The sequence below is a fragment of the Huintestinicola sp. genome (genome assembly GCF_051882455.1).
Classification (GTDB): domain Bacteria; phylum Bacillota; class Clostridia; order Oscillospirales; family Ruminococcaceae; genus Huintestinicola.
On record NZ_JBJERV010000041.1, the window covers coordinates 1 to 42090 of the forward strand.

Genomic DNA, 42090 nt, shown 5'->3' on the forward strand with positions numbered 1-42090 from the left:
ACTTTTACTATGACCTTATTTGTGCAAATTTTTTCATCTAAACACTTTATCGACAGACTGTGCGGCAGTCCCCGAAACTCGGAGACTGCCGCTTAGTATAGTCATACAGACCGATCAGAAATTAAATTTGCTTACAAGCTCCTTGAGAGTGCCTGCCTGTGCCGAAAGCTGTTCGGATACTGCGGCGCTCTCTTCCGCGGTAGCGGAATTTGACTGAACAGCGCCTGTTATCTGAGAAATATCATCATCTATCTTGCTGACCATCTGGGTCTGCTTGTTGCTGGAATCGGATATGGTCTCAACAATGCCCTTGACCTTGATGATGCAGTCATTGAGCCGGGACATTGCCTCAGCTGTCTTATTCACGACTGCCGTACCCTCATTCACCGCTTCGGAGGACTGTTCGATAAGCTTGGTCGTATCGCTTACTGCGTCAGCGGATTTTGCTGCCAGATTTCTGACTTCATCTGCGACCACCGCAAAGCCCTTTCCCACTTCTCCCGCTCTTGCTGCCTCAACAGCGGCGTTCAAGGCAAGGATATTTGTCTGGAATGCGATATCCTCAATGGTCTTGATGATATTGCTTATCTTTGCGGAGGAATTGCCGATATTGTTCATCGCTTCGGTGAGCATGGACATTCTTTCGTTGGCGTCACGGACGTGATCGTAGGTCTGGGATATCAGCTCCTGAGCGTCACGGCAGCTTGCGGAGTTGGAGGCAGCCTGTCCTTCGATCTGATGGATACTGCCTGCGAGAGCTTCAATGGACGCAGTCTGCTCGATGGAGGCTGTGGAAAGATAGTTGGAGCCTGTTGCCACCTGTCCCGAGCCCGAATGGACCTGCTCGGCGGCTATGGAGATATTCCGCATAAGGCTCACAAGTCCCGAATTAAGGACATTCAGCTTTTCAAGACTTTCCGCAAGGGCTTTCAGATCGCCGATATAGTATTCCTTATTTTTGGAGACATCTACCGTAAGATTTCCTTCGGACATCTCTCCGAGAATGCGTCCGATATCATTTACGGCATTTCTGATAGTGCCGCTGAGGGTGCTCACCGCACTTGATATCGTACCTATCTCGTCCTTGCGGTCTGAGTATTTTTCGGTCAATTCCGCGGCATCAAGCTCAAGCCGTCCGATACCCTCCAGTGACTTTTTCACCTGGGTAAGCTCATGACCTACGTTCCTCATCAGAAGCAGTGTAACTGAAACAAGCACTATCGTGAACAGCGCACACATCACCGTTACGATGAGCTTGACCGAATTTACGCTGCTGTACACCTCGGAATATTTATCCTTTACAATGAATATCCAGCCCCTGTCCGCCATATAGTTATACGCCGCAAGATAGGAGGTGCCGTCATCGTCGGTATAGGAATATGAACCTGTGGTATCGGTCTTTCCGCCGTTTATCAGGTCGATTATGCCCAGACAGCCCTTATCCTCGGAAACTTCGTTTATGAGCGAGCTGTCGGAATTGTAGATATAGCGTGCATCGGCAGCATTCAGGAATATGTATTCCTTATTGGGCAGACCGTTTATCTCAAGCCCGGTGATGGACTCCATAAGTCTGTCGGCATATACGGCAGAGCCTACAAAGCCTATACATTCGTTATTGTCAAAAATGGGGTAGTACAGAGACATGACCATTGCATCGGAACCGCCCTTTGACTTCATGATACCGCCATTTGCGACCTGTTCCTTGGATAAGATGTCCCTTTTAAGGGCATCAAGAGCTTCACCTGTACGTGTGGTGATGCCGACTACGTTTTTATTGGAATGTGTGAGGACCAGCGTCTCGGGCGTTGCGATGTAAAGTCCCTCAAATATTCCCCGGACAGACGCATATTTTTCGGTATAGCTCTGCGCCAATGCTGTTTCTGCGGTATTGCCGGGGTCTTTCAGAAGGTTTCTGACCTCGGAGCTAAGCGAAAATTCTACCATCGTCCGCTCGGCTCCCGATACATAATCCTCAATTATCGCCGCTCTTGAATTGACCGCGTCATACATCTGGTTGGAGATATTTTCCTCAACGATAGAGGAAACATTCCTGGCAATAAGCGACCATAGAATGAGCATTCCGACCACCGTAACTATCAATATGCAGAGGCTTATACGGGAAGCAAGTCTCATATTCTTTAGAAATTTCATACTGCTATCACACCTTTTGCCTGTTTTAGTTGATATAGGTTCATTTATTTGTACATATTGCACCTATATCAACACATTTCTCAAGTTCATTTTAGCACCATATGTAACATATTTCAAGCTAATTTTTGTTATTTTTATTTTTTAATCAAAGATTTACACTTTAGCAACATATCGCTGCTAAATAAAAGCACTCAGGCGATATGCAGATTTTTTTCATTGTAATTTGTATAAAAAAGGTATTGACATTTGCGGAGATTTGTGGTACATTTATCTTAAATACAAATACATAGGTTGTATTTAATGAAAACGATTTAATTTTTAAAGGAGAAAAGAATTATGAAAAAGTTCAGAACTCTCAGTGCAATCGCAGCTGCAGCTTTAGCTGTAAGCATGATCCCCGTTTCCGCTTCCGCAGAAGAGACCTACCACGCTTATATCGGCGTTCAGTCCGCAAGCTTCTCTTTCAGAAACGCTTGGTATGAACCCTCCTACGGCAAGGGCGTTGTAGGCGATGACGGTATGGTTTACTTTGATCAGATCACAGGCTGGGACGGTCCTACAGCTGTTAACAAGGGCGGCGTATTCACCGACGCTGAGATCACAGGCGACGGCACATACACTGTTTCCGTAACTGATTTTGACTTTGGTTCCGATGAGTCTCTCAACCTCCTCTTCGTTTCCACCGATATCCCTCTTGACAGCGGCGTTACCATCAGCGATGTTAAGGTAGTTCTCGATGGCAACACCAAGTACACCTTCGACGAGGCATATCTCAGCCCCGACGCTAAGGAATACCTCGAGCCTATGTGCATCAACATCTGGAACGACGACCTCGGCAAGGAGGAAGGTCTTTTCGGTTATGTTATGCCTGAGAACTCCATCGAGCTCACATTCACAGTAAGCGGTCTCGGCGCTGCTTCCGCTGAGGAAGAGGCTCCCGCTGAGGAGGCTGCTCCCGCTGAAGAGGCTCCCGCTGAGGAAGCTCCCGCAGCAGCTGAGGAGACCACTGCTCCCAAGACAGGCAACACAGCAGCAGGCGCACTTCTCGCAGTTATGGGCGTTGCAGCAGCTGCAGCAGTTGTTTCCAAGAGAAAGTAAGTTTTAAGATTTCCGTTTTGGAAAAGTAAATTCAGGCGCAGCCGGGCAGATTTAGAGAATTAAATATGTCCGGCTACGTTTTTAAATGAAAGGCGGAGAAAGAGGAATGAAATTAAAAAAGATACTTTCAGCAGTTCTTGCGGTTTCAATGATGGCAGCTGTAACAACAGGCTGCGGCGGAAGCTCCGAGGGCAGCAAGACCACCGAGGCTGCAGGTGAAACTCAGGCTGCTGCCGACAGCGCAGATGATGCTGACGATGAAGCTGACACTACTGCGGCTGAAAACGATTCCGATGCTGCGGGAAGCAGCAATGGCGATGTAAGAGAGGCTGACGAGGATTTCAGCGAGCTTTACGGCAAGGATACTATCAACATCACCATCTACAGCCAGCTGGCAAACTACTCAGGCGAGCTTACAGGCTGGTTTGCTGAACTTATGAAGCAGAAGTACAACTGCGTTATGACCATTATCCCCGATTCCGACGGTACCTTCGATACCCGTATGGAGTCAGGAAATCTGGGTGATATCGTTGTTTTCGGCTCCACAGGAAACGATTATCAGAGAGCTGCAACTTCGGGTATGCTCTTTGACTGGAACGAGGACGATATCCTTTCGGATTACGGTCCCTACGTTAAGGCAAATATGCCCTACGCTCTCGAGAACAATGCAAATCTGAATGATTCCATCGGCGCAGGAAACGTTGTTTACGGCTTCGGTCACAACGTTGCAACATCTCCCGAGGACCACGAGGCATTCTTCTATACTATGGACCTTCGCTGGGATCTCTACAAGGAGCTCGGCTATCCCGAGGTAAACACCCTTGACGATCTCTATGATCTCTTCGTTTCAATGAAGGAGATCTGCCCCACCGATGAAGCAGGCAACGAGACATATGCAATATCCATGTGGCCCGACTGGGACGGCAATATGGTTATGTACATCAAGGCATTTGCTACCTGCTACTGGGGCTATGATGAAATGGGCTTCGGTCTTTACGACGTTGAAACAGGCAAGTACCACGACGCTCTCGAGCCCGACGGTCCTTACCTCAAGAGCCTCAAGTTCTTCAACAGACTTTATCAGGCAGGTCTTATCGACCCCAACTCCATCACTCAGACCTATGACAAGATGAGTGAGAAGGCTCAGAACGGCGGTATCTTCTTCTCCATCTTCGATTATGCAGGCTCCGCTCTCTATAACTCCGAAAACCACCTCAACGAGGGCAAGGGAATGTATCCTATGGTTCCCAAGGACGCTTCTCCTCTCTGCTACGGTATGAACGTTATGGGCGGCAACAGAGTCTGGACTATCGGCGCTAACACCGAATATCCCGAGCTCTGCATGGCTATCATCAACTATCTCACAACTCCCGAGGGATATATGACCTACTGGTACGGTCCCAAGGACGTTTGCTGGTACTATGACGAAGAAGGTCACAGCTGCCTCACCGAGCTTGGCGAGCAGGCTTACAAGGACAGAAAGGGTACTATCATGCCCGCAGAATGGGGCGGTATCTCCTTTAACGAGGGTACCTTCCAGGCTAACAACACCACCTGGTCAAGAGACGCTTCCAACCCCGATTCCAACGGCGAAACATATAACTGCGACAACTGGGTAAGCCGCCGCGCAGATACAGACTTTGAGATCCAGAATGACTGGAGAGAATACACAGGCTGCTACAACTCCCAGGAGTATATGAACACCACCAACTACAAGGTATCTCTCGCTACCTCCTACTCCGAGTCCGGCAAGTCCGATGAGCTTGAGATCGTTTGGGAGCAGGTAAAGAACACCATCGTAACCTCTTCCTGGAACGCTGTTTATGCAGAGTCCGATGAAGAGTTCGATAAGATCGTGGCTGATATGACCGCTAAGTGCAAGGAGTATGACCCCGAAGGCGTATGCCTCGCTTGGTGCGAAAATGAAGCCGCTATCAGATGCGGACTTGAGGATCAGGTTAGATAAACTATTCTCCTCATATATTTATTTCCTGTCGGCGGGCGCTATGGCGTTCGCCGAATTTTTTATCCGAGTTAATACTATCTGTATATTCCTTTTTCAACCGTTTTCGACAGGATAATTCATATTTTTCAGGGGAGTTTTCAACTCTTTCAACAGAGTTTTCAACACTTTTTTGAATGTATCGGATTACATACGCTCTGTAAATATTACCATATGTATATTTTTGGGTCAGCTTGGATATAATATCCCCAAAAGAAAAACAGAAAGGACACTGAAAAAATGATAAAGGGCGTTAACAAAAGAATAGTAGAGGTAAGCTTCCCCGAAAGCGTTTATTTTGAAAAGGCAGTCCTGTTTCTCCGCTCGGAAGGTATCCCAAAAGGCGATGCAGCTCTCGAGGAGGAGGCACGCTCCCAGATCATCAGGCTTGAAAACGGCATTTCTCAAGCCCCCCTTTCCCCATCAAAAATAAAAGCCCGCATTGCTGCGGGCAGGATATTAAGCGGGCTTTTCCGTCTCTCGGTAATAATATGCGCGGCGGCGGCGCTTATTCTGCTGCTTGAAAGCTTATACTAATTCTCAATCAACCTATAGACAAATCCTCGGCTAGAATAAGCCCATTCGTCGTCAAGCTCCCTTGCCGGGCGGCAAGCCCGCCTGCGGTCGCTTTCCTAGACTGGACTTATTCTATCTGTCGGCTTTGTCTATAGAACGATTTAGAATTAGTATGAGAAAAAGGTTACAATGTGGATACAATTTCAGACGGCACTTGAAAAAATCTCCCGTTTGGTTTATAATAGAGTAAGCTGGTCTGTATCGGGAAAAAGCTCGCTAAGGTCTATGCGGCGTATGTCAAGCCCGCAGCTTTCGGCATAGCGGACTGTCTGTCCCGTTCCGCTCCTGTCATTTCCGATAACGGCGATAATTCGGGCGGAATTATCCACCATATAGCGGTTTCGCAGGTTCATACAGGCAGGTGTGTAGCTCTCGGACATTATGACCACCCTTTCGGCACTGTCCATGATACGTCCGAAATTCCACTTATCCGCCCCCTTGAAGCCCTTTCCGAAATCACGATAGGGCAGGGCTGCGATCAGTCTCAGGCGGCGCGCGGCGGCAAGCTCTAATACTATCTCCCCCGCCCACAGGTCAACGCCCCGCTGCACCCCCGTAATGAACGTGTCAAAGCCTTCGTCGGCGGCAGCGGATATCTCGTTATAGAGCATACTTTTTATGACCTTAACTTCCACGGAACCGTCAGCTCCGCCCGACGGCAGCTTCTCGGGGCGATGTCCCGTAAAGCAGACAGTCTTTTCCCTGATAATGTCCATATTACCAACCTCAAATTCAATATTTACGATTATTATAGCACATATTTTTCAAATAATCAAGCATAATTTTTCGGGAACTTCCCCGTCCGGAAAGGATAGATATACATATGAAGAAATTTCTCAGGCGTGCCTGGGCTGAGGTGCACCTTGACAGACTGAAAGGCAATCTTACTGCACTCAGAAGCCTTATTGACGAAAATACCACTCAGATAGCCTGCGTTGTGAAGGCAAACGCTTACGGTCACGATGACGGAAACATCGCTCCCTATCTTGAGTCCCTGGGAGTGAGCTTTTTCGCCGTTTCCAATATCAAGGAAGCGGAAAATCTCCGCAAGAACGGCGTAAAGGGCGAGATACTCATTCTGGGTCACACCCCTGCGGAATATGCCCGGGAGCTGGCGGGATTTGACATAATCCAGGCGGCTGTTTCCCTTGATTATGCAAGGGAGCTTTCGGAATGTGCTTTGCAGGCGAATGTTAAGGTAAAGATACATATGGCGGTTGATACGGGTATGGGACGAATAGGCGTATGCGCTTCGGACGATAATTCCCTTGCCGCAGCAGCCGCAGACATCTGCTCTGCCGAAAAGCTGGGGGGAATTATCCTTGACGGCGCATTCTCCCATTATGCCGCTGCCGACAGCCTTGATGAGGACGACATCGCCTACACCGCCGCTCAGACGGAGAGATTTTTCGATGTATGCGGCAGGGTGAGGGCACAGGGTATCGCTCTCAGGCACACCCACTGCCTTAACAGCGCAGGAGGTGCGTTCAGATTTGACAGCCGCAGCACTCTTGTCCGCTTCGGAATCATGCTCTACGGCTTAAAGCCCGACAGAAGCCTTGTTCTGCCCGTGAAGCTCACTCCCGTAATGGACCTGAAGGCTGCTGTTTCCTATGTGAAGCCCGTTAAGGCAGGCAGCTTTGTAAGCTACGGCAGGACGTATCGTGCCCACAAGGACATTATCGCCGCAACCATTCCCATCGGCTATGCAGACGGCTATTCGAGAAGCCTTTCGGGAAAGGGATATGTGCTGATAAACGGCAGTAAGGCTCCCATTATCGGCAGGATATGTATGGACCAGCTTATGGCTGATGTTACGGATATACCCGGTGTACGTGAGGGCACTGTGGTCACACTTATGGGCACGGAGGGCAGCGAGACTATCACCGCCGATGACCTTGCAGGACTTTGCGGCACTATCGGTTATGAGATAATCTGCGGAATTTCCAAGCGTATACCGAGAGTTATTTACAGAGACGGGGAAATTGCAGATGTGGTGGAGTATTACTGATGATGAGATCTTCGGATAGGCTTGAAAAACAGGTCCTCGGAGAGATAGACCGCAGATCATCCCCTGCAGGGCTGTCACGCAGTGAGCTTTTCGGAAACAGCCTTATGTTCGGGAAAAAATTTTCACAAATAGGTACATATGTATATTCAGATATGAAGGGCTATCACATCGTGTACGTAAATATACACGGAGTCGAAGGCAAAGAGGATATCAAAGAATTTGAGGAGCTTATCCTGCGGCTTATCTGGGACGGGCTGATAGATATGTCATATAGAAAGAGCGGCTATAAGGCAGGCTCGGAGGAAATGGCTCTCGGATATATGAAGCTTATTGACGAGGAGTATTACAACAGAAAAAAAGGTAACAAATTATAATTTTGAGGCAGCTTATTTGTATCGTCCCCGAGCCGTGTGCCTGCCGTGCGAAAAAATTACAGAACGTCTCGCCGCGGGGCGTCACCCGCTTCCGATTTGTCGTGCTGTTGCCATACCTATCGGCGCGGAGTCAAAGCTGACGTCTCTCACAAACCAACAGCGCGACCTCGCCGCGGGGCGACCCCCGCCCTCGCCGCGGAGCGACCCCCGCCGCCGCGGATCGTCACCCGACAGGCTCAGCCTGCTAAAAAAGGGGCTTTAGCAGCCCCCTTTTTTGTCAGACAACAGTCACCTTTTTCTCCTGCGGCTATCCTCGTCCGCACTTCTGCGCCACTGTGCCGACTCGCACAGCTTCGCGCCCCTTCTAACACCGCTCACAGCGGCGCTCATTGCCTCATACTGCACAGCGCAACCTATGCTGTCCGCACAGCAGTCCACAGCGTTTTCCCGCCTTATGCCTATGCTTTCGGCAGTTTCCGCCGCGTCAATGTTCGCTCCCAGGAAAACAAATTCCCAGCCGTATTTTTCCTGCTGTCTGCTTATCATCTGCTTTACCTTTGAAACGGTGTATTTCCTGCTGGCGTTTTCCATTCCGTCGGTGTTGATGATGAATACGGTACGCTCGGGTACGTCCTCGGGACGGGCATATTTATGCACATTCCCGATGTGATGAACAGCCTCTCCCACGGCGTCAAGGAGGGCGGTACAGCCCCCGGGAAGATAATCCTCGTCTGTCATTTTCCCAATGCGTTCAAGGGGCACTCTGTCGTGAAGCACCCTGCTTTCGGTATTAAAAAGCACGGTGGATACAACTGCCTCCCCCTTTTCGCTTTTCTGCTTTTCGATAAGGCTGTTAAATCCCCCCAAAGTATCGCTTTTCAGCCCGAACATTGAACCGCTTTCGTCAAGGATAAAAACTATTTCCGTTAAATTTTTTCTCATAATTGCGACCATTCCTTTCTTGAGAGTTTTGTTTCTTTGTCGGCAGACAAAGGAACAAAACCCTGTATGATTTATTTTGTATCTTAATGATACATCATACGGAGGGGAAAATGGTCGCATTTCAAGCGACATTTATCCGCCTATCAGGCTCTGGTCAAAAGCAAACAAAGTCTCGTTTATTTCAAAAATATCATACATCTTATTTTCAATAAAGAACTTGATTATCACGTCAAATTTAATGCTGTTTGAAAGGGTGTAGCCTGCCTTTTCAAGCAGCCTTTCCGTTTCCTCAAGGTCAAGCTCAAGGGCTATGGCAAAGGAAATGGCGGTCTGCTTTTTCGGGCGGTAATCCGTATCGCTCCGTATCTTTGAAAAGAGCCTGCGGTCGATGTTTGCCTTTTTGTAGACCTGCACGTCCGTAAGTCCTCTTTCGTCTATCATTCTGAGCAGCGCATGGGAAAATGTCTCGTCCATATTCTCAAAGGATATGGGTGCGGCGCAGATATCCTCCGAAAGCTGCACAGCCTTTGGAGCCGCTTTTCTGAACATCTGCCCGCCGAAAACATTTCTGCTTCGGTATGGGCTGTCACAATGCTCCTCCGCATAGTTATCGTCAATGTATCTGCGGATATCACTCATCAGCTTTTCGCTGACCGAAACTGCATTTTTATCAAACACCACCAGGGTGATATCCATCTCGTTTTCGGACAAAAAATCGCTTATTGCCGACACGGCGACCTGCAGAGCCTTGTCCTTGGGATAGCCGTATACCCCGGAGGATATGAGGGGAAATGCCACAGATGCACAGCCCTTCTCCTTTGCAAGGATAAGGGAGTTTTTATAGCAGGAGTAAAGAAGCTCCTTTTCGCCGTGAGCGCCGCCCTGCCATACGGGTCCTACGGTGTGGATTATGTATTTGCAGGGCATATCATAGCCCTTTGTTACCTTCGCCTGTCCCGTTTCGCAGCCTCCCAGAGTGCGGCACTCCCTGAGCAGCCCCGCCCCTGCCGCACGATGTATCGCTCCGTCAACTCCTCCGCCTCCCAGCAGAGAATTGTTCGCCGCATTTACAACGGCATCCGCTGTGACTTTGGTTATATCGTTTCTGATTATGGTAAAAGGCATAATAGTGCTCCTTTCCTTTTGAACTGACTGAATATGCTGCCAATGTATAATAATTATACCAAACTATCTGCAACAAAATCGTAACAGCAAAAAATCTGCCCGTCCTGAACCAAAACCGCAGAACGGGCAGAATTTATTTTATGCGCCTTGCTTCAACATAATATCTCTTGTCCTCGGCGTGACCCATAGAAAAGGTTTTTCTCGGGAGAGCGCCGTCCTTTATTACCGTGGGGAAAAGCTCCTCCTTGCCCATATCGGGAAGCAGTATGCCTGCACGACCGGGAGCCTTTGCAAGGCGCTTTACCACATCTGCTCCGTGAATGTAGTCTATCTTTCCGCTCTTATCCTTTAAATATCCGTCAAGGAAGCTCTGAACGCTGCCTACGGTGAGATTTGAGGAGGGTTTTTCTATTCCGAAACGCTTTGCCTCGCCGCCGCATATCCATTCAAAGGACTGCATATTTTCAGAAATATTTTCGGTAAGTCCCAGCGCCGCGGTCATTTTTTCAAGAAGGTCGGCGGTATCTATGTCGGTGATTATCCTGTGGATAGCCTCAAACTCAAGCGCGTCGCTGTGGAGATTTACTATCTCCGCAAGGGCATAGCGCGCAGGGTGGTCGGACATATCCTTACCCGGGTTTTCACGCTTTAATTCCTCGTAATACTCCTTTGCGGTGGCAAGGGAATGGTTTCCGTCGCCCATTGCATACAGCAGCACGGGAACATCCTTTATGCCATAGCGCTTTTCAAAGCCTTCCCTGCTGCCAAGCTCCGCAAGCGCCTTGTCGCAGTGGTCAATATCCTCGCCCTGAACAAGATATCCCTTGATACTGCCGCCGTTTTTCATCAAAGTAAAATCGTATACCTTTTCAAGAGAGCTTTTCTTCTCACCAATTTTCTCGATAACGGTCTTTTCGGGGTCGTCTATGAGTATCATTATGTGTGGCAGCTCCAAGGGCGCTCCGCGGCGGACTTTAAGTCTCGGAGGTATGCGCTCGGCAACGGTGGCTTCGGTGGCTCTTACGGGAGATGTGCTGCCCTTGCGGAAATCATACTGCTCTAAGTCTATCATTCCCACAAGTCCCTGACGGAGCTTGCCTGTGCTGTCGGTGCGCTCCACGTATATGAAGGAGTCTTTGTATTCCCTGAAAATGCCCTTTTCAAGATAATCGTTCATTGTGCGGCGGATATCCTCTATCCGCTTTTCCGAGTCGGGGCTTTCAAGATATGCTTCGGGGAGGATAAGCTTTAATGCGGAACAGCCGTCTCCTGCAATTTTCGCAGCGTCCTCCCAGTATTCGGGCTGAGACGTGAACTGGTCGCAGGCAACAACTGCCCATCTGCTCATATCCTGTGCGGCAGGGAGAAGTATATCTGCGGCACAAAACGCTGTAGATGATCTTTTCACTTTTTTCATTCCTTTCATTCTTCGGTGAAGCTGAGCTTCATTGACATATAAATGGACTTGTCCTCGATAAATTTAAGCTTTTTGTACAGGGGATATCCGCACTTTGTGGCACGCAGCTCTATGTATGACAGGTCCCATGCCTTGCCGTCCTCGATCGCCATATTCACGAGAGTTTCGCCCACTCCTCTCCTGCGGAACTCGGGAAGGGTGTAGACGTTCATCAGCGTTCCCGTTTTTCCCGTAATGAAAAGGGGACTGGCAGGCTTATTTATGAGCAGGAAGAAAACGCAGCCTGCCGCTCTGCCGTCCTCCTCCGCAAGATATACAACGCAGTCTCTGTTCAGGTGCTCCTGAAAATAGCCCTTTGATTTGTCGGCTATCTCGTCAAACACCGACTGCTCAAGGTCCTCATGAGTCTCGTGCATATACCCGAGGCGCAGCTCTATAAGCGTGGGGATATCCGCAGGCTTTGCTTTTCTGTAGGTTATCATTTTTGCAAGTCCTTTCACTTTTCTTTCATTTCAGATTATAGCACATTATGGGGTGTATGTCAACCGAAGAAAGAATTAAAAAAAGACCGTCAGGCGAAAAATAAACCGCTTGACAAATCTTGTGGGAAAATGTATAATTAAATCGGTACATAGTACCGAAGCAGCCAATAGAGAGCAAAAGCTCTGACGGCAGGCGGCGTGTCTCCTCTTTCCCCTGCATAATCTCCTTGGGAAGGAGGTGCAGATCGTATGACGATTCTTGAAGTATGTGCGTTGTCAGCTCTCGCAGTTGATGTAATTCGCCTTATCATAGAAATTCTGAAGTACAGAAGCGACAAAAAAGACTGACCGCCCAAGTTGCACCTTGAGCGGTCAGTTGTCTAACATCAAGTTAGCGACATAAACCAATCTTGGAGGCAAGCCGTCTGCACGGCTGCTTCTTTATTTTTAGTATAGCATATTTTAATATGATTGTCAAGAAGAAATTTTATCTCCTTAGCTTCCCCTGCTTCTCCGCATATTCTCTCAGCCTGCCGTTTGCTGCGTTCGCACGACCGAAGCTGTCAAGGCAGCAGATGACCTGCCCGCAGCTGTCAATAAGCTCTCTTGCCGCCTGCTCGTTTTCGGTCGATATGGGCTCGAAGGGCTTTTCGGAGATCACCCTTGCCGCAAGTGCCCTTGCCGCAGGAAAATCAATATCGTTTTCGTGGACAACTCCCGCCGCAAAGGGGATATCGAGCCTCTGGAGCCTGCGAAACACCCCTGTTCCCCTGCCGTTACCCCCGATGACGAACACTCTCGGCTCACCCTCGGGGGCAGCAAGCTCCGCCGTGCAGAAGCGTTCCTCGAAGCTGCCCTTTTCAATGCCGTACAGGGCAGTTATCCGCTCGTTTGTGAAGATCTCCTCGGGTGTGCCCTGTCCCTCTATGCCATTGCCGCCAACGCATATAACGTGGTCGGATATCCGCTCAGCCATATCCAGCTCGTGCATCGACATTATCACCGCAAGCCCCTTTTCCCGTACAAGGCGGCGGAGAATGTCAAGGAGCTTCAGCTTATGACGGATATCAAGAAATGAGGTCGGCTCGTCAAGGACAAGTATCCGGGGCTCCTGACATATGGCTCTTGCAAGCATCACCCTCTGCCGCTGTCCGTCGCTTATCCGTGAAATATCCCTGTCCGCAAGATCTGTAACGTCCGTAAGCTCCATTGCCTCCGCCACCGCCCGCTTATCCTCGGGGGAAAGTATGCCAAGCCTGCCCGTATAAGGGTATCTGCCCGCACCCACCGCCTGACGGCAGGTCATAAGCTCGGGGTCTGTCCGCACTGTCATAAGCAGGGACATTTTCTTCGCAAGCTCCTCGCCCTTGAAGGAGGCAAGCTCCTCCCTGCCTACAAAAACTGCTCCGCCAAGGGGTTTTATCTGTCGGGAAATGGTTTTAAGCATTGTGGATTTTCCTGCGCCGTTGGGTCCTATGAGGGTGACTATCTTCCCCGGGTGGAGAGATATGCGGATATTGTCAATGAGTATTTCCGAGCCGTAGCCCACCGCAAGGTCATGGGCGGTTAGGACTGTGTCCTGCATTTTCTCTCCTCCTTTCTGATAAACGGGTCCTATATTATTAAAATTAACGCTGATTTATGTATCTTAAATAAAAATTTCCGAATTAAAATATTGTTCCTGAAATTTGATTTTTTCCATTATTTCTTCCTTGCTGAAAGAGAGCCCTTCGGGGCAGACCACCCATTTTTCTTCTACATCATCATATCTGTGAACTATCGCGATGATCTTGCCCGTAAAGCTTTCAACAGCTTTATTTACGCCTAATATATATGCGTCCTGCTCTTCTCCGTCCGGTGCAATTATCCCTTCTATATAGCCATAGTTGATAGGATAAACCATATCCTTGTGCTTCGGGTGAATGCTCCCCAGAGGTCTGTCAACAGTGACCGTTACAATATCGCCCAGCATATTTATGCCTCCTCATATCCTAACTAAGCTTTTTATATCATATCATATTTATAGCTGCCGCTCGTGACACAGCCCAAACTTTAAAGAATAAATCATAATTTTTCATTCATTTTCCGCCCAGCCATGATAGCAATGACCACAGGCGCGCCCACAATAGCCGTTACCGAGCTTATGCTAAGCTCCGAGGGGGCGAAAAGTATCCTTGCAGGCAGGTCGCACATAAGGCAGAACACCCCTCCCCCCAGAAATGCGGCAGGGATAATTAGCTTCGGGTCGGCAGTCCCGAAAAGCTTTTTGATAAGATGAGGAACGGCTATCCCCACAAAGGAAACAGGTCCCGCAAATGCCGTTACGGCGGCGGAAAGCAGGCTTGAGACAAGTATCAGCCCCACTCGGAATGCCTTGATATTCACTCCCGAGCTTTGTGCATATACCTCTCCCAGACGGTATGCGTTTATCTGCTTCGACATCAGAAACGCCGCCCCAAGGCAGATAAATATTACGGGGGAAAAGGCTTTCACATCTTCCGGATCAATTCCCGAAAAGCTGCCCATTGACCAGCTGTGGAGATTAACGATATTTGAGTCGTCCGCAAATGTGACCGCAAGATCCGTTATTCCCGAGCAGATGTAGCCTATCATAACGCCGCACACCACAAGCATGGAGCTTCGCTTTATCTTAGGCGACACCGCCAGAATAAAGCCCATTGTCAGCATTGAGCCTGCAAAGGAGGATATGATAAGCGCACCCGATGTAAGGGGGATCCCCCTTTGCAGAAAAAATATCATCGCCATTGCCACCGTAAGCTTTGCCCCCGAGGATATCCCCAGGACAAAGGGTCCTGCAATGGGATTTGCAAAGTAGGTCTGCAAGAGATATCCCGAAACCGCAAGCCCTCCCCCCAGCACCGTTGCCGCAAGCATTCTCGGCAGACGTATGGAGAGTATGATATTTGCGGCTGTTGTCCCCCTTTCCGCTCCCGTAAGGACGTTTATGACCTCTTCGGGTGAAAAGCTGACGCTGCCCGAAAAAAGGCTTGCCGCCGACAGGAAAAGCAGGAGCAGCACAAGGATAATGTAGCCGAGGATATACCGCTTTGTTTCCTTTTTCATTTCACACTCTCCCTTCCTGCCTGTTATTTCAGTCTGTAAAAATACTCCATTTCGTCCTCTGCTTCACCCGTAAAAATAAGGTTCAGCTCACGAATGACCTCTGCCGCTCCCGTTGTCTGCTGAAACATATTTTTATCCGTACACCACACGTCTCCCGTTTTCACCGCCTTGAAGCTGCCGAGGAGAGTGTTTTTATCCATAAGCTGTGCAAGAGTTTCCATTCCCCCGTCAATGGTGCTGTTGTAGATAAGCACATCTGCCTCCGCCGCTCCCGAATAAAAGGATTCAAACTGCATATTCATGGTGGACTGAGCATTTTCCTCAACATTTAAGTCCTCGGGCGTGAAGATATATTCTCCGCCCCCCAGCTCTATCATTCGGGAAACATAATCTCCCGGCTTTCTGACAACCGCATAGCCGTTTGAGGAAATGTAGAAAAATGCGGCGGTCTTTCCCGTGCTGCCGCTTCGGGTAATGCTGTTAAGCAGCTCGGACTGCTCCGAAAAAAGCTGTTCCGACTCTTCCTCCCTGCCCGTAAGCAGACCGTACAGCTTTACCCATTCAAGCCGCCCCAAGGGGTGAGTCTCATAGCTTGAGCGCTCGATAAGCACGGGTATTCCCAGCCGCTCAAGCTGCTCCTTTACCTCGGGCTTGTGGTATATCATGGTGGACTCTATTGCAACGCTGCACCCCTCGGACAGGATAAGCTCATAGTCGGGAGCAGAGTATTTTCCTGCATAGAGGATATCCTCATTCGCCATTGCTTCTTTTACTTTTGGCAGCGCCCAGTCTCTTTCAAGGGTGGCTGTGGCACGGATATTGCCCTCCGCCCCTATGCCGAAAAGCATATCCATCGCGGAAGATGCGGCAAGGTAGATATTGTCCGCAGGGGTGCGGATAAGGGTGATATTATCGGGTATCTCCCCCACCGCTTCATTTTCGGGCACAAGCAGATATTTTTCCCCGTCCGAAACGGTCACAAGGGAAATGCCATTTTCGTAATGATCGACAGAAAACTGAGTGGCATACTCAAGCTCCATCTGTCCCGCAGGCTCTGAATTTTCAAGGGAAAATCCGTCTGTATCGGCTTTTCCCGAGCAGGCACACAGCAGTATGGCGCAGAGCAGTATTCCCCCGAGCTTTTTTATGCTTCTCATTGCGCTGTAAGGCTAAGCGAGTCAAAATACAAGGTGTATTCTATCTCGTGGGGAGTGCTCATTGCGGTGGTGTTTGCGGAAACGGGCATTTTGTAGTCAAAGCCCGTTACGGGAATGACAAATTCCGAATTGCCCTCGGTGTTCTGAGGATAATATTTCTCGCCGCCAACTGTCATACAGTCGTAATTTGAGCTGCCCCAGACAATTTCGGCAAAGACTTCTCCGTCTGAAACGGTGAGCCTTGCGGGAGAATTTATTTTCGCCCTGCCCGAGCCGCCCTCAAGGGAGACATCCACAGTATATTCCCCGTCCGCAAGTCCCAGACTTCCGGCAGTTTTGATAACGCCCTCGGCAAAGCTTTCCGCAGGGAGAGAGTCTGCGCGGAAAAGGAGAGTGCGGTCATACCACATTTCCTTCTTTTTGCTGAATGCGGCGCAGTCAGTGCCCATATCAAGCCCCTCCACGGGAACGGTAAAGGAATGGGTGCCGTCGGGGTTTTCCTCAAAGGGGATATACCCCTCCTCCGAGGCGTTTTCGCCCTTGCCCATAAATACGTACAGATAGCCCGTGCCGCCCATTGTCATTCTTGCGGTCATTTTCCCCTCGGAGACTGTAAGAACACAGTCGGTGACGGTGAACATTGATGAGCTTGAGTCCACCTTTATGTTATATTCCCCGTCCTTTAAGCTGTCGGCATAAACGGGAGTCATATCCTCGGGGATAACAAGCCCGTCGGGAACGGTCTGTGCACCCTCGGCAACGGCATTTGTGCTTTCTGCGCTTGTCTCTGAAACGGCTTCGGATACAGTGGTCTCGGCTAAGCTGTCACCGTTCTGATTTGAACAGGCAGAAATGATAAATATTGACATTACAAGCAGCAATGACAGATATGCTTTTTTATTCATTTTGATTTTCATTCCTTTAAAAGCAGTCTCTCCCCGAATAAACGGAGAGAGGTCTGCTGTGTATAATATGGTTATTAGTATTATCAGTTCAGAGAGTCAATTGCTGCCTGAGCGTGGTCGGCGTAAATTTTTCTTATCTCCTCGTTCTCGCCCAGACCTTTAAGAACGCATATAACTTCATATCCCTCGTCCTCAAATGTCCTTTTCCATGAGCCGTCCTCGTCGCCTGCCATATCGTTGTTGGCATGGTCGCCCGCAACAACCATAAGGGGCTGTAAAACAACTCTCTTGTAATTTCCCGCCTTGACCGAAGCCATTACATCATCAAGGGTGGGAGCAGCTTCAACTGTGCCGATAAAATAGTTATCATATCCGCCTGCGGCAAAAAGCTCCTGCATTTTCGAGTAAACGCCGTTTGCGGAATGCTCCGTTCCGTGACCCATAAAGCAGATGGCAGTCTCCCCGTCGTCATACTCCTTGGTATCATCGGTAATGGCTTTTATCACGCGGTCGAAATCCTCGTCGCTTGTAAGAAGAGGCTCGCCGAATACCACCTTTTCAAAGGCATCGGAATAATTTGCAGCCTTTTCCACTATCTCGTCATACTCAATGCCGTTCATAAGATGGGTGGGCTGGATAACAAGGTTTTTGACCCCATTGTCCGCCGCACGGGTAAGGGCTGCGTCGATATCGTCGATAAGAATGCCGTCACGTCTCTGAACGTGGTCGATGATGATATTTGAGGTAAATCCGCGTCTTACGGAATAATCGGGAAACGCCGCTTCAAGGTCGTTTTCTATGGCTCCCACCGTAATGCGGCGGCTGTCGTTATAGCTTGTGCCGAAGCTTACCACTAAAAGCTCGTTTTCTCCGATATCGTCCTGATTTCTTACATTATCCAACGAAGCGTCTCCTGTGTCATAGTTTTCCTCATCTTCTTCTGTGGCTTCTTCCTGTTCGGAAGTCTCCCGGGACTGAGCGGGTTCCTCAGTCTCTTCGGCAGGCTGCCCGGTTTCCTCGGACTGCACAGTTTCGGAAACAGTCTCGGAAACAGTTTCCGAAGGGATTTCGCCGCCGTTCGTTCCTCCGCAGGCTGTTATTGACGCCAGAACTAAAAGCGCAGTAACAGCCGCAATAATTGCTTTTGACCTTTTCATAATAATTCTCCTCCGTTTTTTCGGAGGCATTGACAAAAAATGCCCTCTTACGAAACGTAAAGAGGGTACAGCAAACAAGACCCCGCCTTAAAATTTTTTTAGGCGGCGCCCGGAATGTACGATCAATACCTCGTGATCTTGGGATCTTATCCCTGTACAAGCAAGCGGCAGGTTTCCTGGCTTAAAGATCATCACTCACGGGACGTCTTCCCGACCGAAATGGTCAGTGACTGCCTTTTTCAAGGCTTTGCCCGTTCGCTCCCTTATCACAGTGACGAGATCGTGCAGGATTTGCACCTGCTTCCCTTTTACCCCCGGACCGGACAGATCAGCCCGCCGGGGCACCGTTTGCCTTTATTAAATTTTCGACTTGTATGCATACATTGTCATACTAATTATACCACATGGGAAACAGTTTTCAAGCCCGAACATTTAAAATCATAGCCTTGCACTAATTCCGAATGTCAGGTCGGATTTTTTTGGAGATATCCAACAAAAATAAAATGCCTTTCCCGTTGGCATTGACAATTTTTTTGAGATATATTATACTATAGTTATAATATCAAAGAAAAGGAGAGCGTATATGTTATGAAAGCAAAAGGCTTTATAGGCGATTTTAAGGCACTTAATTTCCTTATGCTCCTTGCGGCAGGCATTATCAATGCCATAGGAGTAAACCTGTTTTTAGCCCCTGTTCACCTCTACGACAGCGGCATTTCGGGAACCTCAATGCTCCTTTGCAGGCTGCTTCCCGCAGTTCCTATGTCGGTGTTCCTCATTATTCTGAACGTTCCCCTGTTTATTTACGGCACGAAAATGCAGGGTATGCATTTTACAGTCTACTCTATCTTTGCGGTCTTTGTATATTCGGCTGCTTCCTACATAATCACGTATCTGTGCGGCTTTGACCTGAGCGCAGGCTCTCCCATCGCAGGCAGCGACCTTCTTCTATGTGCCATTTTCGGCGGACTTATCTCGGGTGTGGGCAGCGGTCTCACTATCCGCTTCGGCGGCGCCATTGACGGAATTGAGGTCATGGCGGTGATATTTGCAAAGCGGCTGGGACTTACGGTGGGCAACTTTGTTATGATATACAACGCTGTCCTTTACATTGCGGCAGGCGCTATACTAAAGGATTTTATCCTTCCCCTTTACTCCATCATCACCTACTGCGCCGCCATCAAAACGGTGGATTTCATTGTGGAGGGCTTCGACAAGGCAAAATCCGCTATGATAATCACAAGCAAAAAGGACGAGATAAGCGAGGACCTTTCGGAGACCTTCGGTCACGGCATCACTCACATTCAGTCTCACGGCTATTACAAGGGCAAGGAGCAGACCATAATATACTTCGTTGTGAACCGCTTCCAGATAGCAAAGCTCAAGGCTATCGTTGCAAAGCACGATGAAAAAGCCTTTGTGACTATCACGGACGTTTCGGACATTATGGGCAGCAGCCTTAAATCGGATAAATAAATCTCTCCCCGTCATACCGTTCTTTGGTATGACGGGGAGATGTTTTTTATAGCTCCAAAATATCCTTTATTGCATCCTCCGAAAAGCCTGATGCATAGTTAACTTTGAAATAATCTTAACTTATATGCCAAAAATTCCCTTAATATCATCGTCTGAATAACCTATTGCCTTCATTCGGGCAATGATCTCATCGTCCCTTTCGGCTTTTCCTTCGGCTCTGCCTTTGGCTATACCTTCGACTATTCCCTCGGCTCTGCCTTCTGCTCTGCCTTTGGCTATTCCCTTGTCCATTGCCTCTTTCAGATAAGTAGCCTCATCATGAAGAGCCTTCTCGCGCATACGAGCAATTTCACGGACACGCGTATCCTCGCTCATATCGTAAATCACTCTTACCGCTTTCTGCATAATAGGCACATTGGTATTTTCAAGCATAGTCAGCTCCTCCTCCTTATCCGCGTTGATATACTGCAGCCACAGTTCCTTCCTGTTCTTGGGATCAGGCTTGCGGCTAATCTTTTTAAGCTCAAAGAAATGAATGGAAAATTTATCCGAAAATATCTCCCCCGTGTCCTTGATCGCCGTCACCACCTCGGTGTGGTAATTATCCCCCTTGAACATATTGAAATTGATGATGTTAATTGCAATAGTCTGCTTGAGGTCGCCGTAATCCTCGCCGCTTTTAAGCTCAGAGGTATACAGCTTCGCCCAGTAAAACAGCGTCCTGTCCCGATAATCGGCGTGCTCCTTCACCTGTATCTCCACATTCACAAGCTTGTCATCAACCTTTAAGCTAAGGTCAAGCCTGCTGAATTTTCCCAAAGCACTCTCGGGCGGAAGCTCGGGATTGGTTATTGTTATCTCGGTTATCTTCTCGCTGGGGATATCAAGCATTGCCGAGATAAAATCGTGAAGCATATCCTTGTTTTCGGTGAAAATTTTCTTGAAAATAACATCAAGCTTTGCCGAAACCACGTCACGTCCCATAGCTATCGCCTCCCTTTTCTTTAGTATAACACATAACACATAAAAATTCAAGCAAAAAAATCGGGGAACGATCACGTCCCCCGAAAAATTTTATATATCACATCAAAGCGACTTGAGCTTCTTTTCAAGCTCTTCCTTGACAACCTTGGGAGTAGCCGCACCTCTCAGCTCCTTGTTGCACTGTCCCATAAGGAAGCCGAATACCTTGACATCGCCGCCCTTGTACTGATTAACAGCCTTTTCGTTTGCGGCAAGCACCTTTTCAATGACCTCGAGCACCTTGCCTGTGTCGCTGACAATGAGCATACCCTCGCGCTTTGCGATAGCCTCGGGGTCGCCGCCCTTTTCAGCCATCTCACGGAAAATTTCCTTGGCGTCGTTCTTTGTTACCTTGTCGGTATCGGACATCTCCACAAGCTTTGCAATATCTGCGGCGGTGAACATAGGCTTGTCAATGTCTATCTCGCCTAAGTTCATACGTCTCATTATCTCGCCGTTGATGAAGTTAACGAGAGACTTGGGATTGTTGTAGCACTTGAGCGCTTCCTCAAAGAGGTCGGATATCTTCTTGGTGTTGACGATGACCTTTGCCTCTTTCTCGGGAATGCCGAAGCCGATGTATTTTGCAAGTCTGTCCTTGGGCATTTCGGGGAGAGAGTTCTTTATCCTCTCAAGGTCCTCGTCATAGAAGTTCACCTGTAAAATATCGGGGTCGGGGAAATATTTGTAGTCGTGAGCGTCCTCCTTGGTTCTCATGGACTTGGTCTCGCCGCGGTTTGCGTCAAAACGTCTTGTCTCCTGAACTACCTTGCCGCCGCGGTCAAGTATCTGCGCCTGGCGCTTTATCTCAAACTCGATTGTGCGGTAAATGGACTTGAGGGAGTTTACGTTCTTTATCTCGGCTCTTGTGCCGTACTCGGTGTCGCCCTTTTTCATCAGGGAGATGTTTACGTCCGCACGGATAGAGCCCTGCTCCATCTTACAGTCGGAAACTCCCGAATACTGGAGCAGCAGAGCGATCGTCTCAACGAGAGTCCTTGCCTCCTCGGGAGAGGACATATCGGGCTCGGTAACTATCTCGATAAGAGGTATTCCGCAGCGGTTGTAGTCACAGAGAGACACACCGTTCAAGTCGTCGTGGATAAGCTTTCCTGCGTCCTCCTCAAGGTGGATACGATTGATGCGGATAGATTTCTGCTTCTTTTCGCCGTTCTCCTCGTACTCGATGGGCACAGAGCCGTTGATGCACAGAGGCAGGGGCATCTGGGATATCTGATAAGCCTTGGGCAGGTCGGGATAGAAGTAGTTCTTTCTGTCGAAAACGGAGAATTTGTTGATATCGCAGTTTAAAGCATAGCCTGCTCTTACCGCATATTCAACCGCAGTCTGGTTGATAACGGGGAGAGTTCCGGGCATACCCGAGCAGACGGGGCAGCAGCGTGTGTTTCTGTCGCCGCCGAATTCAGCGGAGCAGGTGCAGAATACCTTTGAATTGGTAAGCAGCTCCGAGTGTATTTCAAGACCGATAACGGGAATGTAATCTGATACTGACATAGCTTCATTCACCCTTTCTGATCATATTTTTGCCGCAATGCGGCTGAAGTTCTTTTCAAAAGCGTCTGCGGCGCCGATAATGGAAGCCTCGTCCCACATTCTGCCGATAAGGGACATACCGATGGGCATACCCTTTTCGTCATAGCCGCAGGTGGTGGAAATAGCAGGGAGAGAAGCGATGTTAACTGTAACTGTGCAGATATCTGCCTGATACATCTTCTTGGGGTCGTCGATATTCTCGTTCACGCCGTATGCAACGGTAGGAGCGGTGGGAGTGAGTATCATATCGCACTTTTCGAATATCTCGCCGTATTCCTCTCTTATCTTCTGCTTGAGAGCCATAGCCTTGCCGTAGTATGCGTCATAGTAGCCCGAGCAGAGAGCATAGTTTCCGAGGAGTATGCGTCTCTTTACCTCGTCGCCGAAGCCCTCGCTTCTTGAAGCGGTCACAAGCTCGTTGTAATTGCCTGCAATGTCGCTTCTGTGACCGTACTTTATGCCGTCGTAACGGGAAAGGTTTGAGGAAGCCTCTGCGGAGGAAATGAGGTAATATGCGGCAACGGCATATTTAAGGGAGGGCATTGAGCATTCAACAAGCTCTGCGCCCATTTCCTTGTACTTGTCAGCCGCAGCAAGAACGGTCTTTCTTACAACATCGTCTATGCCCTCGGCATAGAACTCGGAAGGAATGGCGATCTTAACGCCCTTCATATCCATACCGATCTTAGATGTATAATCATCAACGGGATTTTTGGAAACTGTACCGTCATGAGGGTCGTAGCCTGCAATGGTGTTAAGGATAATTCCGCAGTCCTCAGCGCTTCTTGCAACGGGACCGATCTGGTCAAGGGAGCTTGCGAAAGCTACCAGACCGTAACGGGAGACCCTGCCGTAGGTGGGCTTGAGGCCCGTAACGCCGCAGAAGGAGGAGGGCTGACGGATAGAGCCGCCCGTATCCGAGCCCAGAGCCGCAGCGCAGAGATCTGCGCCCACAGCCGCAGCGGAGCCGCCCGATGAACCGCCGGGAACTCTTGTCAGGTCATAGGGATTTTTGGTTTTCTTGAAAGCGGAGGTCTGGGTGGAGCCGCCCATAGCAAATTCGTCCATGGAGGTCTTGCCCAGCATTACGATGTTCTCGGCTTCAAGCTTCTCCATAACGGTGGCGTTATAGGGAGGAATGAAGTTCTCCAGCATTTTTGAAGCGCAGGTGGTCTTAACGCCGTCTGTGCAGATATTGTCCTTGATAGCAAGGGGAATACCGCAGAGGGGAGAAGCATTTCCTGCGTCAATTTTCTTCTGAGCCGCCTCTGCAGCGGTCATAGCCTCGTTCTCGGTGACGGTGATGTAGCTCTCAAGGCTGCCGTCCACAGCCTTTATCCTGTCAAGGTATGCCTTTGTAAGCTCGGGGGAGGAAATTTCCTTCCTGTCGAGCATACCGCGCATTTCCTTTATGGTAAGGGAAGTTACTTCCATTAAACACAACTCCTTAATTTTTATTCAACGACCTTGGGCACTACAAAGCAGTTCTCGCTCTGTACGGCATTCTGCAAAAGCTTTTCGGTGGGAAGGGAGGGCTTAGCCTCGTCCTTTCTGAGATCCTTAAGATAAACGTTGTGATTGTCCTTGAGAGGGTCGTAGGCAATGTCTATTTCCTTGATGGTATCCATTATTTCGATAATGCTCGTCATATCCTTGACAGCCTGCTCAAGCTCCTCGTCGGTGAAGCTCAGCTTTCCAAGCTTTGCAAGGTATTTGACCATATCAAGCTCCATATAAGTTCCTCTTTTCTCTTGATTTTTCGCTGCTTTTTTTCGCAGACAATAATACCTAATTATTATACCATATATTTTGCGGTTTTGCAAGTGTTTTTCGCACAGACCGCAAAATTCCCTTGATTTTTCCCCGGGATTTTTGCAGTGCTCTGCCGTCACCCGGTCTTTCCGCCCAAAAACGGCTCCCGCATTTCTGCGAAATCCGTCCGGAATTATTTGTCCCATATATGCCCGGATATCTTCTCAGGATAAATTTCCGTCATTGTCCGTCTGCAATAAACTCCACCGAATTTATGACCGAGTAAATATCCTCAAGAGAGTCCATACACATCGTTATAGTATAGCTGTAATTAAGATCAGAAACAGGATAGGCGTCAAATGCGGCTTCGTATTTCCCCTTCCGGGAGTTTTCCGATAAATAAAGTATTCCGCAGATATTATCCGATTCATATACATAAGCGTCCTTGTAGACCGAGAGTGCGGATACTCTGAACGTTCCGAGAACAGTAAATGCAGTGGCTTTGTCCATATCCCAGAAGCTGTAGTCCTCCTTGTCAAGCAGAACAATGCATTTGTATGAAGCAAAGCGTGAGTCGGGAATACCGTTTCCGAAGCTCTCAAAAGTGTCAAGCAGCCTATTGAAAGCCTTTTCATCGGGAATATTTTCATTCTCGGCATACATAGCGTAGTCTGTCATATCCATAACAGTGTCATTGGGCTTAGGAAACAGCAGGACAGCCTCTTGGGTATCCTTTCGCTCATATCGCTTTAAGGGGTGAAGATTTTCCTCTTCTGAATCGGGCTTCTTTTCAAGCTCAAATCCCGACGGGATATCAAGGGCAATAAATTCATTCTCCACCCTTACAAAGCTGTCGTTTCTCACATCGTACCCGTCAAAATGATCGCCCTTGTGGTAATCAATGGAGGGCAGAAAATATTTCTTCGCCATTATGCCCATAGCCGCACGGGGCAGTATCACCCATATAACAATGCCAAGAATAATAACTGCTGCCCCAATGCAGGAAATAATTATTTTGGTTTTCTTTTTCATTATGTACCCCTTTTTCCAAATTTTGCAAGTAAAATCTGCCTGATTTTCGGGAGAGCATTATTTATCCTTCCATCTTAAACTCCACCGAATTTATCACCGCATAAATATCCTCAAGAGAGTTCATATCTATGAATAATGTATAGCTGTGATTAAGGTCTGAAACGTGAAAAGCCTCAAATATGGCCTCATATTCCGGCTTGCTCTCGTCATAGGTATTTTCCCTTATCTGAATTATCCCGTTTACATTATCCGATTCGTAAACATAAAGGTACTTGCAGTTTGAGAATGCATACGCTCTGCTCATTCCCACAATGTTAAATACCGTAGCTTTGCCCAGATCCCAAAAGCTGTAGTCCTCCTCGTCAAGCAGAACAGCACATTTGTATGAAGCAAAGCGTGAGTCGGGCATACCGTTTCCGAAGCTTTCAAAAGCATCAAGCATCCTTTGGATATCCTTTTCGGAAGCGTCATCGGCATATTGTTCGTAATCAGTCATATCCAAAACGGCATTATTAGGCTCCGAATGCATAAAAACCGTTTCACTTGTGTCATTGCATTTGTAAAAAAACGGCATATATTCATTTTCAAGAACCTCAAAGTCCGAAGGGATAGCCACCGAAATAAAATCGCTCTCCAACCTTTTAAAGCTGTCGTTTCTCACATCATACCCGTCAAAATATTCACCCTTGCTCTCAAAACAGGGCATAATATATTCCCTTGCCGCATTGCTCAAAGCCGCACGGGGCATTATCACCCATATAACAATGCCAAGAATAATAACTGCTGCCCCAATGCAGGAAATAATTATTTTGGTTTTCTTTTTCATTATATACCCCTCTATCCAAATTCTGTCCTAATAAGCTTTAAATTTATATTACCATATTTTCACCCAAATGTCAAATAATCAGAATAAAAGTTTCATTAAAACAGGATTAAAAAAATCCCCGCCTGCAAAAGACGGGGATTTTTGCATATATGCATTACTTTGCGTACTCGATAGCTCTGCTCTCTCTGATAAGATGGACCTTGATCTGACCGGGATAATCCATCTCGTTTTCGATCTTGGCAGCGATCTCTCTTGCAACGAGAGCCATTTTCTCGTCGTTGATCTGCTCGGGAACGACCATGATCCTGACCTCGCGGCCTGCCTGGATAGCGTAGGATTTCTCAACACCCTCGTAGGAGGTGCAGATCTCCTCAAGCTTCTGGAGACGCTTGATGTAGTTCTCGTAGTTCTCGTTACGTGCTCCGGGTCTTGCGGCGGAGATAGCGTCAGCCGCCTGAACGAGAGCCGCAACAACGGTCTTTGTCTCAACATCGCCGTGGTGAGCCTCGATAGCATGAATGACCTCGGGGCTTTCCTTGTACTTGCGGCATACGTCAACGCCTATCTGAACGTGAGAACCTTCTATCTCGTAGCTGAGAGCCTTACCGATATCGTGGAGCAGACCTGCGCGCCTTGCAAGATTTGCGTCAACGCCAAGCTCGGAAGCCATAATGCCTGCCAGGTGAGCGACCTCGATAGAGTGGTCGAGAACGTTCTGACGGTAGGAAGTCCTGTATCTGAGACGTCCGATAAGACGTACAAGCTCGTGGTTAATACCGTGAACATTGGTCTCGAGGATCGCCCTCTCGCCCTCCTGCTTGATACGGTGCTCGACCTCGCGCTTTGCCTTGTCCACCATTTCCTCAATTCTTGCGGGGTGGATACGGCCGTCCGCAATAAGCTTCTCAAGGGCAATTCTTGCCACCTCACGCCTTGCGGGGTCGAAGCAGGAAAGGGTGATAGCCTCGGGGGTGTCGTCAATGATAAGCTCAACGCCTGTGAGGGTTTCGAGGGTGCGAATATTTCTTCCCTCACGTCCGATGATCCTGCCCTTCATCTCATCGCTGGGAAGGGGAACAACGGAAACGGCAGTCTCAGCCACCTGGTCGGCGGCGCACTTTGCAATGGCAAGAGAAATAAGGTTTCTCGCCTTGTCCTCGCATTCGTCCTTGAGCTGGGTCTCGTACTGCTGGATCTTCAGCGCTTTTTCATGAACAAGCTCATTTTCAAGCATGGAGAGCAGGTGCTCCTTAGCCTGATCCATGGTGAACTGGGAAATTTTTTCCAGTATCTCCATCTGGGAGTGCTTTATCCTGTCAGCCTCCTCCAGCTTTTCGTCAGCGGCTTTCAGCTTCTTCTGGAGCTGTTCGTCCTTTTTCTCAAGGGTGTCGTTTTTCTTGTCAAGGTTTTCTTCCTTCTGCTGGATACGTCTTTCCTGACGGGAAAGCTCGTTTCTGCGCTCCTTGATCTCTTTTTCAAGCTCGGTGCGGCTCTTGTGTATCTCGTCCTTAGCTTCTACAAGAGCGATCTTCTTTTTGCTGTCGGCTTCCTCTTTTGCCGTTTCGATGATGCGCTCAGCCTCCTTTTCGGCGGAGCCTATTGCCGATTCTGCCTGAGATTTGCGGTAATTTATGCCCGCCTTAAAGCAGATAAAGCCCGAAACAGCCGCAGCCACAACAAATATGACCACATAAATGGCATACTGCAACAAAAAAACCTCCTTTTCCTGATACTAAAATATGGTAATCGCTTCGGAGGTCGGTGAAGCTCATAAATATTAAATAAACCGCTTGTTTGGGGAAAGTGACCTTCTTAAAATAATTTACAAAAAAAGTATCTATTTACATAAGCCAAAATATGATCCCGAAAACTTAGCCAGCCGAATAAAAACGGAACGGACGGCTCATAATATATATAAACTTCAGGGGTCCGCAGGGATATGCGGAAACGACTTGAAGCGATAATGTAAAAGCAGTTTCTATAAATGGCAGACGGCATTTTTTCATTATCCTGCCGCTTACCGAAAATATTTTTACTGCAGACACAATATTATTGTAATATAAAATTTTCCTCTTGTCAAGGAATTTTATATAATTTAACACTATTACATAATAAAATTGTAGTTTTGCTGTACAAAAATACCGTTGACATACGGCTCGGTTAGTGATATCATATATATGTGTAAAATTTTAAATCGATGATGAGAGACCCTTTCCGTGCATAAGCGGCTTTCAGAGAGTATCCGGCACAGGCTGAGACCGGATGCGGCTGCGCATAGGACAGGCACCGCTCCCGGAGTCCGCTCAACAGGCGGCGGCAGCCCCCGTTACAGGGCAAATGAGGCGCTTTATTCTTAACAGTAAAGCGTGAAAACGGGTGGAAACACGGTAATTTATCGTCCCGAGGCAATGGCTTTTTAACAAAAGCCTCAGCTTCGGGGCGTTTTTATTTTTTATGGAAAGAAGATCAAGAGATGAACCAGTTAAATGACCTTTACACAAGACTTTCGGGGCTTGCGGTATTCAGAGGCGTTTTAAAGCTAAAGACCATGGGCAGGCTTATGGATATGCTCAAGGAGCAGACCCCTGCCTCTGTGGGCGAGTTTGTAAACTCCCTCTACAAGCACGGCTCCAACCTTTCAAGCTACATCATCAAGGCAGTCACCGAGGACGAGAACACATATCTTCTCAGAAAAGCCCGCAGAGAGCCTATTCCCCCCGTTATGGAAACTGCCGTCCGCAAGGAGCTGGGGCTTTTCAGCGAGATATCCATGCTCACCACCGAAAATGTCCGCACAGCAATGGGCTATATGGGCTACCTTCCCGAGTGGGAGAATACAAACCTTGATTTCGGGGCGATCTACGCCGACAGGATAGACAAGCTTTTCACCAAGGGCTACGGCATATTCGCAAAGTACACCGCCTTTATGCTCAAAGACCACGTGATAACCCCCGTGCTGACCCCCGACCCCCAGCGGCTCTCACAGCTCCCCGCCTATGAGACCCAGCGAAAGATGGTAATAGACAATACCCTTGCTCTCATAAAGGGCCGTCCTGCCGCAAACTGCCTTCTCTACGGCGACGCGGGAACGGGAAAATCCTCTACCGTAAAGGCTGTGGTGAATGAATTTGCAGACAGGGGTCTCAGGCTCATCGAGCTAAAAAAAGCCCAGCTCCACGAGCTCCCCGACGTTATGGAGAGCATTGCGGACAATCCCCTTAAATTCATCATTTTCATAGACGACCTTTCCTTCTCCTCCGATGACGCAGATTTCGGAGCGCTGAAAGCCGTCCTTGAAGGCTCCATATCCTCCAAGGCTTCAAATGCGGTCATCTATGCCACCAGCAACCGCCGCCACCTTGTTAAGGAAAGCTTTTCCGACAGAAGCGGCGACGATATCCACGCAAGGGATACACGAGAGGAGCTTGCCTCCCTGTCCGAGCGCTTCGGCTTGAAGGTGACCTTCCTCAAGCCAGACAAGGATACATATCTCAAGATAGTCGAGTATCTTGCAGGTCAGTACGGCATCGAGATGGACAAAGACGAGCTTTTCACCAAGGCAGAAGCCTACGCCCTCCGCAGAAGCGGACGAAGCGGACGTGCCGCAAGGCATTTCGTGGAAATGCTCAAGGCAGGCGAACCCGAAAATCAGCAGTAAGGAGTGTTATATATTGAATTTACATAAACTTGCAGCCCTTTCCGCAGCGTTTGTCCTTATGACAGCCTGCGGTTCCTCCGCAAGCACATCGGATACACAGGAGACCGCCCCCTCGGACACATCGGCAGTTTCCGACAGCGTTACAGCTGCCGAAGGCTCAGAGGTTTCCGAAAGCGAAGCAGCTCCGGAAACAGAGGAAACGCCGGAAACCACTGCCATACTCACCGAAGGTATGGAATATAACATATCCTCCCTCAAGGGTCCCACCACAATGGGAATGGTGAAGCTGATGTCCGACAGCGAAAAGGGAGAGACCGTCAATAAATACAATGTAACAATCCACGGCACAGCAGACGAGATAGTCACTGGCATCGTAAGCGGCAATACAGACATTGCCAATGTTCCCGCAAACCTTGCCGCAGTGCTTTACAACAAGACAGAGGGCAATATAAAGACCGCCGCAGTAAATACTCTCGGCGTGCTTTATGTAGTCAGCTCGGGTGAGGAGATATCCTCTGTGGCAGACCTGAAGGGCAAGACCGTCTATTCCACAGGCAAGGGCACAACTCCCGAGTATGTTTTGAATTACATTCTCAGACAAAACGGTCTTGAGCCGCAGACCGATGTTATCATTGAATACAAGTCGGAGGCAAGCGAGTGCGCCGCTGTAATGGCGGAGAGCGAGAATGCAATAGCAGTTCTCCCCCAGCCCTATGTCACAGCCGCGCAGCTGCAGAATGAGAACATCAAAATTTCCCTGAGCCTCACAGACGAGTGGGACAAGGTAAGCGAAACTCCCCTTATCACAGGCGTGACCATTGCACAGAAAAGCGTTATTGAGGAAAATGAAGCTGCTTTTGCCGATTTTATCGGTGAATATCAGGCTTCTGTTGATTTTGTAAATGAAAACACCGATGAAGCCGCCGAACTCATAGGAAACTATGATATTGTGAAAGCCCCCGTTGCAAAAAAGGCACTGCCTTACTGCAATATAACTCTTTTAAGGGGGGAGGATATGAGGAGTGCCGTAACAGGTTACTGGAATATCCTCTTTGATGCCGATCCAAAGTCGGTGGGCGGTAAGCTCCCGGATGATGATGCTTTCTATACGGAAATGATATATGAATAGGTCTGACAAAAAAGACTTTTTTCAAAAAGCTTCGGGCATATTATTCTGGCTGGTCTTGTGGCAGACGGCGGCAATGGCACTTAGCAAAAGTATTATTCTCGTAACACCGGCAGCCGCAGTAAAACGGCTTTCCGAGCTTTGCTTTGAAGCGGATTTCTTAAAGACCGTCCTTAATTCGTTTATAAGGATAGGCGGCGGCTTCTTTGCGGGGGTCATAACGGGAACAGCTTTAGCGGTGCTGTCGGGAATGCATTCATTGGCAAAAGCGGTCATATCCCCCGCAATGTCGGCTGTAAAGGCAGTTCCCGTAGCAAGCTTCATAATTTTCGCCCTTTTTTTTCTGAAAAGCTCCGCACTGTCATTTCTCATATCCGCACTGATGGTAACGCCCGTCATATATGACGCGGTGGGCAAGGGGATAGAAAATGCGGACGGGAAGCTTGTTGAAGCGGCAGAGCTGTTCGGTCTCAGCCCGATGAAAAAGGCAAGATACCTGTATTTTCCCTCGGTAATGCCCTTCCTCAACGCCGCATTCCGAACGGCATCGGGGCTTGCATTCAAGAGCGGAACTGCAGCGGAGGTCATAGGTCAGCCCGATCATACCCTTGGGGATATGCTCTACCGCTCGAAGATATATCTTGAGACCGCCGACCTGTTTGCCTGGACAATTGTGATAATCCTGCTGGGAAAGCTGTTTGAGATGATCGTGACTAACCTGCTTGACATTTTGTATAAGCGTTCTCAGCATCTGAAAATAAACCATAACATTAAAGGGGGTGTTTGCTCCGATGAATAATTTAAAACGCTTTTCTGAGGAGCGGCATACCGTTACGGCGGTATTTGCCGCACATATTACATTGCTGAAATAAATTTTTATTTAAATAAAGGAGAATAAAAAAATGATAAAGCTTACACTTAAAGACGGCTCCGTCAGAGAAGCCGAGAGCGGAGTATCTGCCGCAGAGATCATCAAGGGAATTGGAATGGGTCTTTACAAGGCTGCCTGCTGCGTAAAGCTGGACGGCGAGGTATGCGACCTGAGAACTCCCGTGGAAAAGGACTGCACCTTTGAAGTCTGCACCTTTGACACCGAGGAGGGCAAAAAGACCTTCTGGCATACCGCTTCCCACATTCTTGCACAGGCTGTAAAGCGCATTTATCCCGAAACAAAGCTGTCCATCGGTCCCTCCATCGACAACGGATTCTACTACGATTTCGACACCGATCACCCCTTCACCGCCGATGACCTGGCAAAGTTTGAAGCGGAGATGAAGAAAATAGTCAAGGAGGGCATTGAGCTTTCCCGTTTCGAGCTGCCCCCCGCAGAAGCAGAGGCAAAGCTCAATGAAAGGGGCGAGCCCTACAAGGTGGAACTTTGCAAGGAGCACAGCGACAAGGGCGAGAACATCAGCTTCTACAAGCAGGGCGATTTCACCGACCTCTGCGCAGGTCCTCACCTTATGTCCACCGCTCCCGTAAAGGCATTCAAGCTCACCAACTGCACAGGCGCATACTGGAGAGGCGACTCCAAGGGCAAGCAGCTTTGCAGGATCTACGGCACAGCCTTCCCCAAGGCTTCCGAGCTTGAGGAATATCTCAAGAAGGTTGAAGAGGCAAAGAGCCGCGACCACAACAAGCTGGGCAGAGAGCTTGAGTATTTCACAACCGTTGATTATATCGGTCAGGGTCTGCCCATACTTCTTCCCAAGGGCGCAAAGGTCATCCAGCTTATGCAGAGATGGGTAGAGGACGTGGAAGCAAAGCACGGCTGTATGCTCACCAAGACCCCCTATATGGCTAAGAGAGAGCTTTATAAAATTTCAGGACACTGGGACCACTACCTTGACGGTATGTTCGTGCTGGGCGACCCGAATGATGAGGAAAAGGAGTGCTTTGCCCTCCGTCCCATGACCTGTCCTTTCCAGTATCAGGTATTCCTCAATCGTCAGCGCTCCTACCGTGACCTGCCTATGAGACTTACCGAGACCTCCACTCTGTTCAGAAACGAGGACAGCGGCGAGATGCACGGTCTTATCAGAGTAAGACAGTTCACCATTTCCGAGGGACATTACATTCTCCGTCCCGAGCAGCTTGAGGACGAGTTCAGAGGCTGTCTGGAGCTTGCAAAGTATTTCCTGGACACTGTAGGACTTCTTGAGGACTGCACCTTCCGTTTCTCCCAGTGGGACCCCGCTAACCCCAAGAACAAGTACGAGGGCACTCCCGAGCAGTGGGAAGAGGCTCAGGCTGCAATGAAGACCATTCTCGACGATCTGGGCGTTGAATACACCATCGGTATCGACGAAGCCGCATTCTACGGTCCCAAGCTTGATATCCAGTACCACAACGTTTACGGCAAGGAGGACACTCTCGTAACCATTCAGATAGATATGCTCCTTGCCCAGCGCTTCGGAATGGAATATGTAGACGTGGACGGCACAAAGAAGAACCCCTACATTATCCACCGCACAAGCCTTGGCTGCTTTGAGAGAACTCTTGCATACCTTATCGAAAAATACGGCGGAGCACTTCCTCTCTGGCTGTCTCCCGAGCAGGTGCGTATCCTGCCCGTAACCGACAGAGCAAAGGAATACGGCGAGAGCATTGCCGAAAAGCTTGATTCCATGGGCATAAGAGTTACCGTGGACAACAGAAACGAGAAGATCGGCTACAAGATCCGTCAGGCTCAGCTTGAGAAGATACCCTATTTCTTCATCGTGGGCGACAAGGAAGTGGAGGACAAGACCGTTTCCCTGCGTTCGAGAAAGGACGGAGACCTGGGCGCATCGCCTCTTAACGACGTTATCGCTAAGATAATCGAGGAGAACGCTTCCAAGGCAAGATAAGCTGAAAAGTATTCGGGGCTGCCGCAGTAAATATCTGCGGCAGCCCGTTTAAGAAAGGAAAAAGCTATGAAGCTTAAACCCTATTCAAGACGGGTATATTACTACGAAACGGACAAAATGGGCATAGTCCACCACTCAAATTATATCCGCTGGTTTGAGGAGGCAAGAGTTGATCTTATCGAGCAGGCGGGACTGCCCTTTCAGTATGTTGAAGCGGAGGGGCTTATGACCCCTGTTCTCTCGGCTGAGTGCGAGTATAAGCTGCCCTTTAAGTTCGGGGACGTGTTCATCGTGAAAGCGTATATCCCCGATTTCGGAGGAGCGAGATTTTCCGTTATCTACGAGGTCACAGACCCCGAAGGAGTTATCCATGCAACGGGAAAGACCACCCACTGCTTTGTGGACATGGATATGCGCCCCGCAAGGATAAAAAAGACCCACACTCACGTTTACGAGGTCTATGACGAGATATGCAAAAGCTCGGAGAGGCTGTATGATGAATAAAAAGTTTGGGGCAATATGCTTTGCGGCGATAATGCTCACCGCCTGCGGTGCGGACAAAGCCGCTCCCGAGGTCACGGAGACTGAGCAGACAACAGCTTCCGTAACGGAAACAGCTTCGGAAGCTCAACCCGAAAGCGTTTCCGAAACGACCGCCGAAGCGATAACAAAAAACGAAACAGCCACCGAAACCGAACCTCCCGACACTTCCGACGATTATAAAGCGCTCTATAAAGAAAAGCTGTCCGAAATACGTGAAACCGAGGAGTATGAGCCCTCAATATCCACCTTTGACCTTTACGATATAGACAATGACGGCACACCTGAGCTTTTTGCCGCAAACGGAAATTATCACGCTGCGACAGTCAGACTTTACACCGTTAAAGACGGCGAATGTGTATGCCTTGACAATCCCGCAGGAGACAATGATTTTAACGAAACATTGGGCTTCGGCTCATGGGGAATGGCGCAGGCAGCCGAGGGGGGATATATCGCAAGCCGTTACTCCGGAATGGGTTCGGGCTATGCAGATTATTACCGTCTTGAAAAGGGGGAGCTTACCCATTTAGTCAGCTCCGAGCATCATATGTATTCCGATGAAAGCGAAGATGAAAGGGATAAATTCGTTATTGACGGCAATGAAGTTTCCGAGGAGGAGTACAGCGAAGCCGTAGGAAAATACCAAGTTATGGACTGGACGGACGTGGGACAAGGCTATCGTTTTTTCGATATGGACGAAGCAGAAAAGGTACTTGATAATTATGGAAAATAATGTAAAAATGCAGACAGTAGAAATATTCACCGACGGCGCCTGCTCGGGAAATCCGGGACCCGGGGGCTGGGGAGCGATCCTCCGAATGGGCGAGCATTACAAGGAGCTTTCGGGAGGCGAGCCCGACACCACCAACAACCGAATGGAGCTTACCGCCGTAATAGAAGCCCTTTCCGCCTTAAAGCGCCCCTGTCACGTTATACTCACCACCGACAGCAAATACGTCTGCGACAGCATATCAAAGGGCTGGGCGGCAGGCTGGAAAAAACGGGGCTGGATAAAGGCGGACAAAAAGCCTGCACTTAATTCCGATCTGTGGGAAAGGTGTCTTGAGCTGCTTGATATCCACGACGTGGAGTTAAGATGGGTCAAGGGTCACGCAGGTCACCCCGAAAACGAGCGCTGCGACGAGCTTGCGGTCATTGAACGGGATAAAAACGCACGATAATCAGCGTGTCGCTGAAGCCACCTCGTTGGGAAAATAGAAATGATTTCCTTGTTTTGTGGCTCGGCAATGTACGTATTGAAGCCAAATTCTATAATTAAATTTTTGGGATTCAAGATCAAAGCTTTTTCGGCAAACTGAAAAGCCTCCCACCGCCATTGACGGTGAGAGGCTTTTCTGATATTACCTAACAGCCGCAAGCAAAGCGTCTGTCCTGTCAGTCTTTTCCCAGGCTACGCCCAGATCCTCACGTCCCATATGACCGTAAGCCGCAAGCTGACGGTACTGGGGCTTTCTCAGCTCAAGAGTCTTGATTATAGCCGCAGGACGAAGGTCGAACACCTTTCTTACAGCCTCGCTGAGCTTTTCATCGGATACCTTTCCTGTGCCGAAGGAATCTACCATTATTGAAACAGGCTCCGCAACGCCGATGGCATATGCAAGCTCAACCTCGCACTTGTCCGCAAGACCTGCCGCAACGATGTTCTTAGCCACATATCTTGCCGCATATGCCGCACTGCGGTCAACCTTTGTGGGGTCCTTGCCCGAGAAGGCTCCGCCGCCGTGACGGGAATATCCGCCGTAGGTGTCAACGATTATCTTTCTTCCCGTAAGTCCGCTGTCGCCCTGGGGACCGCCGATAACAAACCTTCCTGTGGGATTTACAAAATACTTGGTGTCAACAAGAAGCTCTGCGGGGATAACGGGCTTTATTACCTTTTCGATAATGTCCGCTCTTATCTTGTCGAGAGAGACCTCGGGAGCGTGCTGGGAGGATACGACCACCGTATCAACTCTCACAGGCTTGTTGTCCTCGTATTCAACTGTGACCTGAGTCTTTCCGTCGGGACGGAGATAGGGAAGAACGCCTGTCTTTCTCACCTCGGTAAGCTTCTTTGCAAGCTTGTGAGCAAGGGAAATGGGCATGGGCATAAGCTCGGGAGTTTCGTTGCAGGCAAAGCCGAACATCATGCCCTGATCTCCTGCTCCTGTGTCCATATCGTCCTTTTTGGAGCCGTCGCGGTACTCGAGAGCCTCGTCAACGCCCATGGCGATATCGGGAGACTGCTCGTCGATAGATGTGACCACCGAGCAGGTGTGACCGTCAAAGCCGTACTTGGCTCTGTCATAGCCGATGTCGATAACCACCTGTCTTACAATCTTGGGGATATCCACATAGCAGGTGGTGGATATCTCGCCCATGCACATTACAAGGCCCGTAGTGGTGCAGGTCTCGCAGGCAACTCTGCCCGCAGGGTCATTTTTAAGTATCTCGTCGAGGACAGCGTCGGATATCTGGTCGCAGATCTTGTCGGGATGTCCCTCGGTAACGGATTCGGATGTAAAAAGAAATTTTGACATTTTATACCTCCATTAAATTAAACTGAAAAAAGGCACCCGAAAAAACGAGTGCCTTACAAAAAATCGGATTTTGTAATTTCCTCATCTCTCGGAAAACTTCCGCAGGAATTAGCACCTTACTTACGCCGCAGACAGGCGCAATCAGGTTGCCGGGCTTCACAGGTCCAGTACCTCAGCCGCTCTTGATAAGGTTTTATCATTTGTATTATAGCATATATGTCGGGCTATGTCAATAGAGATAAAAAAAATTCTGCAAAAATATATCCTGTGTCAATATTATTGACAAAAAAATTATTTGTGTGTTATAATTAAACAATAAAGCTGACTGTTTCCCAAACCAAAATAATGCAGAAATGCACACCATTATTGTATCCGGATATGATATAATATATAATAAAAAAATAATGCTGATCTGCATAAAATTACGGGAACATGATAACAATCATAAGACGAGGTGATCGATATGTCGGTCAAGCGCAGTCTGTGCGGAAACTGTTTTTCTCCTATGAATGGGAAAACATGCAAAAAATGCGGATATACCGAGACCCGTACTTTTTCCGAGCGTGACGCACTCCCTGTGGGAACAAAGCTGAACGGCCGCTATATCATCGGAAAAATGCTCGGAAGAGGCGGCTTCGGCATCACATATCTTGCCTATGACGAAAACCAGAGCAAGGCTGTGGCGATCAAGGAATACTACCCCGCGGCTGCGGTTCGTTCAGAGGACAATGTCAGGGTGGAGCCCATGACCTCCTATCAGACCGAGGAATTTTCCGAAGGTCTGGAGCGCTTTTTCAGGGAGGCAGATATCATACGCAGCTTCAAGGAAAGCGCCGAGATAATGGGACTTTACGATGTTTTCCGAATGAACGGCACAGCGTATTATGCTATGGAATTTTTTAACGGTATATCGCTCAACAGATATGTAAGCGACGGAAAAAAGCTTACGGAGGGGCAGGCTGTAAACATTCTGGAGCAGCTCCTTCCCGCATTGTCGGCGATACACAACGGCGGCATACTTCACCGCGACGTTTCCCCCGACAACATCATGCTCTGCACAAACGGCAGAGCGGCTCTTATAGATTTCGGCTCCGCCCGTATCCTTGAGGACAGCGAGCGGCAGAATATGTCGGTCATTCTCAAAGACGGCTTTGCCCCCCTTGAACAGTATCAGCGTCAGAGCAATCAGGGCAGCTGGACGGATATCTATTCCCTGGGAATGTCGCTGTATTACAGCATTACGGGAAGATCTCCCGAAAACCCCATCATACGCCTTGACGACGACAGCACCTTCATAAAGGAAACGGACAAGCTTTCGGAAGGAATGAAAAATATTCTGCGAAAGGCGTGCGGCGTCAGAAAAGAGGACAGATATTTACAAGCCGATGAAATGCTTGAGGATATAAAAAGCTGTCACATAACCCCCGAGGAGATAGAACTGACTATAGATGACACACCGCAGCCAAATGTGAAAAAGAGCGGAAGAAAAAAGAAGGTCCTTATCGCTGTAATTGCGGCGGTCTCATCGGCAGCGGCGTTTTTCATTCCCGATGCTCCCACGGAGGTCAAAATAGGCGGCGAAATGTTTTCCCTTGATTCTACCGAGCTTTATCTGCAGAACAGGGAGCTTACAAATTCTCAGATATCAAATCTCAGGCATATGAAAAAATTAAAGTCCCTTGATCTGAGCAACAATTTCATAACCGATATGTCCTGCCTTGACGGGCTTACGGAGCTTGAATGCATCTGTTTCGACAACAACAATATTTCTGACATAAGCTTTATGCGCTCTATGACGCATTTAAAGCATATAAGCGGGAACAACAACAGTATTTCGGATATTTCGGTGCTAAGCGGTCTGACCGAGCTTGAGAACGTGTTTCTGGGGGATAATTACATTACCGACATATCGCCGCTGAAAAACAGCAGGGGGCTTGTTTATGTTGGCTTTGACGAAGCTAAGATAGGGGATATCCGGGCGCTTTCGGGAATGACAAGTCTTAAAATGGCAGGCTTTTCGGGCTGCGGGCTTGAGAGCATAGAGCCGCTTCGAGACTGCAAAAGCCTGGAGCTTGTTTATTTCGGCAGAAACCGGCTGACGGATGTATCTCCGCTGGCAGGCTGCAATATAAAGGAGCTATATCTTGACAACAATCTCCTTTCGGGACATACCGACACCTTTTCGGGCATAACTCTCAACGGCTTTGCCTGCATTGAGGGCAACGGCTTTACCGAGGAGGAGATACAGGATATTACAAACAGAATGAACGGTGAATTCACAATTTATTATTAGGAGCTGACGTAAATGCAAACATCCGATATAGAAAGAATGATAAGAAGGACGAAAAATCTGAATATGGGTGTTATCGAGGCAAATCCGCCGCCCTCATTCAGCGAGTACGTTCTGAGCCTTCTGGAGGAAAAGGGAGTCAAGCGCAGCAGACTTATCCTTGCGCTTAATATGGACAGAAATTACGGCTATCAGATCTTAAACGGCACCCGTATCCCCACCCGTAAGCAGATAATCCATATGGCGCTTTTTCTGGGACTTGACGTGGCTCAGACCCAGAAGCTGCTGACCCTGGCAAACAGAGAATCCCTTTACGTCCGCCGCCCCGAGGACGCAAAAATAGTCCACTGCCTTGAGCATAAGATCTCCTACGAAAAGGCATGCGAATTTATATGGGAAAATGAATGATCTTTATTTGGCTCTGTCCCCCGCGGACAGGGTTTTTTTCTTCAAAACGATAATGCTGTGCTGCACACCATTTCCCGGGAAAATATGATACAATGATTATAATAATTACAGGCATTTTTTCGGAAAGGAATGATTTTTGGAATGATTACCGTTTCAGATAAAAAGCTGTGCAGCTGCTGCTTTGCGGAGATATCCTCCGAGCCATGCCCCGAATGCGGTTATCCCTCCGAAAGATATGTTTCCGACCCTGCCGTTCTCCCCTGTGGAAGCATGCTCCGGAAAAGATATATAGTGGGCAGAGTTATCGGAAAGGGCGGCTTCGGCATAACCTACCTTGCCTATGACACAAAGCTTGAGCGCAAGGTGGCGATAAAGGAATTTTACCCCTACGGACTTGCCTCAAGAAATATTGGTGATACTGTTGTGATCGTTTCAAGCGAGGAAACGGCAGAGGCGTTTCGCAATGGCGCAGAGAAATTCTACAACGAAGCACGGCTCATTGCCCGTTTTAACGGAGATCCCGGCATCGTCGGCGTGTATGATTTCTTTTATGAGAATGCAACGGTATATTTTACCATGGAATATCTTAACGGTCAGACGCTGAGAGACTATATTGCCCGACACGGCGTTCTTTCCGAGGGGCAGGCAGTTTTTCTTGCCGAAAAGATATCAATGGCTCTGATGACCGTTCACAGCGCCAATGTGCTTCACAGGGGCATTTCCCCCGATAACATCATGCTTTGCGCCGACGGAAATATAAAGCTCATTGATTTCGGTGCGGCAAGACAGGTGGTGGCAAACTGTTCAAATGACCTTTCGGTAATACTGAAACAGGGCTTTGCCCCTCTTGAGCAGTATCAGAAAAAGGGAAAACAGGGTCCCTGGACGGATATATATTCCCTGGGTGCCAGCCTTTATTTTGCCCTTACCGCCCATACCCCCGACGACCCGATGACGAGACTTGAAAATGGCGAAAAAATAAGCGATAATACAGAAAAGGCGGAAAGGATAGACCCGAAGCTGTGGGAGCTTATCCGCAAAGCCGTAATGCTGAAGGCAGCTGACAGATATCAGAACGTTTTTGAACTGAGAAACGATCTTGCGGGACTGTCCCTGACTGCCATGCCAATAATCGAGCCCACAGAGCAGCAGGATACAGCGATCCCCTTCGGAGTAACGGCGCAGCCCTATAGGTCAACCGCAAGGCAGACGGCAAATACTGCCGCCCCGGAAGATACGAGAACTGTCCCCCTGACAGATCCGTCTATTACCGTTCCTCTTACAGAGGCTCCCGTTACCGCTTCGCTCACATCATCGGATACGGGTGCTCCCGTTGCCGCCCCCGTTTCTCCTGCGAAAAAGCCGCAGGGAAACAAAAAGCTTGTTTATGCGGCAGGCGCTGCGGCAATACTGCTTATCGGAATATTCTCCGGTGTTCTTATATCTCAAAACAGCAATAACGATATTGCGACGGAAACAACATTTTCGGCTAAGGAGCAGATCATCTATGACCCCAAAGAGGGAATTTATGCGATAGATGATGAACAGGATAATGATGTAACGGAAGAGACCACCGTTATAACGGAGGAAGCAGAGCTGCCTGTTACTGCACCGGAAGAAACCGAGCCTGAGGACAGCGAGCCGCCCGTTACTGAGCCGAAAGTGACCGAGCCTGCTGCTCCTGCCGCTCCCGATGTGATAACCATAGGCGGAAAAAGCTATAAGACCAATATGACAGGCACCTTGGATCTGAGCGGAAAGGGACTTAAAAACAAGGATATAGCAGACCTTAAATATATGACAAAGCTTAGCGAAATAATTATCAGCGACAATTCCCTGACCGATCTTTCGGCGCTCAGCGGACTGACACAGCTTGAAAAGCTTACATATCATAACAACAATGTAAGTGACCTGTCCTTCGCAAAAAATCTGACAAAGCTCAAGGTCATAGGTGCGGAAAATAACGGTATCACAGACCTGTCGCCGCTGTCGGGTATGAGCGGACTGGAGGAAATATGGCTCCAGAACAATAATATAAGCGATATGTCGCCGTTAAAGAAATGTACAAAGGTAAATTCTCTCAGCCTGTCGGGCAATCCGATAAAGGACTGCTCAGCCGCTTCGGGAATGAAAAAAATCAGAAATCTGCATCTCTATGGCTGCGGTCTGAAAAGTCTTGAGCCATTCAAGGGCTGTACAAAGCTTGAGTATGTGTATATCGGCGACAATCAGATAACCGACCTGACGCCGCTGTGCGGAAATAACGGCCTTATCGATCTATATGCCCAGAATAACAAGCTGAACGGAAATTACAATGCTATAAAGGGTCTTACTATTCTTGACATACTGGATATTTCGGGAAATGGCTTTAACGACCCCGACGAGCTGTACGAGTTCATCTGCAGCGAAATTTACAGCGACGATGACTTTTTTATATATTATTTCTGATAAAGGAAAAGCTCCCGTAAGTTTGGGAGCTTCCAGTCTGTCGAAAAAGAAATGACAATTATATAATATGCACAAACCAATGTAAAA

Annotated in this window: 36 protein-coding genes and 2 riboswitches; of the genes, 16 read left to right on the plus strand and 20 right to left on the minus strand. The window is 48.6% G+C overall.

What is annotated here, in order from left to right; all coding sequences use genetic code 11:
* Window positions 1-114: 114 nt before the first annotated feature.
* Window positions 115-2151, minus strand: a complete 2037-nt coding sequence (locus ACI4J0_RS05670) for a methyl-accepting chemotaxis protein (RefSeq protein WP_439764840.1) — start codon at window positions 2149-2151, stop codon at window positions 115-117.
* Between the two features lie 336 nt (window positions 2152-2487).
* Between ACI4J0_RS05670 and ACI4J0_RS05675 the strand changes: the two genes are divergently transcribed.
* The 3 genes from ACI4J0_RS05675 to ACI4J0_RS05685 all read left to right on the plus strand — a co-directional run bounded on the left by ACI4J0_RS05675 (window position 2488) and on the right by ACI4J0_RS05685 (window position 5788).
* On the plus strand, window positions 2488-3249 hold the full coding sequence (locus ACI4J0_RS05675; protein WP_439764841.1) for a hypothetical protein: 762 nt from the start codon (window positions 2488-2490) through the stop codon (window positions 3247-3249).
* Window positions 3250-3355: 106 nt separating this feature from the next.
* Window positions 3356-5215: a hypothetical protein gene (locus tag ACI4J0_RS05680; RefSeq protein WP_439764842.1), complete on the plus strand. Its 1860-nt coding sequence runs from the start codon at window positions 3356-3358 to the stop codon at window positions 5213-5215.
* Between the two features lie 276 nt (window positions 5216-5491).
* Entirely contained in the window at window positions 5492-5788 is a 297-nt protein-coding gene (locus ACI4J0_RS05685) for a hypothetical protein (protein WP_439764843.1), read from the plus strand.
* 215 nt (window positions 5789-6003) lie between these two features.
* Here ACI4J0_RS05685 and ACI4J0_RS05690 read toward each other — a convergent pair whose 3' ends face one another.
* Window positions 6004-6543 carry an SLOG family protein gene (locus ACI4J0_RS05690; RefSeq protein WP_439764844.1) on the minus strand — a complete coding sequence of 180 codons (540 nt, stop codon included), beginning with the start codon at window positions 6541-6543 and terminating at the stop codon, window positions 6004-6006.
* Window positions 6544-6650: 107 nt separating this feature from the next.
* Between ACI4J0_RS05690 and alr the strand changes: the two genes are divergently transcribed.
* A complete protein-coding gene (alr, locus tag ACI4J0_RS05695; RefSeq protein ID WP_439764845.1) occupies window positions 6651-7838 on the plus strand; it encodes an alanine racemase in 1188 nt (395 codons plus the stop codon).
* Window positions 7838-8212 carry a hypothetical protein gene (locus tag ACI4J0_RS05700; protein WP_439764846.1) on the plus strand — a complete coding sequence of 125 codons (375 nt, stop codon included), beginning with the start codon at window positions 7838-7840 and terminating at the stop codon, window positions 8210-8212. Before alr ends, ACI4J0_RS05700 begins: the two co-directional genes overlap by 1 nt.
* Window positions 8213-8500: 288 nt before the next feature.
* On the opposite strand, the gene ACI4J0_RS05705 is transcribed toward ACI4J0_RS05700, so the two are convergent.
* The 10 genes from ACI4J0_RS05705 to ACI4J0_RS05750 all read right to left on the minus strand — a co-directional run bounded on the left by ACI4J0_RS05705 (window position 8501) and on the right by ACI4J0_RS05750 (window position 18481).
* Window positions 8501-9154, minus strand: a complete 654-nt coding sequence (locus ACI4J0_RS05705) for a vWA domain-containing protein (RefSeq protein WP_439764847.1) — start codon at window positions 9152-9154, stop codon at window positions 8501-8503.
* 132 nt (window positions 9155-9286) lie between these two features.
* Complete coding sequence (locus ACI4J0_RS05710; protein ID WP_439764848.1) at window positions 9287-10279, minus strand: O-acetyl-ADP-ribose deacetylase; 993 nt, start codon at window positions 10277-10279, stop codon at window positions 9287-9289.
* A 133-nt stretch (window positions 10280-10412) separates the two neighbouring features.
* Window positions 10413-11696 (minus strand): DUF1015 domain-containing protein, encoded by a 1284-nt coding sequence (locus ACI4J0_RS05715; RefSeq protein ID WP_439764849.1) that lies wholly within the window; start codon window positions 11694-11696, stop codon window positions 10413-10415.
* Between the two features lie 5 nt (window positions 11697-11701).
* Window positions 11702-12178 carry a GNAT family N-acetyltransferase gene (locus ACI4J0_RS05720; protein WP_439764850.1) on the minus strand — a complete coding sequence of 159 codons (477 nt, stop codon included), beginning with the start codon at window positions 12176-12178 and terminating at the stop codon, window positions 11702-11704.
* A 487-nt stretch (window positions 12179-12665) separates the two neighbouring features.
* Window positions 12666-13763, minus strand: a complete 1098-nt coding sequence (locus ACI4J0_RS05725) for an ABC transporter ATP-binding protein (RefSeq protein WP_439764851.1) — start codon at window positions 13761-13763, stop codon at window positions 12666-12668.
* Window positions 13764-13826: 63 nt separating this feature from the next.
* A complete protein-coding gene (locus tag ACI4J0_RS05730) occupies window positions 13827-14150 on the minus strand; it encodes an inorganic pyrophosphatase (RefSeq protein ID WP_439764852.1) in 324 nt (107 codons plus the stop codon).
* 92 nt (window positions 14151-14242) lie between these two features.
* Window positions 14243-15262, minus strand: a complete 1020-nt coding sequence (locus ACI4J0_RS05735; protein WP_439764853.1) for a FecCD family ABC transporter permease — start codon at window positions 15260-15262, stop codon at window positions 14243-14245.
* A 23-nt stretch (window positions 15263-15285) separates the two neighbouring features.
* Window positions 15286-16419, minus strand: coding sequence for an ABC transporter substrate-binding protein (locus tag ACI4J0_RS05740; protein WP_439764854.1), 1134 nt, complete (start codon window positions 16417-16419; stop codon window positions 15286-15288).
* Window positions 16416-17324, minus strand: coding sequence for a hypothetical protein (locus ACI4J0_RS05745; protein WP_439764855.1), 909 nt, complete (start codon window positions 17322-17324; stop codon window positions 16416-16418). The genes ACI4J0_RS05740 and ACI4J0_RS05745 overlap by 4 nt, the downstream gene beginning before the upstream one ends.
* Window positions 17325-17407: 83 nt before the next feature.
* Window positions 17408-18481 (minus strand): sirohydrochlorin cobaltochelatase, encoded by a 1074-nt coding sequence (locus ACI4J0_RS05750; protein ID WP_439764856.1) that lies wholly within the window; start codon window positions 18479-18481, stop codon window positions 17408-17410.
* A 149-nt stretch (window positions 18482-18630) separates the two neighbouring features.
* Window positions 18631-18845: riboswitch (cobalamin riboswitch) on the minus strand.
* Between the two features lie 224 nt (window positions 18846-19069).
* Here ACI4J0_RS05750 and ACI4J0_RS05755 point away from each other — a divergent pair.
* Window positions 19070-19957, plus strand: coding sequence for a YitT family protein (locus ACI4J0_RS05755; RefSeq protein WP_439764857.1), 888 nt, complete (start codon window positions 19070-19072; stop codon window positions 19955-19957).
* A 120-nt stretch (window positions 19958-20077) separates the two neighbouring features.
* Here the strand turns inward: ACI4J0_RS05755 and ACI4J0_RS05760 are convergent, their stop codons facing one another.
* The 7 genes from ACI4J0_RS05760 to rny form a co-directional block, all read right to left on the minus strand.
* Complete coding sequence (locus ACI4J0_RS05760) at window positions 20078-20941, minus strand: Rpn family recombination-promoting nuclease/putative transposase (protein ID WP_439764858.1); 864 nt, start codon at window positions 20939-20941, stop codon at window positions 20078-20080.
* A 102-nt stretch (window positions 20942-21043) separates the two neighbouring features.
* A complete protein-coding gene (gene gatB, locus ACI4J0_RS05765; RefSeq protein WP_439764859.1) occupies window positions 21044-22495 on the minus strand; it encodes an Asp-tRNA(Asn)/Glu-tRNA(Gln) amidotransferase subunit GatB in 1452 nt (483 codons plus the stop codon).
* A 21-nt stretch (window positions 22496-22516) separates the two neighbouring features.
* A complete protein-coding gene (gene gatA / locus ACI4J0_RS05770; RefSeq protein ID WP_439764860.1) occupies window positions 22517-23968 on the minus strand; it encodes an Asp-tRNA(Asn)/Glu-tRNA(Gln) amidotransferase subunit GatA in 1452 nt (483 codons plus the stop codon).
* A 20-nt stretch (window positions 23969-23988) separates the two neighbouring features.
* Window positions 23989-24267 carry an Asp-tRNA(Asn)/Glu-tRNA(Gln) amidotransferase subunit GatC gene (gatC, locus tag ACI4J0_RS05775; protein ID WP_432649186.1) on the minus strand — a complete coding sequence of 93 codons (279 nt, stop codon included), beginning with the start codon at window positions 24265-24267 and terminating at the stop codon, window positions 23989-23991.
* A 259-nt stretch (window positions 24268-24526) separates the two neighbouring features.
* Window positions 24527-25318 (minus strand): hypothetical protein, encoded by a 792-nt coding sequence (locus tag ACI4J0_RS05780; protein ID WP_439764861.1) that lies wholly within the window; start codon window positions 25316-25318, stop codon window positions 24527-24529.
* 61 nt (window positions 25319-25379) lie between these two features.
* Complete coding sequence (locus ACI4J0_RS05785) at window positions 25380-26144, minus strand: hypothetical protein (RefSeq protein WP_439764862.1); 765 nt, start codon at window positions 26142-26144, stop codon at window positions 25380-25382.
* A gap of 154 nt (window positions 26145-26298) precedes the next feature.
* The gene (gene rny / locus ACI4J0_RS05790) at window positions 26299-27852 is read right to left on the minus strand and encodes a ribonuclease Y (RefSeq protein WP_439764863.1); all 1554 of its coding nucleotides are present in this window, start codon (window positions 27850-27852) and stop codon (window positions 26299-26301) included.
* A 765-nt stretch (window positions 27853-28617) separates the two neighbouring features.
* On the opposite strand from rny, the gene ACI4J0_RS05795 reads away from it, so the two are divergent.
* The 7 genes from ACI4J0_RS05795 to rnhA all read left to right on the plus strand — a co-directional run bounded on the left by ACI4J0_RS05795 (window position 28618) and on the right by rnhA (window position 35498).
* Entirely contained in the window at window positions 28618-29802 is a 1185-nt protein-coding gene (locus ACI4J0_RS05795) for an ATP-binding protein (RefSeq protein ID WP_439764864.1), read from the plus strand.
* Window positions 29803-29815: 13 nt separating this feature from the next.
* A complete protein-coding gene (locus ACI4J0_RS05800) occupies window positions 29816-30931 on the plus strand; it encodes an ABC transporter substrate-binding protein (protein ID WP_439764865.1) in 1116 nt (371 codons plus the stop codon).
* Window positions 30932-31004: 73 nt separating this feature from the next.
* Window positions 31005-31727 carry an ABC transporter permease gene (locus ACI4J0_RS05805; protein WP_439764866.1) on the plus strand — a complete coding sequence of 241 codons (723 nt, stop codon included), beginning with the start codon at window positions 31005-31007 and terminating at the stop codon, window positions 31725-31727.
* Window positions 31728-31830: 103 nt separating this feature from the next.
* Entirely contained in the window at window positions 31831-33777 is a 1947-nt protein-coding gene (gene thrS / locus ACI4J0_RS05810; RefSeq protein WP_439764867.1) for a threonine--tRNA ligase, read from the plus strand.
* Window positions 33778-33843: 66 nt separating this feature from the next.
* Window positions 33844-34281, plus strand: a complete 438-nt coding sequence (locus ACI4J0_RS05815; protein ID WP_439764868.1) for an acyl-CoA thioesterase — start codon at window positions 33844-33846, stop codon at window positions 34279-34281.
* Complete coding sequence (locus ACI4J0_RS05820; protein ID WP_439764869.1) at window positions 34271-35050, plus strand: hypothetical protein; 780 nt, start codon at window positions 34271-34273, stop codon at window positions 35048-35050. Before ACI4J0_RS05815 ends, ACI4J0_RS05820 begins: the two co-directional genes overlap by 11 nt.
* A gap of 7 nt (window positions 35051-35057) precedes the next feature.
* Window positions 35058-35498, plus strand: coding sequence for a ribonuclease HI (rnhA, locus tag ACI4J0_RS05825; RefSeq protein ID WP_439764874.1), 441 nt, complete (start codon window positions 35058-35060; stop codon window positions 35496-35498).
* A gap of 180 nt (window positions 35499-35678) precedes the next feature.
* Here the strand turns inward: rnhA and metK are convergent, their stop codons facing one another.
* Window positions 35679-36857 (minus strand): methionine adenosyltransferase, encoded by a 1179-nt coding sequence (gene metK / locus ACI4J0_RS05830; protein ID WP_439764870.1) that lies wholly within the window; start codon window positions 36855-36857, stop codon window positions 35679-35681.
* A 78-nt stretch (window positions 36858-36935) separates the two neighbouring features.
* A riboswitch (SAM riboswitch) is annotated at window positions 36936-37049 on the minus strand.
* 313 nt (window positions 37050-37362) lie between these two features.
* Between metK and ACI4J0_RS05835 the strand changes: the two genes are divergently transcribed.
* The 3 genes from ACI4J0_RS05835 (at window position 37363) to ACI4J0_RS05845 (ending at window position 42003) form a co-directional block, all read left to right on the plus strand.
* Window positions 37363-39150: a protein kinase domain-containing protein gene (locus ACI4J0_RS05835; protein WP_439764871.1), complete on the plus strand. Its 1788-nt coding sequence runs from the start codon at window positions 37363-37365 to the stop codon at window positions 39148-39150.
* 12 nt (window positions 39151-39162) lie between these two features.
* Window positions 39163-39555: a hypothetical protein gene (locus ACI4J0_RS05840; RefSeq protein WP_439764872.1), complete on the plus strand. Its 393-nt coding sequence runs from the start codon at window positions 39163-39165 to the stop codon at window positions 39553-39555.
* Between the two features lie 141 nt (window positions 39556-39696).
* Window positions 39697-42003 carry a protein kinase domain-containing protein gene (locus tag ACI4J0_RS05845; RefSeq protein WP_439764873.1) on the plus strand — a complete coding sequence of 769 codons (2307 nt, stop codon included), beginning with the start codon at window positions 39697-39699 and terminating at the stop codon, window positions 42001-42003.
* Window positions 42004-42090: the final 87 nt, after the last annotated feature.

Coding starts and splice junctions, on each gene's coding strand:
- ACI4J0_RS05795 (WP_439764864.1), top strand. CDS start 28,618: ATGAACCAGTTAAATGACCTTTACACAAGACTTTCGGGGCTTGCGGTA.
- gatC (WP_432649186.1), bottom strand. CDS start 24,267: ATGGAGCTTGATATGGTCAAATACCTTGCAAAGCTTGGAAAGCTGAGC.
- ACI4J0_RS05705 (WP_439764847.1), bottom strand. CDS start 9,154: ATGAGAAAAAATTTAACGGAAATAGTTTTTATCCTTGACGAAAGCGGT.
- ACI4J0_RS05780 (WP_439764861.1), bottom strand. CDS start 25,318: ATGAAAAAGAAAACCAAAATAATTATTTCCTGCATTGGGGCAGCAGTT.
- ACI4J0_RS05700 (WP_439764846.1), top strand. CDS start 7,838: ATGATGAGATCTTCGGATAGGCTTGAAAAACAGGTCCTCGGAGAGATA.
- ACI4J0_RS05750 (WP_439764856.1), bottom strand. CDS start 18,481: ATGAAAAGGTCAAAAGCAATTATTGCGGCTGTTACTGCGCTTTTAGTT.
- rnhA (WP_439764874.1), top strand. CDS start 35,058: ATGCAGACAGTAGAAATATTCACCGACGGCGCCTGCTCGGGAAATCCG.
- ACI4J0_RS05740 (WP_439764854.1), bottom strand. CDS start 16,419: ATGAGAAGCATAAAAAAGCTCGGGGGAATACTGCTCTGCGCCATACTG.
- ACI4J0_RS05675 (WP_439764841.1), top strand. CDS start 2,488: ATGAAAAAGTTCAGAACTCTCAGTGCAATCGCAGCTGCAGCTTTAGCT.
- ACI4J0_RS05820 (WP_439764869.1), top strand. CDS start 34,271: ATGATGAATAAAAAGTTTGGGGCAATATGCTTTGCGGCGATAATGCTC.
- ACI4J0_RS05745 (WP_439764855.1), bottom strand. CDS start 17,324: ATGAATAAAAAAGCATATCTGTCATTGCTGCTTGTAATGTCAATATTT.
- ACI4J0_RS05715 (WP_439764849.1), bottom strand. CDS start 11,696: ATGAAAAAAGTGAAAAGATCATCTACAGCGTTTTGTGCCGCAGATATA.
- thrS (WP_439764867.1), top strand. CDS start 31,831: ATGATAAAGCTTACACTTAAAGACGGCTCCGTCAGAGAAGCCGAGAGC.
- ACI4J0_RS05805 (WP_439764866.1), top strand. CDS start 31,005: ATGGCACTTAGCAAAAGTATTATTCTCGTAACACCGGCAGCCGCAGTA.
- ACI4J0_RS05720 (WP_439764850.1), bottom strand. CDS start 12,178: ATGATAACCTACAGAAAAGCAAAGCCTGCGGATATCCCCACGCTTATA.
- ACI4J0_RS05685 (WP_439764843.1), top strand. CDS start 5,492: ATGATAAAGGGCGTTAACAAAAGAATAGTAGAGGTAAGCTTCCCCGAA.
- ACI4J0_RS05710 (WP_439764848.1), bottom strand. CDS start 10,279: ATGCCTTTTACCATAATCAGAAACGATATAACCAAAGTCACAGCGGAT.
- ACI4J0_RS05735 (WP_439764853.1), bottom strand. CDS start 15,262: ATGAAAAAGGAAACAAAGCGGTATATCCTCGGCTACATTATCCTTGTG.
- ACI4J0_RS05845 (WP_439764873.1), top strand. CDS start 39,697: ATGATTACCGTTTCAGATAAAAAGCTGTGCAGCTGCTGCTTTGCGGAG.
- ACI4J0_RS05690 (WP_439764844.1), bottom strand. CDS start 6,543: ATGGACATTATCAGGGAAAAGACTGTCTGCTTTACGGGACATCGCCCC.
- ACI4J0_RS05815 (WP_439764868.1), top strand. CDS start 33,844: ATGAAGCTTAAACCCTATTCAAGACGGGTATATTACTACGAAACGGAC.
- gatA (WP_439764860.1), bottom strand. CDS start 23,968: ATGGAAGTAACTTCCCTTACCATAAAGGAAATGCGCGGTATGCTCGAC.
- gatB (WP_439764859.1), bottom strand. CDS start 22,495: ATGTCAGTATCAGATTACATTCCCGTTATCGGTCTTGAAATACACTCG.
- ACI4J0_RS05755 (WP_439764857.1), top strand. CDS start 19,070: ATGAAAGCAAAAGGCTTTATAGGCGATTTTAAGGCACTTAATTTCCTT.
- ACI4J0_RS05835 (WP_439764871.1), top strand. CDS start 37,363: ATGAATGGGAAAACATGCAAAAAATGCGGATATACCGAGACCCGTACT.
- ACI4J0_RS05730 (WP_439764852.1), bottom strand. CDS start 14,150: ATGCTGGGCGATATTGTAACGGTCACTGTTGACAGACCTCTGGGGAGC.
- metK (WP_439764870.1), bottom strand. CDS start 36,857: ATGTCAAAATTTCTTTTTACATCCGAATCCGTTACCGAGGGACATCCC.
- alr (WP_439764845.1), top strand. CDS start 6,651: ATGAAGAAATTTCTCAGGCGTGCCTGGGCTGAGGTGCACCTTGACAGA.
- ACI4J0_RS05785 (WP_439764862.1), bottom strand. CDS start 26,144: ATGAAAAAGAAAACCAAAATAATTATTTCCTGCATTGGGGCAGCAGTT.
- ACI4J0_RS05725 (WP_439764851.1), bottom strand. CDS start 13,763: ATGCAGGACACAGTCCTAACCGCCCATGACCTTGCGGTGGGCTACGGC.
- ACI4J0_RS05840 (WP_439764872.1), top strand. CDS start 39,163: ATGCAAACATCCGATATAGAAAGAATGATAAGAAGGACGAAAAATCTG.
- ACI4J0_RS05760 (WP_439764858.1), bottom strand. CDS start 20,941: ATGGGACGTGACGTGGTTTCGGCAAAGCTTGATGTTATTTTCAAGAAA.
- ACI4J0_RS05670 (WP_439764840.1), bottom strand. CDS start 2,151: ATGAAATTTCTAAAGAATATGAGACTTGCTTCCCGTATAAGCCTCTGC.
- ACI4J0_RS05680 (WP_439764842.1), top strand. CDS start 3,356: ATGAAATTAAAAAAGATACTTTCAGCAGTTCTTGCGGTTTCAATGATG.